Annotated in this window: 52 protein-coding genes (2 of these 52 only partly in view); 13 read left to right on the top strand and 39 right to left on the bottom strand. The window is 64.4% G+C overall.

What is annotated here, in order from left to right; genetic code table 11:
* Positions 1 to 370: the beginning of a class I SAM-dependent methyltransferase gene (locus tag BMG00_RS15100; RefSeq protein ID WP_078530045.1), read on the bottom strand. The gene continues 389 nt to the left of window position 1, outside the view; only the first 370 of its 759 coding nucleotides appear in the window; it begins with the start codon at positions 368 to 370; its stop codon lies off the left edge, out of view.
* 62 nt (positions 371 to 432) lie between these two features.
* Between BMG00_RS15100 and gloB the strand changes: the two genes are divergently transcribed.
* Positions 433 to 1203, top strand: coding sequence for a hydroxyacylglutathione hydrolase (gene gloB, locus BMG00_RS15095; RefSeq protein ID WP_078530046.1), 771 nt, complete (start codon positions 433 to 435; stop codon positions 1201 to 1203).
* Positions 1204 to 1206: 3 nt separating this feature from the next.
* On the opposite strand, the gene BMG00_RS15090 is transcribed toward gloB, so the two are convergent.
* The 3 genes from BMG00_RS15090 to BMG00_RS15080 all read right to left on the bottom strand — a co-directional run bounded on the left by BMG00_RS15090 (position 1207) and on the right by BMG00_RS15080 (position 5571).
* Positions 1207 to 1839, bottom strand: a complete 633-nt coding sequence (locus tag BMG00_RS15090; protein ID WP_078574920.1) for a LysE family translocator — start codon at positions 1837 to 1839, stop codon at positions 1207 to 1209.
* Between the two features lie 62 nt (positions 1840 to 1901).
* Positions 1902 to 3713 carry a tetratricopeptide repeat-containing sulfotransferase family protein gene (locus BMG00_RS15085; RefSeq protein ID WP_078574919.1) on the bottom strand — a complete coding sequence of 604 codons (1812 nt, stop codon included), beginning with the start codon at positions 3711 to 3713 and terminating at the stop codon, positions 1902 to 1904.
* 55 nt (positions 3714 to 3768) lie between these two features.
* Positions 3769 to 5571 carry a tetratricopeptide repeat-containing sulfotransferase family protein gene (locus tag BMG00_RS15080; RefSeq protein WP_158521745.1) on the bottom strand — a complete coding sequence of 601 codons (1803 nt, stop codon included), beginning with the start codon at positions 5569 to 5571 and terminating at the stop codon, positions 3769 to 3771.
* 183 nt (positions 5572 to 5754) lie between these two features.
* On the opposite strand from BMG00_RS15080, the gene BMG00_RS15075 reads away from it, so the two are divergent.
* Both BMG00_RS15075 and clpA read left to right on the top strand, forming a co-directional pair.
* Positions 5755 to 7101, top strand: a complete 1347-nt coding sequence (locus BMG00_RS15075; protein ID WP_078574917.1) for an HPP family protein — start codon at positions 5755 to 5757, stop codon at positions 7099 to 7101.
* A gap of 263 nt (positions 7102 to 7364) precedes the next feature.
* A complete protein-coding gene (clpA, locus tag BMG00_RS15070) occupies positions 7365 to 9683 on the top strand; it encodes an ATP-dependent Clp protease ATP-binding subunit ClpA (protein WP_078530051.1) in 2319 nt (772 codons plus the stop codon).
* Positions 9684 to 10047: 364 nt separating this feature from the next.
* On the opposite strand, the gene BMG00_RS15065 is transcribed toward clpA, so the two are convergent.
* Positions 10048 to 11928 carry a cation:proton antiporter gene (locus BMG00_RS15065; protein ID WP_078574916.1) on the bottom strand — a complete coding sequence of 627 codons (1881 nt, stop codon included), beginning with the start codon at positions 11926 to 11928 and terminating at the stop codon, positions 10048 to 10050.
* A 255-nt stretch (positions 11929 to 12183) separates the two neighbouring features.
* Between BMG00_RS15065 and BMG00_RS15060 the strand changes: the two genes are divergently transcribed.
* Positions 12184 to 13734 (top strand): DEAD/DEAH box helicase, encoded by a 1551-nt coding sequence (locus tag BMG00_RS15060; protein ID WP_078530053.1) that lies wholly within the window; start codon positions 12184 to 12186, stop codon positions 13732 to 13734.
* An 88-nt stretch (positions 13735 to 13822) separates the two neighbouring features.
* On the opposite strand, the gene BMG00_RS15055 is transcribed toward BMG00_RS15060, so the two are convergent.
* From BMG00_RS15055 to BMG00_RS14895, 32 genes are all read right to left on the bottom strand, one after another.
* Positions 13823 to 15445, bottom strand: a complete 1623-nt coding sequence (locus BMG00_RS15055; RefSeq protein ID WP_078530193.1) for a ribonuclease J — start codon at positions 15443 to 15445, stop codon at positions 13823 to 13825.
* A gap of 47 nt (positions 15446 to 15492) precedes the next feature.
* A complete protein-coding gene (locus BMG00_RS15050; protein WP_078530054.1) occupies positions 15493 to 16269 on the bottom strand; it encodes a type III pantothenate kinase in 777 nt (258 codons plus the stop codon).
* 18 nt (positions 16270 to 16287) lie between these two features.
* Entirely contained in the window at positions 16288 to 17040 is a 753-nt protein-coding gene (locus BMG00_RS15045) for a biotin--[acetyl-CoA-carboxylase] ligase (RefSeq protein WP_281251073.1), read from the bottom strand.
* Complete coding sequence (gene nuoN / locus BMG00_RS15040; RefSeq protein WP_078574915.1) at positions 17030 to 18469, bottom strand: NADH-quinone oxidoreductase subunit NuoN; 1440 nt, start codon at positions 18467 to 18469, stop codon at positions 17030 to 17032. Before nuoN ends, BMG00_RS15045 begins: the two co-directional genes overlap by 11 nt.
* Before the next feature lie 12 nt (positions 18470 to 18481).
* Positions 18482 to 20020: an NADH-quinone oxidoreductase subunit M gene (locus BMG00_RS15035; RefSeq protein ID WP_078574914.1), complete on the bottom strand. Its 1539-nt coding sequence runs from the start codon at positions 20018 to 20020 to the stop codon at positions 18482 to 18484.
* Positions 20020 to 22191: an NADH-quinone oxidoreductase subunit L gene (gene nuoL / locus BMG00_RS15030; RefSeq protein ID WP_078530057.1), complete on the bottom strand. Its 2172-nt coding sequence runs from the start codon at positions 22189 to 22191 to the stop codon at positions 20020 to 20022. Before nuoL ends, BMG00_RS15035 begins: the two co-directional genes overlap by 1 nt.
* Positions 22192 to 22197: 6 nt before the next feature.
* The gene (gene nuoK / locus BMG00_RS15025; protein ID WP_038078975.1) at positions 22198 to 22503 is read right to left on the bottom strand and encodes an NADH-quinone oxidoreductase subunit NuoK; all 306 of its coding nucleotides are present in this window, start codon (positions 22501 to 22503) and stop codon (positions 22198 to 22200) included.
* Between the two features lie 49 nt (positions 22504 to 22552).
* A complete protein-coding gene (locus BMG00_RS15020; RefSeq protein ID WP_078530058.1) occupies positions 22553 to 23161 on the bottom strand; it encodes an NADH-quinone oxidoreductase subunit J in 609 nt (202 codons plus the stop codon).
* A complete protein-coding gene (locus BMG00_RS15015; protein WP_078530059.1) occupies positions 23158 to 23568 on the bottom strand; it encodes a carboxymuconolactone decarboxylase family protein in 411 nt (136 codons plus the stop codon). Before BMG00_RS15015 ends, BMG00_RS15020 begins: the two co-directional genes overlap by 4 nt.
* Entirely contained in the window at positions 23565 to 24056 is a 492-nt protein-coding gene (gene nuoI, locus BMG00_RS15010) for an NADH-quinone oxidoreductase subunit NuoI (RefSeq protein WP_038078969.1), read from the bottom strand. Before nuoI ends, BMG00_RS15015 begins: the two co-directional genes overlap by 4 nt.
* Positions 24057 to 24059: 3 nt before the next feature.
* Entirely contained in the window at positions 24060 to 25097 is a 1038-nt protein-coding gene (gene nuoH / locus BMG00_RS15005; protein WP_078530060.1) for an NADH-quinone oxidoreductase subunit NuoH, read from the bottom strand.
* A gap of 15 nt (positions 25098 to 25112) precedes the next feature.
* Positions 25113 to 25529, bottom strand: coding sequence for a hypothetical protein (locus BMG00_RS15000; RefSeq protein WP_093470161.1), 417 nt, complete (start codon positions 25527 to 25529; stop codon positions 25113 to 25115).
* A 6-nt stretch (positions 25530 to 25535) separates the two neighbouring features.
* Complete coding sequence (gene nuoG, locus BMG00_RS14995) at positions 25536 to 27557, bottom strand: NADH-quinone oxidoreductase subunit NuoG (RefSeq protein WP_078574913.1); 2022 nt, start codon at positions 27555 to 27557, stop codon at positions 25536 to 25538.
* A 52-nt stretch (positions 27558 to 27609) separates the two neighbouring features.
* Positions 27610 to 27915, bottom strand: coding sequence for a hypothetical protein (locus tag BMG00_RS14990; RefSeq protein ID WP_158521744.1), 306 nt, complete (start codon positions 27913 to 27915; stop codon positions 27610 to 27612).
* Positions 27912 to 28412 carry a DUF3291 domain-containing protein gene (locus tag BMG00_RS14985; RefSeq protein ID WP_078574911.1) on the bottom strand — a complete coding sequence of 167 codons (501 nt, stop codon included), beginning with the start codon at positions 28410 to 28412 and terminating at the stop codon, positions 27912 to 27914. Before BMG00_RS14985 ends, BMG00_RS14990 begins: the two co-directional genes overlap by 4 nt.
* Positions 28409 to 29704 carry an NADH-quinone oxidoreductase subunit NuoF gene (gene nuoF, locus BMG00_RS14980; RefSeq protein ID WP_038078956.1) on the bottom strand — a complete coding sequence of 432 codons (1296 nt, stop codon included), beginning with the start codon at positions 29702 to 29704 and terminating at the stop codon, positions 28409 to 28411. Before nuoF ends, BMG00_RS14985 begins: the two co-directional genes overlap by 4 nt.
* A 10-nt stretch (positions 29705 to 29714) precedes the next feature.
* Positions 29715 to 29930, bottom strand: a complete 216-nt coding sequence (locus tag BMG00_RS14975) for a DUF5337 family protein (protein WP_038078954.1) — start codon at positions 29928 to 29930, stop codon at positions 29715 to 29717.
* Positions 29931 to 29940: 10 nt separating this feature from the next.
* Positions 29941 to 30762 (bottom strand): NADH-quinone oxidoreductase subunit E, encoded by an 822-nt coding sequence (locus BMG00_RS17665; protein ID WP_078574910.1) that lies wholly within the window; start codon positions 30760 to 30762, stop codon positions 29941 to 29943.
* 43 nt (positions 30763 to 30805) lie between these two features.
* A complete protein-coding gene (locus BMG00_RS14965) occupies positions 30806 to 31969 on the bottom strand; it encodes an NADH-quinone oxidoreductase subunit E (protein ID WP_078574909.1) in 1164 nt (387 codons plus the stop codon).
* Entirely contained in the window at positions 31969 to 33213 is a 1245-nt protein-coding gene (locus BMG00_RS14960) for an NADH-quinone oxidoreductase subunit D (protein WP_078530068.1), read from the bottom strand. Before BMG00_RS14960 ends, BMG00_RS14965 begins: the two co-directional genes overlap by 1 nt.
* Positions 33210 to 33818: an NADH-quinone oxidoreductase subunit C gene (locus BMG00_RS14955; protein ID WP_078530069.1), complete on the bottom strand. Its 609-nt coding sequence runs from the start codon at positions 33816 to 33818 to the stop codon at positions 33210 to 33212. Before BMG00_RS14955 ends, BMG00_RS14960 begins: the two co-directional genes overlap by 4 nt.
* A 12-nt stretch (positions 33819 to 33830) precedes the next feature.
* Positions 33831 to 34364 carry a NuoB/complex I 20 kDa subunit family protein gene (locus BMG00_RS14950; protein ID WP_210401956.1) on the bottom strand — a complete coding sequence of 178 codons (534 nt, stop codon included), beginning with the start codon at positions 34362 to 34364 and terminating at the stop codon, positions 33831 to 33833.
* Entirely contained in the window at positions 34355 to 34720 is a 366-nt protein-coding gene (locus BMG00_RS14945; RefSeq protein WP_078530070.1) for an NADH-quinone oxidoreductase subunit A, read from the bottom strand. Before BMG00_RS14945 ends, BMG00_RS14950 begins: the two co-directional genes overlap by 10 nt.
* Before the next feature lie 271 nt (positions 34721 to 34991).
* On the bottom strand, positions 34992 to 35774 hold the full coding sequence (locus BMG00_RS14940; protein ID WP_078574908.1) for a crotonase/enoyl-CoA hydratase family protein: 783 nt from the start codon (positions 35772 to 35774) through the stop codon (positions 34992 to 34994).
* 12 nt (positions 35775 to 35786) lie between these two features.
* Positions 35787 to 36647 carry a hydroxymethylglutaryl-CoA lyase gene (locus tag BMG00_RS14935; protein ID WP_078574907.1) on the bottom strand — a complete coding sequence of 287 codons (861 nt, stop codon included), beginning with the start codon at positions 36645 to 36647 and terminating at the stop codon, positions 35787 to 35789.
* Complete coding sequence (locus BMG00_RS14930) at positions 36640 to 37293, bottom strand: glutathione S-transferase family protein (RefSeq protein ID WP_169836823.1); 654 nt, start codon at positions 37291 to 37293, stop codon at positions 36640 to 36642. Before BMG00_RS14930 ends, BMG00_RS14935 begins: the two co-directional genes overlap by 8 nt.
* Entirely contained in the window at positions 37290 to 39206 is a 1917-nt protein-coding gene (locus BMG00_RS14925; protein WP_078574906.1) for an acetyl/propionyl/methylcrotonyl-CoA carboxylase subunit alpha, read from the bottom strand. Before BMG00_RS14925 ends, BMG00_RS14930 begins: the two co-directional genes overlap by 4 nt.
* Positions 39207 to 39338: 132 nt before the next feature.
* Entirely contained in the window at positions 39339 to 40943 is a 1605-nt protein-coding gene (locus tag BMG00_RS14920) for a carboxyl transferase domain-containing protein (RefSeq protein WP_078574905.1), read from the bottom strand.
* Entirely contained in the window at positions 40940 to 41407 is a 468-nt protein-coding gene (locus tag BMG00_RS14915) for a lysozyme inhibitor LprI family protein (protein WP_078574904.1), read from the bottom strand. The genes BMG00_RS14920 and BMG00_RS14915 overlap by 4 nt, the downstream gene beginning before the upstream one ends.
* Positions 41407 to 42567, bottom strand: coding sequence for an acyl-CoA dehydrogenase family protein (locus BMG00_RS14910; protein WP_078574903.1), 1161 nt, complete (start codon positions 42565 to 42567; stop codon positions 41407 to 41409). Before BMG00_RS14910 ends, BMG00_RS14915 begins: the two co-directional genes overlap by 1 nt.
* Before the next feature lie 211 nt (positions 42568 to 42778).
* Positions 42779 to 44824 (bottom strand): DEAD/DEAH box helicase, encoded by a 2046-nt coding sequence (locus tag BMG00_RS14900; RefSeq protein ID WP_078574901.1) that lies wholly within the window; start codon positions 44822 to 44824, stop codon positions 42779 to 42781.
* Between the two features lie 140 nt (positions 44825 to 44964).
* Entirely contained in the window at positions 44965 to 45693 is a 729-nt protein-coding gene (locus BMG00_RS14895; protein WP_078574900.1) for a YoaK family protein, read from the bottom strand.
* 649 nt (positions 45694 to 46342) lie between these two features.
* Here BMG00_RS14895 and BMG00_RS14890 point away from each other — a divergent pair.
* From BMG00_RS14890 to BMG00_RS14850, 9 genes are all read left to right on the top strand, one after another.
* On the top strand, positions 46343 to 47503 hold the full coding sequence (locus BMG00_RS14890; RefSeq protein ID WP_078530079.1) for a transporter substrate-binding domain-containing protein: 1161 nt from the start codon (positions 46343 to 46345) through the stop codon (positions 47501 to 47503).
* Positions 47500 to 48156: an ANTAR domain-containing response regulator gene (locus BMG00_RS14885; protein WP_078530080.1), complete on the top strand. Its 657-nt coding sequence runs from the start codon at positions 47500 to 47502 to the stop codon at positions 48154 to 48156. Before BMG00_RS14890 ends, BMG00_RS14885 begins: the two co-directional genes overlap by 4 nt.
* 40 nt (positions 48157 to 48196) lie before the next feature.
* On the top strand, positions 48197 to 49432 hold the full coding sequence (locus tag BMG00_RS14880; protein ID WP_078530081.1) for an urea ABC transporter substrate-binding protein: 1236 nt from the start codon (positions 48197 to 48199) through the stop codon (positions 49430 to 49432).
* Between the two features lie 89 nt (positions 49433 to 49521).
* Positions 49522 to 50394 carry an ABC transporter permease subunit gene (locus tag BMG00_RS14875; RefSeq protein ID WP_038079768.1) on the top strand — a complete coding sequence of 291 codons (873 nt, stop codon included), beginning with the start codon at positions 49522 to 49524 and terminating at the stop codon, positions 50392 to 50394.
* A 1-nt stretch (position 50395) separates the two neighbouring features.
* Positions 50396 to 51466, top strand: coding sequence for an ABC transporter permease subunit (locus tag BMG00_RS14870; RefSeq protein WP_078574899.1), 1071 nt, complete (start codon positions 50396 to 50398; stop codon positions 51464 to 51466).
* Positions 51466 to 52182, top strand: coding sequence for an ABC transporter ATP-binding protein (locus tag BMG00_RS14865; protein WP_078530084.1), 717 nt, complete (start codon positions 51466 to 51468; stop codon positions 52180 to 52182). The genes BMG00_RS14870 and BMG00_RS14865 overlap by 1 nt, the downstream gene beginning before the upstream one ends.
* Positions 52175 to 52888: an ABC transporter ATP-binding protein gene (locus BMG00_RS14860; RefSeq protein ID WP_078530085.1), complete on the top strand. Its 714-nt coding sequence runs from the start codon at positions 52175 to 52177 to the stop codon at positions 52886 to 52888. Before BMG00_RS14865 ends, BMG00_RS14860 begins: the two co-directional genes overlap by 8 nt.
* 45 nt (positions 52889 to 52933) lie before the next feature.
* The gene (locus BMG00_RS14855) at positions 52934 to 53932 is read left to right on the top strand and encodes an acetamidase/formamidase family protein (RefSeq protein ID WP_078574898.1); all 999 of its coding nucleotides are present in this window, start codon (positions 52934 to 52936) and stop codon (positions 53930 to 53932) included.
* 220 nt (positions 53933 to 54152) lie between these two features.
* Positions 54153 to 55691, top strand: coding sequence for an amidase (locus BMG00_RS14850; RefSeq protein WP_078574897.1), 1539 nt, complete (start codon positions 54153 to 54155; stop codon positions 55689 to 55691).
* A 307-nt stretch (positions 55692 to 55998) separates the two neighbouring features.
* Here BMG00_RS14850 and BMG00_RS14845 read toward each other — a convergent pair whose 3' ends face one another.
* Positions 55999 to 57177: a DegT/DnrJ/EryC1/StrS family aminotransferase gene (locus BMG00_RS14845; protein ID WP_078574896.1), complete on the bottom strand. Its 1179-nt coding sequence runs from the start codon at positions 57175 to 57177 to the stop codon at positions 55999 to 56001.
* Between the two features lie 3 nt (positions 57178 to 57180).
* A protein-coding gene (locus BMG00_RS14840; RefSeq protein ID WP_078530089.1) for a TCR/Tet family MFS transporter crosses the window boundary here: on the bottom strand, positions 57181 to 57671 show its 3' end. 730 nt of this gene lie beyond the right edge of the window; 491 of the gene's 1221 nt are visible here — the last part of the coding sequence; its start codon lies off the right edge, out of view — the gene reads right to left on this strand; the stop codon is at positions 57181 to 57183.

Below are 57671 nucleotides of genomic sequence, written 5' to 3'. Positions count from 1 at the left end.
AGCATTCCTCCATGAGCGCGTCGGAATTATCCGATGTCTCGAGCCCATGCATCACGATCAGCCGATCCACCCGCCCTGTCTCCAGCGGCCAGCGCGCCTCGTCGCACAGCACGGAAACATTGGGCATCCCCGCCGGCCAAGGCATTACCCCCTGCCCCGCCGGCATCAAGCCGATCACCCGGCGCGCGGGTTCCAGATAAGGACGCAGGAGCGGCACCGCGAACCCATAGCCCGCAACGGTCTGCCCCGCCATACTCGGCCCGGTCGCTGGCCACAGCGCCTCGACACGATCACGGATCGCCCGTTGCGCCGCCCGGCCAAGCTGCGTGCGGTAATAGAAATTCCGCAGGTCGAGAACGTCGAGATGCATTGCGCCTTCCGCTTCGTTGGGCTTAGCTATGTGACAAGATAATCAATGCGGTAGAAAAAACCATGGCCGTCGAATTGCTGATCGTTCCCTGTCTGGCGGACAATTACGCCTATGTCGTGCATGAGGCAGCGACCGATACCACCACCGTGATCGACGTGCCCGAGGCTCCGCCGGTGCTCAAGGCACTGACCGAGCGAGGCTGGAAAGCGAATCTCATCCTGATCACCCATCACCATGCCGACCACATCGACGGGGTGAAGGCACTTTCCGCGGCGACCGGGGCGAAGGTGATCGGGGCGGCGGCCGATGCGCATCGCCTTCCGCCGCTCGATCAGGAGGTTGCGCCGGGCGAGAAGCTCGCGATCGGGATGGAGCATGTCGAGGTGATGCCTGCCGACGGGCACACCGTGGGCCATGTCGCCTATTACTTTCCCGAGGCGGGCCTGCTGTTTTCCGGCGACAGCCTGATGAGCTGGGGCTGCGGACGTCTCTTCGAGGGTTCGGCGGCGCAGATGTTCGACACGTTGACCCGCTTCAGCGAACTGCCCGACGAGACGCTCGTCTGTTCGGGGCACGAATATACCGAGGCCAATGGCCGGTTCGCGCTCTCGCTCGAGCCCGACAACCCGAACCTGCTCGCCCGGATGGAGGAAGTGCGCGCCACGCGCGCCCAGATGCGCCCAACCCTGCCAGTCGAGCTTGGTCTGGAGAAAGCCACCAATCCCTTCCTGCGCGGCGCCGACTCAAGGCTGCGCGCGGCGCTTGGCCTGCCCGCAGACGCCACGCCGCTCGCCGTCTTCACCGAAGCGCGCGCCCGCAAGGACCGGTTCTGAGACCTAGCGCCGCGCCTCGCGCAGCACGCTCAGCGCAAGCGCAGCAAGTACCGTTCCCATCGCCCAGCGCTGCACCCGCATCCACAAAGGACGCTCGGCAAGGAACCCCGCGATGGTTCCCGCTGCAAGCACGATCCCCGCATTCACCGCCACGCTGATCGCGATCTGCACCCCTCCCAGCGCCAGCGACCGCACCAGAACCGAACCCGCCTCGGGGTCGATGAATTGCGGCAGCAGCGACAGATACATGACCGCGATCTTCGGATTGAGAAGGTTCGTCACGAAGCCCATCGCAAAAAGCTTGCGTGGCCCGTCGCGCGGCAGCTCGCGCGTCTCGAAGGCGGACCGCCCGCCGGGCCGCACCGCCTGCCAGGCGAGCCAGAGCAGATAGGCCGCCCCCGCAAACCGCAGCGCATCATAGGCGAAGGGCACCGCAAGGACGAAGGCGGTGATCCCGAAGGCCGCGCAAAACATGTAGAAGACGAAGCCCAGCGCCACCCCGCCCAACGAGATCATCCCGGCCCCGCGCCCCTGACAGATCGTGCGCGAGACCAGATAGATCATGTTCGGCCCCGGGCTGAGCACCATCGCAAGCGCCACCGCCGCGAAGGCGATCAGATGAGAGATCTCGGGCATGGCCGCACTCCGTGCTGGTCCGTCGTCGGGCTACAGTCCGCCGCGCGATACCGCGCAAGTCATCAGGCGTCTGTCCAGACATCAAGCCGCGAGAAGGCTTTCTCCACGAAGGGTCGATATTTCTGCCAGGCGTTCGAGCTGCCCTTGTAGATCGGCTTCTTGACCTGCTCGCGCGAGGCCGTCTTGGCGACGCGCTTGTTGTCTTGCGGACGCAGGCAGGCCTCGTCCCAGGGCAGGCCGAGATAATCGATCAGCGAGCGGATCACCGTGTCGGGATCCTCGGTCAGCGCCTCGTATTTCAGGTCGAAGATCTGGCCCGGATAGAGCGCGTTCCAATGCGCCATCATATCCTTGTAGAGATGCCAGTAATCCACGAGATCATCGAGATCGTGCGCATAGGCGTTCCCATCCGAAGCGAAGTTGTGGTGATAGATCGACCAGAGCACCGCACGCGGGTCGCGGTGCAGGTTGATGATCTTCGCATCCGGGAAGAGGACCTTGATCACGCCGATGAAGCGGAAGTTCAGCGGCATCTTGTCGGTGACATAGGGCTTGTCGCCTGCGAGCGATTTCAGGGTCTCGCGATAGGAGGCACGCAGCTCGGGACCGATCTCCTGCAGGCCATTCGGATCGGCCCAGTCGAAACGGCGCAGCCCCGTACCCAGATCGGTAAGCTCGCCGCCCGGCGCGACCATCGGGTGCGCGGTGACGATCTGCTCGACCAGCGTCGTGCCCGAACGCGGCATGCCGAGGATGAAGATCGGATCGGGGCCCTGCCCGGTTTCCGCAGGCAACGCGGGACGCGGCTCGGCGAACCCGGCCTTGATCTCGGCGAAGAGCTTTTCATCCTTCGAGATGTGATACCCGACCAGTTCCTTGCGGATGGCATTGCCGCGCGCGAAATGGGCGAAAGCGGCCTCCGGCTCGTCGAGATCGTTGCGGGCCCGACCAAGCGTGAACTCGAGATTGGCCCGGTCCTTGCCCACGATCGTCGGATCCTGAAGGGCGACATCCATCACGCCGAAGAAGGGGTCGTCCTTCACGAAGGTATGGTTGCCCGCCTTGACCTTGAGCGCAGGGCCGAAATGCGGCTCGATCGCCAGCACCGCTTCGATTTGTTCGCGCGAAGCCTCCTTGTCGCCCATGCGCGCCGTGACGATCGCGCCCTTGGTCCGGGCGTAGAGGTTGCCCGGGTCGATCTTGAGGACTTCCTCGACCTGCTGACCGGCCTTCGCAACGTCACCATAGGACAGAAGCGTCTCTGCGAGGTTCAGCCGCGCCTCGACATAATTCGGGGCCGCTTTCACCGCCGCCTCGTAATGATCGAGCGCCTCCTTGTTGAACTCGAGCCGGTTCTTGACGTTGCCGAGATTGTTCAGAGCAACCGGATTGGTCGGTTGCAGTTCCAGAATACGCTCATATGCGTCCTCTGCCTCGTCATACTTGCCCAGCAGCATCAGCTCGTTGCCGAGATTACCGAAATAGTCCGGGTTCAAGGGGTTGAGCTTGGTCAGCTCGCGATAGAGCGCGGCAGCCCCCTCGCGGTCATTGAGCGCCGACAACCCGTTGGCGTGGATCTCGAGCAGCGCGAGCGAGCGGGGAAACTGCATGCGCGCCTTCTTGACGAGTGCCACCATGTCGCGATCTCGCCCGGCGCGTTTGAGCGCGAAGAGCTGGCCGATCAGTTGGCGCGGCGGCTCGCGGCCGACCGCATTCGCGACAGTCGCGGCAAGTTCCGCCAGCCCAGCCTGAGCGCGCTTGTTCGCGGGGAAACGCGCCAAAAGCTCGCGATAGGTCGCCTCCGCCTCGCGAAATGCTCCGCTCTTGGCCTGCGTCTGAGCTGTACGCAGAAGCTTGTCAACCGAACCAGCCATGTCTTTCCCCTCAGTATTCCTTCACTGCCCCGGAAGGCTCGCCAAAGAGCTTTACCTATTCCGGCAGCCCGGCGAAAGCCTCGCCGATCAGATGCGCGTAGCGTTGCCAATCCTGCGAACTGCCCGTGTAGATGGCGCGGCGCACCTGCAGGTTCGAGGCGGTATTGACGGCCCGGGTATTGTCCTGCGGGCGCAGGCAGGCATCGTTCCAGGGCAGCCCCAGCGCCGAGATCAGCGCACGGATCGCGGGTTCCGGGTCCGCCGTCAGCGCCTCGTAATCCACATCGATCACCGCATCGCCAAAAAGCGCGCGCCAATGCGCCATCAACTCGCGGTACAAGCCATGATAGGCCACGAGGTCGCCAAGGTCATAGCCAAAGCCATAACCCGTCCCGGTGAAGCGCATCTTGTAGATCGACCAGAGCACCGCGCGCGGATCGCGCTGGACATGCACGATGCGCGCCTTCGGAAAGAGCGCCCGGATCGCACCGATCCAAAGGAAGTTCGACGGCATCTTGTCGGTCACGAAGCCCGCCTCGCCCCCGAAGCGACGCAGCATCTCGCGATAGCTTGCCTCGATCTTCGCACCCTCGCGCTCGAAACCGGCGACCGACGACCAGTCTAGCGCCTTGAGCGCGGAGTTGAGTTCCTCGCGCTCGCCGCCCGCCACCACATCGGGATGGCTGGAAATGATCTGCTCGATCAGAGTCGTGCCAGAGCGCGGCAGACCGAGGATGAAAATCGGTTCGGGACCCGTCGGCGCCTCCAGCGGTGCAATCGGCGCATGAGGTGCGGGAAAGGCCTTGCGGATCTGGTCAAAGAGCTTGCGCGACTGCGCGGTATCGTATCCGATCTCGGCCTTGCGCTCGGCATTGGCCTGCTTGAGCCGGGCGTAGGAACGCTCGATCTCGCCCAGATCCTCATAGGCCTTGGCCAAAGCGAACCCAAACTGCGAGCGATCCGAGACAGGCGTCGAGGGGTTGCGGTGAAGCGCCTCGAGCGTCGCGATCTGCGGGTCTCCGGGCTGGAATTTCTGCACCAGCGCCCGGTTGAGATGGATCGCTGCCGATTTCGGCGCGAGCGTCAGCGCCGCGTCGAAATGCGCCTTCGCACCTTCGGTATCTCCCTGCGCCTTGAGCAGATTGCCCAGCAGATCGAGCAGGTTCGGGTTGTCCGGCGCAAGCTTTACCGCCGCCTCGATGTGGCGGCGCGCCTCGGGCACCTCGCCGCGCAGGTAGAGAAGCTTGCCGAGGTTCACCTGCGCGGGGAGCAGGTCGCGCCGGGCGGCGACGGCTGCGGCGTAATGCTCCATCGCGCGCTCGGGCTCGCGCTGATTGGCCAGCGCATTGCCGAGGTTGTTGTGGGCCACCGCATCGCCCGGACGCAGCTCCAGCAGGCGCGAGAAGGTGTCGACGGCCCCTTCGGCATCGCCCCCCATCAGCTGCGCATTGCCAAGCTTGCCCAGCAATTCGACATCCATCGGGCGCATATCGGCAAGCTGCTTGTAAAGATCCGCCGCGCCACGATGATCGCCGATATTCAGCAGGCCGACCGCGCGCAGTTCAAGGATCGGCTCGGCGCGCGGGAACCGCGCGAGCGCCGGGACGGTCGCGGCCACGAGATCACGAAAACGGCGCGCCCGCGCCAGCCCGACAAGCTCCTCGATCATCGCCCGCGGTGGCTGACCCAGCGGCCCCTGTCCGCGCACCGCTTGCAACTCGGCCAGCCCCGCCTGTGCGCGCTTGTTCGAGGGAAAGCGGGCAAGCACCTCGCGATAGAGCGCCTCGGCCTCGGCAAAGGCACCGCTTTTCGCCTGTGCCTTGGCGATGCGCAGGGTCTTGTCCACCGAACCGCTCATACTCTCTCCCGATGTGAAACCGCGCCCGAACATAGCGGGGGGCGAGAGGATGACAAGCGCGCGTTTGCTCCGCATCGCCAAGCGCGCCCGCGATCGCGCCCTCCATGTTCCGCACCGTCGCGTCCGCTTGCATCCCGACCGCGCAAAGGCGATACCTGACGCGCCTTTTCAAATCACGATCCGATGCCGCTCAGCCAGCTTCCGAAAGACATCCGCCGCCAATTCCGCCGCTTCGGTCCCTCGATGGGCCGCCGCCCGGCGGTCGATATCCTGCGCGGAGCGATCGGGGCTGGCGTGGCAATCCTCTTCGTCACCTTCATCGTGACCACCCTGCCCCATTCACGCGAGGCGGGGATCTATCTCGTGTCCAGCTTCGCCTCGACCGCCGTGTTGCTCTTCGTCCTGCCCAATTCACCTCTCTCCCAGCCCTGGGCGGCGATGATGGGAATGATGATTTCGGCGGTGGTGCCGGTCGCGGTGCTGATGCTGATCCCTCCGCCCTATGCCGACGGGATTGCGGTCGCGGGCGCGATCGTCGCGATGATGGCCGCGCGTGCGCTGCATCCGCCGGCCGCCGGGATCGCCTTGCTCGCGGTGCTCGAACACGAGGCGGGCCGCCATGTCGGCTTCGGCTTCGCGATCTTCCCGATCGGGATGATGACGGCGATTCTGATCCTTTCCGCGATGCTCTGGAACCGTCTCTTCGGCATCGCCTATCCGACCCGCCCGCTCGCCCATCATCCCGCCCATGTGGGCCGCGCCCGCGGGCCTGCGCGCTCTCTGAGCCAGCGCGACCTACAAGAGCTGCTTGTCGAATTCAACCAGTCCGCCAACGTGGCCCCCGCCGATCTGGCCCGTCTGATGGCCGCAGCCGAGCACCGCGCGGCCGAAGCGCTTCTGGCCGATACCCGCGTGCGCGATCTGATGACGCAAAACCCCGTCACCGTATCGCCCGAGGCGCCGCTATCGGAGATCGTGCGCAAGATGACCGCGCTGAATGTGCACACCCTGCCGGTGGTGGACAGCGCGGGATACTACCTCGGGGTGGTCGACCAGCATGACGCGCTCGAGGAACTGTTCAAGGAATTCGACGTGCTGCGCCGCCCGCTGCGGTTCCGCGCGGCCCCACCCGAGGCGGAAGCGCGCGCAATTTTTCACACCGATATCGAAACGGTCGAGGGCGATACCCCGATCGGCACCCTTCTCGAACGGCTCGCCCACCGCGAGGCCCGTGTGATCCCGGTGACGGAAAGCAGGCGGCTGGTGGGCATCCTGACCCGGACCGATATTATCGCACTGCTTCTCGAACATTCCCCGGCCGCCCATCGCGAAGCGGATCTCGACGAAGACGAGGCGGACGAAATGGACGCGCCGGAAGCGCCTGCGACGGGCGTAGATGACACCGCGCCCGAAGATGCCGACGAGGCCGATATGGCGGCTGCGTTGCAGAAAACGACGACCCGGCGACCGCCCGTTCCTGAAGACACGCAGGAGGACGCTGCCCGGTCGCGCTCCGAGTCGCCCAAGTAACAGGCACAGCCCTTGAACGGGCCGAAACCCTCCCCATATGGGGAGCATCATCCGCAAAACCCCCAACATATTGCGCGCCCTTGGTGCGCTCATGCACCGCCGGTGCGACGAAGTGACCGTTTTTTCCGCACGAATCGGACCCGTGTCGCTTTTTGAGCGTGAAAAGACTTGAAGCGCAGCAAATTCCACCGAACTTTAAAAGTATGAGGTCAGGATGGCTCGGGTATCCCCTCGCGCCACCTCTCGCAGGAAAGGAGCAGCTCATGCCGTCGTTTTCCAATACGCTCGAACAGGCCATTCACGGTGCACTGGCGCTCGCCAACGCCCGAAAACACGAATTGGCGACGCTCGAGCATCTGCTCCTCGCACTGATCGACGAGCCCGATGCCGCGCGCGTGATGAAAGCCTGCGCCGTCGATCTCGATGAATTGCGTGCAACGCTGGTCGAATTCATCGATGACGAACTCTCCACCCTCGTGACCGAGATCGAAGGGTCCGAAGCCGTGCCGACCGCCGCTTTCCAGCGGGTGATCCAGCGCGCCGCGATTCATGTCCAAAGCTCGGGCCGCTCGGAAGTGACCGGGGCGAACGTGCTCGTCGCGATCTTCGCCGAGCGCGAGAGCAACGCCGCCTATTTCCTGCAAGAGCAGGACATGACGCGCTATGACGCGGTGAACTTCATCGCCCATGGTGTCGCGAAAGATCCCGAGTTCGGTGAAACGCGTCCCGTGTCCGGCGCCGAGGAAGAGCAGAAGGCCGAAGGGCCCGCTCAGGCCGACGCGAAGGACAGCGCGCTCGAAAAGTACTGCGTCAACCTCAACGTCAAATCCGAGAAGGGCGATATCGACCCGCTGATCGGGCGCGAGCACGAGGTGGAGCGTTGCATTCAGGTGCTGTGCCGCCGCCGCAAGAACAACCCGCTCCTGGTGGGCGATCCCGGCGTGGGCAAGACCGCGATCGCGGAAGGTCTCGCACTCAAGATCGTGCGGGGCGAAACGCCTGAGATCCTGTCGAAAACCACGATCTACTCGCTCGACATGGGCGCGCTGCTCGCAGGCACCCGCTATCGCGGCGATTTCGAAGAGCGCCTGAAGGCGGTCGTGAAGGAGCTTGAAGAGCATCCCGACGCGATCCTCTTCATCGACGAGATCCACACCGTGATCGGCGCCGGCGCGACTTCGGGTGGCGCAATGGATGCCTCGAACCTGCTCAAGCCCGCGCTTCAGGGCGGCAAGCTGCGCACGATGGGCTCCACCACCTACAAGGAGTTCCGCCAGCATTTCGAGAAGGACCGCGCGCTGTCGCGCCGGTTCCAGAAGATCGACGTGAACGAGCCTTCGGTGCCGGATTCGATCAAGATCCTCATGGGTCTCAAGCCCTATTTCGAAAAGCACCACGACATCCGCTACACCAATGACGCGATCAAGGCGGCAGTGGAGCTGTCGGCGCGCTATGTGCATGACCGCAAGCTGCCCGACAAGGCGATCGACGTGATCGACGAGGCGGGCGCGGCCCAGCACCTCTTGCCCGAGAGCAAGAAGCGCAAGACGATCGGCGCCAAGGAGATCGAAGCGGTCGTCGCCAAGATCGCCCGCATCCCTCCGAAGAATGTCTCGAAGGACGATGCCGAGGTGCTGAAGGATCTCGAAAAGTCGCTCAAGCGTGTCGTTTTCGGTCAGGACAATGCGATCGAAGCGCTGTCCTCGGCGATCAAGCTGGCCCGCGCAGGCCTGCGCGAGCCCGAGAAGCCGATCGGCAACTACCTCTTCGCGGGCCCGACCGGCGTCGGCAAGACCGAAGTTGCCAAGCAGCTCGCCGATACGCTCGGGGTCGAGCTGGTCCGGTTCGACATGTCCGAATACATGGAGAAACACGCGGTCTCGCGCCTGATCGGTGCACCTCCGGGCTATGTCGGCTTCGATCAGGGCGGCATGCTCACCGATGCGATCGACCAGCACCCGCATTGCGTGCTGCTGCTCGACGAGATCGAGAAGGCGCACCCGGATGTATACAACATCCTGCTGCAGGTGATGGATCACGGGAAACTCACCGACCATAACGGGCGGACCGTCGATTTCCGCAACGTGATCCTGATCATGACCTCGAACGCGGGCGCTGCCGAACAGGCGAAATCCGCGATCGGCTTCGGGCGCGACCGGCGCGAGGGCGAGGATACCGCCGCTATCGAGCGGACCTTCACGCCCGAATTCCGCAACCGTCTGGATGCCGTGGTCAGCTTCGCACCGCTGCCGCGCGAGGTCATCTTGCAGGTGGTCGACAAGTTCGTGCTGCAACTCGAAGCGCAGCTCATCGACCGCAACGTGCATATCGAGCTCACCCCGGCCGCCGCGAACTGGCTCGCCGAGAAGGGCTACGACGACAAGATGGGCGCGCGTCCGCTGGGCCGCGTCATTCAGGAGCACATCAAGAAGCCGCTGGCCGAGGAATTGCTCTTCGGCAAGCTCACGAAGGGCGGCGTGGCCAAGGTCTCGGTCAAGGACGACAAGATCGTCATCAAGGTCGAGGAACCGGGCCGCAAGCGGATCTCGGGCTCCAAGCCGCCGCTGCTCACCGCGGAATAAGCGGCGCGGTCAAAGGCTGACGCAAAAACCAACCCCCGGCACTGCGAGACAGTGCCGGGGGTTTCTTTTTCAAGAGCTTTGGGTTTGGCCAATAGCGAACTCTTTGGCCCCAATGACCTGCACTCGGTGCTGAAACTCGCGCGCCCCTCCGATCACGTTTGCCGTTTGTGGCGCAGCGCACGCCCGGGCGGAGCGGGCCACCTCCCGCGCGCCTCCGGTCTGACAAGGTGAGACAACGCCCCGTCCGCCGTCAATGCGCGCTCACCCATGCCTCTCAACGAAACCGGCGCTTTGGCGTAGCGAGCCAGACGTGCCCCCGCCAAACATCGCCGGGGGCCCCTTCCCTGCTAAGGATGAAGTCCCGTCACGGAATAGGCGCCGCAGGCCCCGGCTGACCCGAGGGTTTCTCTCCCGCCCTGGATTTCTGCGCGACCTCTTCCTCCTGTGCCTCAGGCGGCAGAAGAGAAATGATCCGCGCGCCCGCCTCGACCTTCATCGCCTCCGGATCGGTGACGAAGCGCAGGTCTCCGTTGCGAGCGATCACCATCACCGGCTGCGCATTGGGGCGCTTCTCGCGCCATTGCGGCAGACCGTATTCCTCGGTGATCTTCGTCACGCGGAAGATCCAACCCTCGGCAAGAAGCTTCTCCCACCCTTCAAGCGTCCGCCCAGCCCCGAAACGCCGTCCACCAAGCTGGGTGGGCAGTGCATGGCGCTCGCGGTCGTCCTTGAGCCGCGGCATCTGCCAGACCTTGTCCCGACCGAGTTCCGGCGCGAGATCGGTCGCGACAAGCGTGTTGTAGGCATCGTTATCGGTCGCCGCGAGCAGCGTCGAATAGGACATCAGTTCGACGGTATCCTCGGCCGCTTCACCGAGAATATCACCGTAGAAGGTCTTGATCCCGTTGGCGCGCGGCCGGATCAGGTGAGCGTGGTTCGGATCGGTGATCAACACCGGCACCTCCGCTTTCGTCAGCGTTTCGGCCAGCGCCGTCGTAAAGCGCGAGCCCCCCACGATCAGCAACCCCGGCTTGTCGGTATTGGCCAGCCCCAACCGCCGCGCCATCGGCGCCAGCGTGAAGCCGTGCACAATCACGGTCAGCAGAACGAGCACGAAAGCCAGCGGCCCGATCCGGACCCCGTCAAGCACCCCCACCTCGGCAAGGCGCTGCCCGAAAAGCCCCGCCACCGCCACGAGCACCACCCCGCGCGGGCCGGTAAAGGCAATGAACAGCCGCTCGTTGCGCGGCAACCCCGAGCCGATCAGCGAGATCAGCACCGTCAGCGGCCGTGCGACGAGAACCACGAGCACCACGAACAAAAGCGCATGCCAGTCCAGCGCCGCAAGCTGGTCGATCTCGATATTGGCCGCGAGCAGAATGAAGACGCCCGAGACGAGCAGCACGGTCGCATGTTCCTTGAAACGGCGGAGTTCCTCGTAAGAGGGCAGATCCGCGTTTCCGATCACCAGACCCATCACCGTCACCGCCAGAAGGCCGCTCTCGTGCAGGACGCTGTCGGTGACGGCGAAAGTGATCAACAACGTCGCGAACAGCACCGGCACCTTCATGAATTCGGGCACGAGACCACGGCCGAAAGCCCGCGCGATCCCCCAGCCCACCGCCCCGCCGATCACCGCCGCGAAGGCGATGCCAAGCGCGAGATGGCCGATCGCCTCTCCCATGGGCAGGTTCGAGCGCAGGGTGATCACCACCTCGAAGGCCAGAACGGCTGCCAGCGCGCCGATCGGGTCGTTGACGATCGCTTCCCATTGCAGAAGCCGCGCCGGCCTGCGTGCCAGTTTCGCCGTGCGCAGCAAGGGGGCGATGACCGTTGGACCGGTGACCACCATGATGCCGCCGAACACGGCCGCGCTCTCCCAGCTGAGCTGCGCGCCCCAGACAAGGGCCAGCGTGGACAACAGCCAGCCCAGCGGCGCGCCGATGAACACAAGCCGCTTCACACCCGATTTCGCATCACCCAGCCGGTGGAGATCGAGTGAGAACCCTCCCTCGAAGAGAATGACCGCCACGGCGAGCGCGATCAATGGACTGAGAAGTTCTCCGAAATCACGGCTCGGGTTCAAAAGTCCGGTTGCGGGACCCGCGATCAGACCTGCGGCAAGCATGATGACGATCGCGGGCAGGCGCAGCCGCCAGGCGAGCCATTGCGCCCCCACGCCGAATACCCCCACCAGCCCGAAGGCCAGGACGGGGCCGAGCCCCGCGCTTTCCGCAACTGCCATGATCGTCCCTCAGAAACCTACTCGGGCCAAACCCGCTCCAGAAGGTCAGGTTCCGTGTCCCTATGCAAGCCCTCGCCCCCTGCGTCAATTCCGGCGTAAAGATTGACCTTTACGTCGCAATCGGCTAGGGCGTGCGCGAAGCCTCGCAATCCGGCGAGGCGCAGTCAGGGCGCCCGGTTTCCTCAAGCGCCCAAGTGCGGTTCCCCTCCGACGTGGGCCGCGACAGGACGCGATACAGGAATTCCAAGGACCCCAATGACCAAATTTTCCGATCTGAAGCTGGACCCGAAGGTCCTTTCCGCCGTTGCCGATGCGGGCTACGAGACGCCCACGCCGATCCAGGCGGGCGCGATCCCGCCCGCGCTCGAAGGCAAGGACGTGCTGGGCATCGCCCAGACCGGCACCGGCAAGACCGCAAGCTTCACGCTGCCGATGCTGACCCTGCTGCGCCGTGGCCGCGCCCGGGCGCGGATGCCGCGCTCGCTGGTGCTTTGCCCGACGCGCGAACTGGCCGCGCAGGTGGCGGAGAACTTCGATCTCTACGCGAAGAACACGAAACTGACCCGCGCGCTGCTGATCGGCGGCGTCTCCTTCGGCGAGCAGGACAAGCTCATCGACAAGGGCGTCGACGTGCTGATCGCCACGCCCGGCCGCCTGCTCGACCATTTCGAGCGCGGCAAGCTGATCCTCACGGATGTGAAGGTGATGGTGGTGGACGAGGCCGACCGGATGCTCGACATGGGCTTCATCCCCGATATCGAGCGTATCTTCCAGCTTACGCCCTTCACCCGCCAGACGCTGTTCTTCTCGGCGACCATGGCGCCCGAGATCGAGCGGATCACCAACACGTTCCTGCACGCGCCCGTGCGCGTCGAGGTTGCGCGTCAGGCGACGACCTCCGAGACGATCACCCAGAAACTGGTGGAGATCACCCCGGCGCGGCGCGACCAGACGGCGAAGGCCAAGCGCGAACTGCTGCGCGCGCTGATCAGCGCCGAGGGCGAGACCTGCACCAACGCGATCGTCTTCTGCAACCGTAAGGTCGATGTCGATATCGTTGCGAAGTCCTTGCAGAAATACGGCTTCGACGCGGCCCCGATCCATGGCGATCTCGACCAGAGCCAGCGCATGCGCACGCTGGATTCGTTCCGCGACGGCTCGCTCAAGGTGCTCGTGGCCTCGGATGTGGCCGCGCGCGGCCTCGATATTCCGGCAGTGAGCCATGTGTTCAACTACGACCTGCCGATGCATGCCGAAGACTATGTCCACCGTATCGGCCGCACCGGTCGCGCGGGCCGCAAGGGCACGGCGATCTCGATCGCGGTGCCGCAGGACGAGAAATTCCTCAGCCAGATCGAAAGCCTCGTGAAGATGGAAATCCCCCGCGCCGAGACGCCGGAAGGGTTCGAGCTTTCCGAAGGCGCGAAGCAACCCGCGCGCAAGCGCGAAGACGACAAGGGCGGCCGCTCGCGCGGCGGTCGTGGCCGGGAACGCGGCGAGCGTGGCGAACGCGGTAGCCGTGACCGCAAGCGCGAAGCCAGCCAACCCGAAGCGATCAAAGAGGCTCAGACCGACGCCCCGCAACAGGCCGAGGCGAAACCCGCCGAGCCGGAGCAGCGCATCGAGACCCGGACCGAGCCGAAATTCGAGGACGATAACAAGTCCCGCCGTTCGCGCGGTGGCCGAAACCGGCGCGAGCGCGACAATGATGTCGTCGGCATGGGCGATCACGTCCCCGACTTCCTCACCGTCTCCTTCCGTCCCTCGAAATCGGAAGAAACGGCCGAGGACAGCGCCGAAGGCTGATCCTTTCGAGTTGGTAAAAAAATCCCCGCCGGAGGCATCCTCGGGCGGGGATTTTTCATGTCGTCGGAATATGGGCGCGGGAGCGCGCTCACTCCATCAGGCGGCTAGTGACAACGATCACCTCGGGTTTCTTGCCGATCTCTTCCATCGAGACCTGCCGCGCGATGCGGCGCAGAGCCTCGTCGATCTTGTCGTCGTTGGACAGGATCTTGACCGGCGCGCGGTCGAGGAACTCGGTCATCTCATCCTCGATCTGCTCGGCCAGCGGCGCGCCCGAGCGCCCCGTTTTCGGCAGGCCCATCAGCTCGACCCAGGGCTCACCAAGGGCCTGGTCTTCCTCGTCGAGGATGACCGTGACCAGCACCAGACCGTTGAGCGCCATGCGGATGCGGTCACGCACCACACCATCCAGAGCCCCGATCTGCACCGAGCCATCGAGATAAGTCCGGCCCGCCTCGATATGTTCCGCGACCTTCGGGAAATCGCCGGTCAGGTCGATCATGGTCCCGTTGGTCGCGACGACCGACGCGATCCCCTTGTCGGCGCCGATTTTTGCGTGCTCGCGCAGGTGGCGGTGCTCACCATGCATCGGGATCAGCATCTTCGGGCGCAGCAGGTCATGCACGGCCTCGAGATCAGGCCGGTTCGCATGGCCCGAGACGTGATAAAGCCCGCCCCGGTCATCGACCACGTCGACGCCCATCTCGGAAAACGAATTCATGATGCGGATCACGCCGCGCTCATTGCCCGGAATGGTCTTGGAGGAGAACAGGAACGTATCGCCCTCCTTCATCTGCAACCCGAGATACTTTCCGCGCGCAAGCTGGGCCGAGGCGGCACGACGCTCGCCCTGCGAGCCGGTCACGATCAGCATCAGGTTCTGACGCGGCACCTCGACGGCTTCCTCGGCCGGGATCGTACCGGGCATGCCCATCAGAACGCCGGTTTCCTCGGCGGTCGAAACCATGCGTTTCATCGCGCGGCCCAGCAGGCAGACCGAGCGACCCGCAGCCTTGCCCGCCTCGGCAAGCGTCTTCAGCCGTGCCACGTTCGAGGCGAAGGTCGTGGCAACCACCATGCCCTGTTGCGAGGCGATCAACTCGGCCAGCGGCTCGGCCAGCGTGGCCTCCGACCGGCCGGGCTGGGGCGAGAACACGTTGGTGGAATCGCTCACCAGAACTTTCACGCCCTCGCCTTCCTTGGCGATCTCGTGCCAGAGCTCGGGGTCGAAGGGCTCGCCCACGATCGGGTTGCCGTCGAGCTTGAAATCGCCCGTATGCACGACGCGGCCCGCGGGCGTGTCGATCACCAGCGCGGAGCTTTCCGGGATCGAGTGCGAGACCGGCACGAATTGCACCGTGAAGGGGCCACAGGAAATGGTTTGCGGGCGCGGCTCGACAATCGAGATCGTCTCGGGCGGGATCCCGGCCTCTTCGAGTTTCAGCTGCCCGATCCGTCCGGTGAAGGCACGCGCATAGACCGGCTTGCGCAGTTTGCCCCAGACGTGGGGGAGCGCGCCGATATGGTCTTCATGGGCGTGGGTGATAAAGATCGCCTCGATCCGGTCGGCATTGTCCTCGAGCCATTCGAGATCGGCGAAGATCAGGTCGACGCCGGGCGTGCCGTCCATATCCGGGAAGGTCACCCCCAGATCCACCACGATCAGCCGCTCCTTCCCCTCGGGACCATAGCCATAGACATAGGCGTTCATGCCGATCTCGCCGGCACCGCCCAGGGGGAGGTAAATCAGTCTGTCACTCACGCGGGGAAGTCCTTGTTGTAGTCGTGGAGGAGGCGCAGGCCATGCATGGTAAGGTCGTATTCGATGCTGTCAAAGAGGTCAAAGCCCTGACTGAACAGCTCGGCCAACCCGCCCGTCGCGATGACCTTCATCGGCCGGTCGCGCTCGAGCCGGATCTGGCGCACCACGCCTTCGACGAGACCGATATAGCCCCAGAAAACCCCCGACTGAATACAGGCGACGGTGTTCGTGCCGATCGACTTCTCGGGCATCGTCACATCGACATGGGGCAGCGCCGCGGCCGAAGCATGGAGCGCCTCGAGCGAGAGGTTCACCCCCGGGGCGATCACGCCCCCGATATAGGCGCCGTCGCGGGCCACCACATCAAAGGTGGTCGCGGTGCCGAAATCGACGACGATGATGTCGCCGCCGTGACGGTCGAACCCCGCCACCGTGTTGACGAGCCGGTCGGGCCCGACCCCGGTGCCGGGATCGACGCGCGGATCGACCGGCAGGCGGCATTCGGGCTTGCCCACCACGAGCGGACGACAGTTGAAATAGCGGTTCGCCAGCACACGCAGGTTGAACACCACGCGCGGCACGGTCGAGGAGACGATCACCGAGTTGATCCCGGCCTCGATCCCCTGCAGACGCATCAGACCGGTCAACCAGACGTAATATTCATCGGCGGTACGCTTGTGATTGGTCTCCATCCGCCAGGTCGAGATGAAATCCTCGCCGTCCCAGATCGAGAAGACGGTATTGGTGTTGCCGCAGTCGATGCAGAGAAGCATTGGGCTCCCCCTTTCACGTCAGAAGAAGATATCCGCAGCCGAGATGGCGCGGCGGCCCTCTGGGCCGGTGAGGATCAGGGCGCCGGTCTCGTCGATGGTCTCGAACGTCCCGCGATAGGTCTGTGTGCCGGTGCGCGCGGTGATCTCTTCGCCCAGACGGGCCGCGCGTGCAAGCCAGGCGTTGCGGATCGCGTCGAAGCCGTAATCGCGGAATTGGCGATCGTAATGGGCGAAGGCCTGCGCGAGCATGGGCAGGAACTCTTCGGGGGTGACGTTCAGGCCGGTCTCGCCCGCAAGGCTCACCGGGGGCATCGCCTCGGGCTCCAGTTCGTTGCGCGGCGGGGCTTGGGCGAGGTTCACCCCGATCCCGATCGCGATCTGCGCGCCGCCATTGAGGCTTTCGAGCAGGATACCGGCAATCTTGCCGCCGTTGAGCAGCACATCATTGGGCCATTTGATCGAGAGCCGCGCATGGGGCCCCGCCACATGGGCCAGCGCCGCTTCGAGCGCGAGCGCCGCGACAAAGGAATAGAGCGCGGCCTGCGCCAGGCCCCCGTCGGGCCGCATCACCAGCGTCGCCGAGAAATTGCCCTCCGGCGCGCGCCAGTCGCGGCCACGACGCCCGCGCGCGGCCGTCTGCCGGTGCGCAAAGATCCAGGCAGAACCCGAAAGGCCCGGCGCTAGCCGGGCCGCTTCGTTCATCGTGCTGTCGACCGAGGGCAGGACGTGTCGCGCCACGCCCTCGGGCCAGTTCTCCCGATCAGTTGACAAGGGCGGCGGCCGCGGCCTGCGCCGCGCCTTCGATGCCGAAGAGGTTGAAGATCCCCAGAACCATCGCCAGAGCCGACACCATCAGGAACACCCACTGGATCGCCGGCATCCGGTTGTCGAGCGGATCGACCTCCTTGCCGAAATACATGTAGTAGACGATGCGCAGGTAGTAGAAGGCCGCCACGACCGAAGCGATCACGCCCAGCAGCACCAGCCAGATATAGCCGGCATGCAGCGCCGCTTGCAGCACCGAGAACTTGGCGAAGAAGCCCAGCATCGGCGGCACGCCCGCGAGCGAGAACAGCAGCACCAGCATCGCCATCGCCTTCGTGGGATCTTGACGCGCATAGAGGTTGAGCGACTTGATGTCGGTCACCGGCTGGCCGTCGCGCTCCATCGAGAGGATGAAGGCGAAGACGCCCACGTTCATCGTCACGTAGATCGCCATATAGGTCAGCATCGCCTGCACGCCCTCGGCGGTGCCCGCAGACATGCCGAGCAGCACGAAGCCCATATGGGTGATCGAGGAATAGGCCATCAGACGCTTGATGTTCTTCTGGCCGATCGCAGCGAGCGAGCCCCAGACCATCGAGAACCCGGCCAGCAGCGCGAGGATCTGGCTCCACTCATCGGGCACCTGACCGAAAGCGTCGAAGACAACCCGTGCGATCAGAGCCATCGCGGCCACTTTCGGGGCGGTCGCGAAGAAAGCGGTGACCGGGGTGGGCGAGCCCTCATAGACGTCCGGCGTCCACATGTGGAAGGGCACGGCCGACACCTTGAAGGCCAGACCCGCGAGCAGGAAGACCATGCCGAAGAGCAGCCCGATCGGCAGATGCCCGGCCTGAACGACCTGCACGATGCCCGAGAACTGCGTGGTGCCCGCGAAACCATAGGTCAGCGAGGCGCCGTAAAGCAGGATGCCCGAGGAGAGCGCGCCGAGGACGAAGTATTTCAGGCCCGCTTCGGAGGACCGCTCGCTGTCGCGGCGCAGGGCGGCCACGATGTAGAGCGCGAGCGATTGCAGCTCGAGGCCCATGTAGAGCGACATCAGGTTGCCCGCCGAGACCATCATCATCATGCCGATGACGGCAAGCGTGATGAGGATCGGGAACTCGAAGCGCAGCAGACCGCGGCGCTCCATGTAATCGGCGCTCATCGCCATCACCAGCGCGGCCGAGATCAGCACCATGACCTTGGCGAAGCGCGAGAAGGCGTCGTCGATGAAGAGCCCGCCGAAGGCTTCATGCGCGCCCGCTTCGGCGAGGCCGATCCAGGCGGCGATGACCAGCATCGCGGCCACGGTGGTCCACAGGATCGTGCGCGCCAGCGCGTCCTTGCCGAACCAGACACCCGCCAGAAGCGCCGCCATCGCGTAGATGGCGAGCAGAAACTCCGGAAGGACGATCGAGAAATCCGCAGAAGTCATCCCTCTAGCTCCTCAGTGTTCGACCAGGTCGGACAACAGTTTGTCCGGCAAGGCATCGTGGTAGTTCTGGACAAGTTGGGTCACCGAGGGCCCGATGATATTCGTCACCAGATCCGGGTAGACCCCGAGGATCAGCGTCATCGCGACGAGCGGTGCGAAGATCCATTTCTCGCGCGTGGTCAGGTCGGTGATCGAGCGCAGGCTCTCTTTGATGAGGTCGCCGAACACGACCCGGCGGTAAAGCCAGAGCGCATAGGCCGCCGAGAGGATCACACCCGTGGTGGCAAAGACCGCGACCCAAGTATTCACTTGGAAGACGCCGGCGAGGATCAGGAATTCGCCGACGAAATTCGCGGTGCCGGGAAGGCCCACATTGGCCATGGTGAAGAACATGAAGATCGTGGCGTAGGCCGGCATACGTTTCACCAACCCGCCATAGGCCGCGATCTCGCGGGTGTGCATCCGGTCATAGACCACACCCACCACGAGGAACAGCGCACCCGAGGTGAAGCCATGCGCGATCACCATGAAGATACCGCCCTCGATACCCTGCTGGGTGCCCGAGAAGATCCCGAGCAGCACGACGGCCATGTGCGCGACCGAGCTATAGGCGATGACGCGCTTGATATCGGTCTGCACCAGCGCCACCAGCGAGGTCCAGACGATCGCGATCACCGCAAGCCACATCGCCCAGGGCCCCACCACCATGTTGCCCACCGGGAACATCGGCAGCGAGAAGCGCAGGAAGCCATAGTCGGCCAGTTTCAGCAGGATCGCGGCCAGGACGACCGAACCTGCGGTCGGTGCCTGAACGTGCGCGGCAGGCAGCCAGGTGTGCACCGGCCAGAGCGGCATCTTGATCGCGAAGGAGATGAAGAAACCGAGCCAGAGCAGCGTTTGCACCCCGCCGGGGACCGTTATCCCGAGTATGTGCACCGGTGTGTATGGGAACTCGTAGATGAGCAACCCGGGCATGTCGGTCGTGCCGGTGTGGAAGTAGATGTAGATGATCGACACCAGCATGAAGACCGAGCCGAAGAAGGTGTAGAGGAAGAACTTGAACGCGGCGTAGACGCGCTGCTTGCCCCCCCAGATCCCGATGATCAGGAACATCGGGATGAGACCCGCTTCGAAGAACAGGTAGAACAGCACCAGATCGAGCGTGACGAAAGTGCCCACCATCAGCGTTTCGAGGACGAGGAAGGCGATCATGTAGTCCTTCACGCGGTCCGTCACGTTCCAGCTGCCGATGATCACGAGCGGCATCATGAAGGTCGTCAGCATCACGAAGAGGATCGAGAGACCGTCGACACCCACGCGATACTGGAAGCCCATGATCCAGTCGTATTTTTCCATGAACTGGAAGCCCGTGTTCGACGGGTCGAACCCGGCGAGCAGGAACAGCGAGATCAGGAAGGTGACCGAAGTCGCGGTCAGCGCCACCCATTTCGCATTGCGATCAGCGGCCTCCGTACCCCCGCGCAGAACCAGCGCAAGGATGAGCGCCGCGAAAGCTGGCGTGAAGATGACGATGGAAAGCAGGTGTTGCATCAGTTGGCCCCCCCGTTCAGGACGACCCAGAACATGAGCACCACGAGACCGATCACCATCGCGAAAGCGTAGTGGAACAGATAGCCCGATTGCATCCTGTTAAGGAACCTTGTGAATGTCGGAACGATACCCACGGCCATGCCGTCGATGACACGGTCGATCGAGCCCTCGTCCCCTTTCTTCCAGAATTGGTAGCCCAGCCAGAGCGCCGGGCGCACGAAGATGCGCTCGTAGAGCTCGTCGAAATACCACTTGTTGAGCAGGAACCGATACAGCGCAGGCTGCGCCTCGGCGGCGCGCTTGGGCAGGCTCGTGTCCTTGATGTAGAAGAGCCAAGCCACGATCAGCCCCGAGAGCATCGCGACGAAGGGCGACAGCTTCACCCAGGCCGGCGCGTGGTGCGCGCGGTCGAGCACGTCGTTCTCGCTATGCAGGTAGATCGCGCCTTGCGGAGCCACGCCCGGATTGGCGAGCACGGCCGCCGCGGCGCCCATGTCGGGCGAGTCCTTGGCGTCCTCGACCACGGCATGTTCAGCCTCGGTCTCGGTCATGGCCGCGCCGTGACCCGCCGCTGCCTGCTCGCCAGCCGCCTCTTCACCCGCACCGTGACCGGCGCCTTCGGCGACCATGTGCTCTTCATGAGCGGGCATGCCGAAGAATTTCAGCAGCTTCGTGTGATCCCCGAAGAAGGCGTTGTACCACACCATCCCCGCGAAGACCGCGCCGACCGACAGCACCATCAGTGGCACCGTCATCACGAGCGGGCTCTCATGGGCATGCTCATGCGCATGATGATCGCCCCGCTCCTTGCCGAAGAAGGTCATGAAGATCAGACGCCACGAGTAGAACGAGGTGAAGACCGCCGCGATCACGAGCAGCCAGAAGGCATAGCCCGCACCGTTGCCACCCCAGACGCTCTCGATGATCGCGTCCTTCGACAGGAAGCCTGCGAAACCGATATGGGTGAAGGGGATGCCGACGCCGGTGATGGCGAGCGTGCCCAGGATCATCGCCCAGAAGGTCACCGGCACCTTTTTGCGCAGGCCACCGTAGTTACGCATGTCCTGTTCGTGATGCATCGCGGTGATGACCGAACCCGCCGAAAGGAACAGCAGCGCCTTGAAGAAGGCGTGGGTCAGCAGGTGGAACATCGAGGCCGAGTAGACGCCCACGCCCGCGGCGGCGAACATGTAGCCCAGCTGCGAACAGGTCGAATAGGCGATCACGCGCTTGATGTCGTTTTGCACCAGACCCACGGTCGCGGCGAAGAAGGCGGTCGTCGCGCCGATGATCAGGATGAAGTCCTTCGCGTGCGGTGCGTATTCGTAGACCGGCGACATGCGGCAGACGAGGAAGACGCCCGCGGTCACCATGGTCGCGGCGTGGATGAGTGCCGACACCGGGGTCGGACCTTCCATCGCGTCGGGAAGCCAGGTGTGCAGGAAGAGCTGCGCCGATTTCCCCATCGCGCCCACAAAGAGCAGGAAGCCGATCAACTCGACCGCGTTCCACTGGGTCCAGAGGAAGTGCAGCTCGGTCTCGGCCAGCGCGGGGGCGGCGGCGAAGACATCGTCCATCTTCAGCGAGCCGGTCATGTAGAACAGGCCGAACATGCCGAGCAGGAAGCCGAAATCGCCCACGCGGTTGACGATGAAGGCTTTCATCGCCGCGGCATTGGCGGAAGGTTTCTTGTAGTAGAAGCCGATCAGAAGGTAGGACGCGACGCCCACGCCTTCCCAGCCGAAGAACATCTGCAACAGGTTGTCCGAGGTCACCAGCATCAGCATGGTGAAGGTGAAGAACGACAGGTAGGCGAAGAAGCGCGCCTTGTAGTTCTCTTTCTCGGTCCAGTTCTCGTCATGGGCCATGTAGCCCCAGGAATAGAGGTGCACGAGCGCCGAGACCGTCGTCACCACGATCAGCATGATCGCGGTCAGGCGGTCCATGCGGATCGACCAGCTCACGTCCAGATCGCCCGAGGTGATCCAGTTGAGCACGTGGATATGCTGGGTCGTCTCACCGATCGTGAGGAAGACGATCCAGCTGAGTGCGCAGGCGAGGAACAGAAGGCCCGTGGTCAGAACCATGGCACCCTTCTCGCCGATCACACGCCAGCCGAAGCCGCCGAGGATCGCACCGACGAGCGGCGCAAAGAGAATGATCGTTTCCATCGTCCCTTATCCCTTCATCACGTTGACGTCTTCGACGTCGATCGAGCCGCGGTTGCGGAAGAAGACCACCAGGATCGCGAGCCCGATCGCGGCCTCGGCGGCGGCGACGGTCAGGACGAACATGGTGAAGATCTGCCCCACGAGGTCTCCCAGATAGGCCGAGAAGGCCACCAGGTTGATATTGACCGCGAGCAGCATGAGCTCGATCGACATCAGGATGACGATCACGTTCTTGCGGTTCACGAAGATCCCGAAAATGCCGATCACGAACAATGCGGCGGCGACGCCAAGGTAATGTTCCAGTCCGATCATGTTCTCACCCTCGTTTTCCGGTCCGCGTCTTGCGCTTCTCTTTGTCCGCTCACAGCCCCTGCCCCGGTTTGACGTCCACCATTTCCATCGTCTTGGCCGGGTCGCGATGCATCTGCGCGATCACGTTCTGGCGCTTGACGTTCACCCGGTGGCGCAGCGTGAGCAGGATCGCCCCGATCATCGCCACCAGCAGGATCAGCCCCGCGGTCTGGAACAGGTAGAGATACTTGTCATAGATCAGCATGCCGATCGCATGCGCGTTGGTCTGGTCCTCGGGCATCGGCGCCATCCGCAGGCTCTCGGCCATGTCGGAGGTGCGCCAGGCGCCAAAGGCGATCCCGAGCTGGATCAGCATCACGACCCCGATCAGCAGCCCCAGCGGCATATAGCGCGCCAGCTCGCCCTTGAGCGCGGCGAAGTCGATGTCGAGCATCATCACCACGAAGAGGAAGAGCACCGCGACCGCGCCCACATAGACGATGATCAGCAGCATCGCGACGAATTCCGCGCCCAGCAGCACGAACAGCCCCGCCGCCGAGAGGAAAGTCAGGATTAGCCAGAGCACCGAATGGACGGGGTTCTTGGAAATCACCACCATGAAGCCCGCAACCACCGCCGTGATGGCGAAGAGGTAGAAGGCGAAAGCAAACACCGTCATGCGTTCTCTCCCGATTTCTCGTCGAAGACCGATTGCGCGATCTCAAGCGCTCTGGTCATGGCGGGCACGCCGCCGAACATGCTCATCTGAAAGATCGTCTCGGCGATCTCGCGTTGCGTGGCCCCAGCCTCGAGCGCGTGACGGATCGTCAGGCGCAGCTGTGCATCGGCCTGCGCGCCCAGAACCGTCAGCGCCGCGATCGTCACCAGAAGCCGGGTGCGGCTGTCGAGCCCTTCACGGTTGAAGGTCTTTCCGAACCACATCTCCATCATGTCCTTCGACATGGTGGGGAAAAGCTTCTCCATCGCGGCGGGGTTGAAACTTTCCAGCGCCGGGTTGAACAGGCGGGCCATCTCGGCCCCCTGCTCCATCATCGAGCTGAACAGTTTCGAAAAATCGTCGGTCATCTGTAGGGCGCATCCAGTTCGAGGTTGCGGGCGATCTCGGCCTCCCAGCGGGCGCCGTTATCGAGAAGCTTCTGCTTGTCGTAGAACAGCTCTTCGCGGGTCTCGGTCGAGAATTCGAAATTCGGACCTTCGACGATGGCATCCACCGGGCAGGCTTCCTGACAGAAGCCGCAGTAGATGCACTTGGTCATGTCGATGTCGTAGCGCGTGGTGCGGCGCGAACCGTCGGCGCGGGGTTCCGCGTCGATGGTGATCGCCTGCGCGGGGCAGATCGCCTCGCACAGTTTGCACGCGATGCAGCGCTCTTCGCCATTGGGGTAGCGGCGCAGCGCGTGCTCACCCCGGAAGCGCGGGCTCAGCGGCCCCTTTTCATGCGGGTAATTCAGCGTGGGCTTGGGTGCGAAGAAGTAACGCATGCCCAGACCGAAGCCCTTGATGAAGTCCACCAGCAGGAAATACTTGGCGGCGCGGTTATAGTCGAAAGCCATTTATCAGCTCCCCATCGCCCAGCGGGCCCAGAACTGCCCGAAGATTTCGAATTTCGCGAGGAAGGCGATGATCACCACCCAGGCGAGCGACAGCGGCAGGAATACCTTCCACCCGATGCGCATCAGCTGGTCGTAGCGGTAACGCGGCACGATCGCCTTCACCATCGCGAACATGAAGAACCAGAAAACCATCTTGGCGAACATCCAGAGCGCCCCGTCAGGGATACCCGGAATGGGCGAGAGCCAGCCGCCGAAGAAAAGGATCGAGATCAGCGCGCACATCAGCCAGATCGCGATATATTCGCCGGCCATGAACAGCAGGTACGGCGTCGAGCTGTATTCCACCATGAAGCCCGCGACGAGTTCGGATTCCGCTTCGGGAAGGTCGAAGGGCGGCCGGTTGGTCTCGGCCAGCGCCGAGATGAAGAACAGCGCCACCATCGGCAGGTGCGGCAGCCAGTACCAGCCCAGCAGGCCATAGCCGGTGTCCTGCGCGTGCACGATGGCCGAGAGGTTCATCGAGCCGGTCGAGATGATCACGCCGATGATGATCAGGCCGATCGAGACCTCGTAGGAGATCATCTGCGCGGCCGAGCGCAGCGAGCCGAGGAACGGGTATTTCGAGTTCGACGCCCAGCCCCCCATGATCACGCCGTAGACCTCGAGAGAGGACGCCGCGAAGACGAAGAGGATCGCCACGTTGATATCGGCCAGCACCCAACCGTCGGCGAAGGGGATCACCGCGAAGGTCAGAAGCGCCAGCACGAAGCTCAGGATCGGGGCGAGGAAATAGACGAACTTGTCGGCGCCCGCAGGCACGACGATTTCCTTCACCACATATTTGAGCGCATCCGCGAAGGTCTGCATCAGACCCCACGGACCCACCACGTTCGGCCCGCGCCGCATCTGCACCGCAGCCCAGATCTTGCGGTCGCCATAGACCAGCCAGATCATCGAGATCATCACGAATGCGATGACCGCCAGGCCCTGCAGCAGAATGAGCAGGAAAGTGCCCCAAGGTGTCGCCAAAAACTCAGCCATGTTTCCCCACTGTCCTCAAACCGTCGGAATTCCCCGATCCGCGCAGTCGCCGACCGTCACTTCAGCGTCGATCGTCTTCAGCCCTTGCGGCAGGGCGGGCGAAATGGTGTAGACCGCATCCGCCCGCCAGATGCCACCCTCTTCCTTGACGTTCGTGCGCACGTGGCGCGCGAAGCCGTAACCGCGGATCAGCGCATATTGCGCTGCCGCGCATTGTGCGTAATCGCTCACCGCGTCTTCCCCCGCGCCCTCGCCCGAAAGCGCGACGCGAAACTCCACCAGATCGCCATCGAGAAGGCGCGTCTCGACGCCCCGATAGTCGATCTTGCCGGGCTCGGCCCGGCTGTCCTTCCCCTCGCTCGGCGCGCAGGCCGCCAGCCCGGCCAGAAGGCCGGGGGCAAGCGGTGCGATCCGGGTGAGGCTCAGGTTCATCAGTCTTTACTCCGCCGCGACCGGGGTCTCGGCCCGCGCCTTGGCCAGCGCCGAGCATTCCGCCAGCACCACCGAGGCCCGTGCGATCGGGTTGGTCAGGTAGAACTCGCGGATCGGCAGCCGGAAGGTCGCAGCGCCCATGTCGCGCGGCGCGATCGGCTGAACCTCGTTTTCCGGCACGGTGTCGACCTGCGCGAGATGCGGCACCGCGGCCACCATCGCGCGGCGCAGACCGGCGAGCGTGTCCCAGGGTTGCTTGGCACCCAGTTCGGCCGAAAGCGCACGCAGGATCGCCCAGTTCTCCTTCGCCTCGCCCGGCGGGAAGCCCGCACGGAAGGCCAGCTGCGGACGCCCTTCGGTATTCACGAAGAGCCCGTGTTCTTCCGTGTAGGCCGCCCCCGGCAGGATCACGTCGGCGCGCATCGCGCCACGATCGCCATGGCTGCCCTGATAGATCACGAACGGACCGCCTTCCGAACGCGGTGCGATCTCCACCTCGTCGGCGCCCATGTTGTAGATCACCTCGGCGCCGTCGATCGCGGCCAGCAGACCGCCCTCGGTCACAGCGCCCACATCCATCGCGCCCACGCGGGCTGCGGCGTTGTGCAAAACCATGAGCTTGCCGCCCATCGCCTCGGCCAGTTTCATCGCATGGGCGAGAACGGCCTCGCCATCGGCCTCGTTCAAGGCACCCTGCCCCACGATCACCAGCGCGCCCTCGGTCGCACCGGCCTCGGCCACGGCTTTCGCCAGCGCCGCGCGGTCCGTGCCCAGATGCGCGTAATCATAGGTCAGATCGCAGGCCGCGCCGATCAGCGAGACGTTGCCGCCCTTGGCCCAGACCTTGCGGAGGCGGGCGTTGAGTACCGGAGCCTCGATGGCCGGGTTGGTGCCGATCAGCACGACCTCTTTGGCCGTCTCGATATCCGAGATCTTCGCATTGCCGACATAGCCGTAGCGGTTGCCAATCGGCAGGCGCGCGCCATCGGTGCGGCATTCGACCTTGCCACCCAGACCTTCGATCAGCTGCTTGAGGCTGAACGCGGCTTCGGTCGAGACCAGATCGCCCACGAGCGCGGCGACCTTCTTGCCCTTCATCGCTTCGGCGGCGGCACTCAGCGCCTCGCCCCAGCTTGCGGGCTTCAGCTTGCCGTCGACGCGGATATAGGGCTTGTCGAGACGCTGGCGGCGCAGCCCGTCCCAGACGAAGCGGGTCTTGTCCGAGATCCACTCCTCGTTCACGTCGTCATGGTTGCGCGGCAGGATGCGCATCACTTCGCGGCCCTTGGTATCGACACGGATGTTCGAGCCGAGCGCGTCCATCACGTCGATCGTTTCGGTCTTGGTCAGCTCCCACGGGCGGGCGGTGAACGCGTAGGGCTTCGAGACCAGCGCCCCCACCGGGCACAGGTCGATGATGTTGCCCTGCATGTTGGAGTCGAGCGTCATGTTCAGGTAGCTCGAGATCTCGCTATCCTCACCCCGGCCAAGCTGGCCCATCTGGGTGATGCCCGCGACTTCCGTCGTGAAGCGCACGCAGCGGGTGCACGAGATGCAGCGCGTCATATGGGTCTCGACCAGCGGGCCGAGGTTGAGCTCGGTCGCGGCGCGCTTGGGCTCGCGGTAACGGCTGAAGTCCACCCCGTAAGCCATTGCCTGGTCTTGCAAATCGCATTCGCCGCCCTGATCGCAGATCGGGCAGTCGAGCGGGTGGTTGATGAGCAGGAACTCCATCACCCCCTCGCGGGCCTTCTTGACCATCGGCGAGTTGGTCTTCACGACCGGCGGCTGGCCTTCGGGGCCCGGGCGCAGGTCGCGCACCTGCATCGCGCAGGAGGCGGCGGGCTTGGGCGGGCCGCCCACGACTTCCACCAGACACATCCGGCAGTTGCCCGCGATCGACAGGCGTTCGTGATAGCAGAAGCGCGGAACCTCGATCCCGGCCTGCTCGCACGCCTGGATCAGCGTGAGGTTCGGGTCGGCCTCGACCTCGATGCCGTCGATGATGATCTTCTTCAGGTCAGCCATGGCTATCCGTCACTTCTCTTCGGGCGCGGACCGATCCCCGCGCAGGTTTATCTCAGGCCGCGCGTGCACAGCCATTCGGGAAGACCCAAGCGCCATCCCGATAGGTATCGTCGATCGACGAGGCCACCGCCCCGCCGCAGATTGCATTCGCGGCGCGCTTCGCCTCGGCGCCGTCGTAATTCGCGAACGGCGTGGCCTGCCGCATCACGACGAGCGCGCCCTCCGCGTCATAGCCCGCCGTGTAGCCCTCGACCGCCGCCAGACGGTTCGGACCTTTCGAGGCCTCGTTATCGCCAGGCATCGCCATGCAGCCCGCCAGCGAGAGCGCGCAGCCCGATATGATCACCGCGCGCATCATGCCGCCTCCGCCGCGCAGGCGCGCGTCTTCCACAGCGTGGCTTGCGGCAGGTCCTTCCAGCCGAAAGCACGGTCGGATGAGCCATTCGCGCGCAGGTCCTCGAGCCGCTCCAGCGCCTCGTCGAGGGTGGGTCGATGGCCCGCGGGCACCCACCACATGACGAAATGCTGTTCGCCCAAGACCTCGAACCATTCCGCGCGGCGCTCGTAGAAGGCGCGGTGCACGGTGTTCCAGACGAATTTCTCGAGGCTTTCCACGTCTTCCCAGACCGTCAGGTTCGACACGAAACACGGATCGCCGCCGATCTTGGTCTCGGTATTGCCGGTGCCGGGCTCACCCGAGCCCTCCATCATCCAGACGAACCCGTCCGACCGCTTGCCAATCGCGTTCACCGCGTCGAGGGCCTTCATGAAAGCCTCCACACGCGGGTCGCCCGGTTCGGCAACCAGTCGGCCGATATTCAGCTCGGCCAGGTGATATCCGGCAGGTTGCTTCATTCGGCAGCCATCGCGCCCATGCGGCCCGTCTTGCGGGCCTTGATGCGGTCTTCGATCTCTTCGCGGTAATGGCGGATCAGGCCTTGGATCGGCCAGGCGGCCGCGTCACCCAATGCGCAGATCGTGTGGCCTTCGACCTGTTTGGTCACGTCGAAGAGCATGTCGATCTCTTCGATCTCGGCCTCGCCGCGCACGAGACGGTCCATCACGCGCATCATCCAGCCGGTGCCTTCGCGGCACGGCGTGCACTGGCCGCAGCTTTCATGCTTGAAGAACTTGGCCAGACGCCAGATCGCCTTGATGATGTCGGTCTGCTGATCCATCACGATCATGCAGGCGGTGCCGAAGGAGGACTTCAGCTCGCGCATGCCGTCATAATCCATGATCGCGTCTTCGCACAGATGCGCGGGCAGGACCGGGCAGGATGCGCCGCCGGGGATCACCGCCTTGAGGTTCTTCCAGCCACCGCGCACGCCGCCGCCATGTTTCTCGATCAGCTCCTTCATCGAGATCGACATGCTCTCTTCGATGACGCAGGGCGTGTTCACATGGCCCGACATCGCGAAAAGCTTCACGCCGGTATTGTTCGGACGCCCGAAGGAGGCATACCAATCCGCGCCGCGACGCAGGATGGTCGGGACGACGGCGATGGATTCCACGTTGTTCACCGTGGTCGGGCAGCCGTAGAGGCCCGCGCCCGCCGGGAACGGAGGCTTCATCCGGGGCATGCCCTTCTTGCCTTCAAGGCTTTCCAGAAGCGCCGTTTCCTCGCCGCAGATATAGGCGCCCGCGCCGTGCGAAAGGTAGACGTCGTAGTCAAAGCCCGACCCGCAAGCGTTCTTGCCGATCAGACCCGCGTCGTAGCACTCGTCGATGGCGCGCTGGAGCGCCTCTTTCTCGCGCACATATTCGCCGCGGATGTAGATGTAAGCCGCCGCAGCCCCCATCGCGAAGCCAGCGATCAGCGCGCCTTCGATCAGCGTATGCGGATCGTGGCGCATGATCTCGCGGTCCTTGCAGGTCGCGGGCTCGGATTCATCGGCGTTGATTGCGAGGAAAGCCGGACGCCCGTCGCTTTCCTTGGGCATGAAGGACCATTTCAGGCCGGTCGGGAAGCCCGCACCGCCACGACCGCGCAGGCCCGAGGCCTTCACCTGGTCGATGATCCAGTCCTTGCCCTTCGCCAGGATCTCGCCCGTGCCGTCCCAATGGCCGCGCATCTGCGCGCCCTTCAGCGAACGGTCATGCATGCCGTAGATATTGGTGAAGATCCGGTCCTGATCCTTCAGCATATCGCTTCCCTCACTTGCCGGAGCCCCGGCGCCAGATGCGCCAGACAAGTGCCAGCGCGTAGATATAGGCGGCCAGTGCCGCGAGATCGCCGATCAGCGCCACCTGCGCGGACCAGCCCTGTTGCTTTCCGACCCATTGCAGGGCGAGCCAGAGGACCGTGGTCAAGGCAATGATCAGCGCCGGTTTGCGCCCGTCCAGCCTGTCCGTGTTCCGGTCCTTGCTCATTCACCCCCGCTCAGTAGTCGTTCGTCTTCGCCCGTTCGAGGAAGGCGTCCATGCCCTCTTCGACGATGATTTTCGCCTGCGCGACCCATTTGTCGCGCGTGCAGCGGCCCTTGAAACGCGGCACGTTCTGGTCGGCATAGGCCACCTCTTCGGGACCCCATTTCGCGATCTGGTCGTAATGCCAGATACCCCAGCCGTTCAGCGTCTCTTCCAGTTTCGGCCCGACGCCTTCGATCTTCTTCAGGTCATCCGCACCCGCCTTGCGCGGCGCTTTCAGCCCGCGCGGCTTCTTACCCGCGCCTTCGGCTGCGGCGGGCTGACCCGCTTGGGTCTCGGCATCGACCTGCGCCGACATCGCGGCCAGCGGCGAGGCTTCCGGAGTGGCCTCCGGTTCCGCGCTTTTCGTCTCTTCGGCGCTTTTGGTCTCTTCGGGCTCGGGCGCTTCAGGCGTCGGCTCTTCGGCCTTGGGAGGCTCGACCTCGGTCGCCGTCACTTCGGGAGCAGGTGCGGGCGCAGGCGTCGGGATAGCGGCAGCCGCCTGAGCATGCGCCGCAGCCCCTTCGGGCGATTGCGCGCTGAACGCCTCGACCGGGGTCGTGTCTTCGAGCGAGGGCGTGTCGCCCGTGCCATCGGCCGCGCCCGGCGCACCACGGCCCGAGCAGAAGGCCCAGATCAGGAACCCGCCGAACAGAAGGACGGTCAGCAGCCCCATGAAAACGGCGACGAAGATCGTCTCATGCGCCACCACCATGAGGAACACCGCAACCACGAGCCCCGTGATCCCGGCCCAGATACCTGCTTTTCCGCGGCAGCCTTGCGACTGATCGTCCATCCTAGCTCTCCTTCACCCCCATGCGAAGGGGGGCACCCTTCGCTTACTCGTAAATACCGTCTTTCTTGGCGCGGGCCGAGAACTCGGTCTCCGCCCCGGTCGCGAGGTTTTGCGCCTGCGCGACCCATTCGTCGCGGCTGGCACGGCCCTTGAACCCTTCGAGATTGGCATCGACCCAGGCCAGCTCGGCCTCGCTCCAGGCGGCGATCTGGTCGAAATGGTAGACGCCCATCGAATGCAGGAGCTGTTCGAGCTTCGGCCCGACACCCTTGATCATCTTGAGGTCGTCAGCCTGACCGTCGCGCGGCGCCTCGAGCATCGCGGGCTTCTCGCCGGCCTCGACAGGCTCGCTCGCGCCGGTCTTGGCGGCGGGCGCCGGTTCCGGTGCCTTCGCGGGAGCGGCCGGGGCTGCGGCGTTCGCGGCCTTGCGGGCCTCGTCCTGCTGGACGGCCGAACGCGGACGCTCCTGCCCCATCGTGCCGATCGGGCCGCGCTGGCCCGAGCTTTGCCACGGGGCGGCCAGAGGCACTTCGGTGCCGTCGATGCGCTTGATCGTGTCGCCGATGCCGACCGCGAGGCCGACAGACCCGTTATAGTCTTCCTTCTCGCCCGCGGTTTCTGCGCAGGAGGTCAGGCCGGAGGCGGGCTCCGACGAGAAGCGACCGGTTTGCGAGCCGGGTTTCGGCACGTCGCCCTTGGCCATGTCGTCGATGATCTTCGCGAGGCTCTCCTCGGTCAGGTCCTCGTAATAGTCCTTGCCGACCTGCATCATCGGCGCGTTCGCGCAGGCGCCGAGGCATTCGACCTCTTCCCACGAGAACTTGCCATCGGCCGAAAGCTGGAACGGCTCGGGTGCGATCTTTTCCTTGCAGACCTTCATCAGGTCTTCCGCGCCGCAGATCATGCACGAGGTCGTGCCGCAGATCTGCAGATGCGCGACCGAGCCCACCGGGCTCAGCTGGAACATGAAGTAGAAGGTCGCCACTTCGAGCGCCCGCATATAGGGCATGTCGAGCATTTCGGCGACATATTCGATCGCCGGGCGGCTCAGCCAGCCTTCCTGCTCCTGTGCGCGGAACAGCAGCGGGATGATCGCCGAGGCCTGACGGCCGACCGGGAACTTGGTCATCTGGGCTTTCGCCCATTCCAGGTTCGCGGGCGTGAATTCGAAGCTCGCGGGTTGTTCCGGATGCAGACGACGAAGCATTAGCGGTCAACCTCCCCGAACACGATATCCATCGTGCCGATGATTGCGGACACGTCGGCGAGCATGTGGCCCTTGGCGACATGGTCCATGGATTGCAGGTGCAGATAACCCGGGGCACGGATCTTCGCGCGGTAGGGCTTGTTGGTGCCGTCGGCGACCAGATAGACGCCGAATTCGCCCTTGGGCGCCTCGACGGCGGCATAGACCTCGCCTGCCGGGACGTGGAAACCTTCGGTATAGAGCTTGAAGTGGTGGATCAGGCTCTCCATCGAGGTCTTCATGTCCGAGCGCTTCGGCGGGGTCAGCTTGCCTCGCGCGAGCACATCGCCCTGATTCTCGGGCATGCGCAGTTTCTCGATGCATTGCAGGACGATCTTGGTCGACTCGCGCATCTCGGCCATGCGGCAGAGGTAGCGATCATAGCAATCGCCGTTCTTACCGATCGGGATCTGGAAGTCGAACTCGTCATAGCACTCGTAGGGCTGCGCGCGCCGCAGGTCCCAGGCGAGGCCCGAGCCACGCACCATCACACCCGAATAGCCCCATTGCTGGATCTCTTCTTCCGAGATGATGCAGATATCGACGTTGCGCTGCTTGAAGATCCGGTTCTCGGTCAGCAGCCCCTCGATATCGTCGAGCAGTTTCGGGAAGCGGCCGCAGAACTCCTCGATATCGTCGAGCAGTTTCGGCGGCAGGTCCTGATGCACGCCGCCGGGACGGAAATAGGCCGAGTGCAGGCGCGCACCGCAGGCGCGCTCGTAGAACACCATCAGCTCTTCGCGGGCCTCGAAGCCCCAGAGCGGCGGGGTCAGCGCCCCCACGTCCATCGCCTGCGTCGTGACGTTCAGCAGGTGGTTCAGGATGCGCCCGATTTCCGAATAGAGCACGCGGATCAGTTGCCCGCGACGCGGCACGACCGTGCCGGTCAGACGCTCGATCGCGAGACACCACGCATGTTCCTGGTTCATCGGCGCCACGTAATCGAGGCGGTCGAAATAAGGCAGGTTCTGCAGGTAGGTGCGGCTCTCCATCAGCTTTTCGGTGCCACGGTGCAGCAAGCCGATATGCGGGTCGGCGCGTTCCACTACCTCGCCGTCAAGTTCCAGAACCATGCGCAGCACGCCGTGGGCGGCCGGGTGCTGGGGACCGAAGTTGATGTTGAAGTTGCGGATACGCTGCTCGTCGGTCAGCTGATCGCGCGAGCCGTCATCATAGACATTGTTGCGGATATCGCCGTCCATCATTTCGCCTCTCCCTTCTCGTCACCCGGAAGGATGTATTTCGCGCCCTCCCAGGGGGAGAGGAAATCGAACTGCCGGTATTCCTGCGTGAGCTTCACCGGCTCGTAGACGACGCGCTTGAGCACTTCGTCGTAGCGCACTTCGACATAACCGGTAGTCGGGAAATCCTTGCGCAGCGGGTGCCCGCGGAAGCCGTAATCGGTCAGCAGGCGGCGCAGGTCAGGATGCCCCGAGAACAGGATGCCGAACATGTCAAAGATCTCGCGCTCGAACCAGTTCGCGCTGGGGTGAATGTCGGTGATCGAGGGGACCATGTCCTCCTCGCGGATCGCCGCCTTCACGCGGATACGCTGGTTGCGATACATCGACAGGAAGTGCCAGACGACATCGAAGCGCTGCGGGCGCTCGGGCCAGTCGACGGCGGTGATGTCGACGAGGTTCGAGAACAGGCAGCTTGAATCGTCGCGCAGGAATTCCACGAAGCTCGCCGCCGATTGCGCGGTGATCGTCACCGTCAGCTCGCCAAAGGCGATCTCGGTCGAGACCACGTCATCGGGGCGTTTCAGCTCGATATGCGCAGCCAGTTCCTGAAGGGCAGTATCGTCCATCTCTCGCTCTCCTCAGCGCACCAGCGTGCCGGTACGGCGGATTTTGCGTTGCAGCTGAAGGATGCCGTAGAGCAGCGCCTCCGCCGTGGGCGGGCAGCCCGGAACGTAGATATCGACCGGCACGACGCGGTCACAGCCGCGCACCACCGAATAGGAATAGTGGTAATAGCCGCCGCCATTCGCGCACGACCCCATCGAGATCACGTAACGCGGCTCGGGCATCTGGTCGTAGACCTTGCGCAGCGCGGGGGCCATCTTGTTGGTCAGCGTGCCCGCGACGATCATCACGTCGGACTGGCGGGGCGAGGCGCGCGGCGCGGTGCCGAAACGCTCGAGGTCATAGCGCGGCATCGAGCATTGCATCATCTCGACGGCGCAGCAGGCGAGGCCGAAGGTCATCCAGTGCAACGAGCCGTTACGGGCCCAGTTGATGATGTCCTCGGTCGTGGTGAGCAGGAAGCCCTTGTCCTGCAACTCCTTGTTCAGTGCCTGAGTCGCGACTTCGCGGTCCGCTCCGGCGGTATTTGCCCCGGTCATCACGCCCATTCCAGCGCCCCCTTCTTCCACTCATATGCAAATCCTACGGTCAAAACCGCGAGGAAGACCATCATCGACCAGAAACCCACCATCGACATCTGCCCGAAGGCGACCGCCCAGGGGAAGAGGAAGGCCACTTCGAGGTCGAAGATGATGAACAGGATCGAGACGAGGTAGAAACGAACATCGAATTTCATCCGTGCATCGTCGAAGGCGTTGAACCCGCATTCATAGGCCGAGACTTTCTCGGGATCGGGGTTGCGCACCGCAAGCACCGCAGCTGCCGCCAGGAGCACAAGCCCCAATACGACCGCCATGGCGAGGAAGATGAGGATGGGAAGGTATTCGCGCAGCATGTCATGCATGGGCTTTTGGCTCCCTAACATCGCGACGAGATGTCGCGCAGGTTCCGGCTAGGCGAGCAATAGCCCCGCGCCCCCTGCGGGTCAACCGAGCGAGGGTCGGAAAATCGCTTTCCGCAGGGGAGGAAAGCGATTTTGTATACCGATGCATGCGAAAATGGGCCGCAGGCCCGATCGCGCTTTCTCCTGTGGCGCTTGGGCCGGGGCGAAATGCTGCCGTCGCGAAATTATCACAACGTTAACGCGGTTTTGATTTTTCGGAAATTGCGCCGAATCAGCGTTTCCACGCAGGAGCGCGTTTTTCGAAGAAGGCGCTGATTCCCTCAGCCGACTCGGCAGAGTCCCAACGGGTGGCCAAAGCCTCGATCGTCATGTCGATCGTGCTCTCGTCGATTTTCGGTCCCAGAGCGCGGACCAGCGCCTTCGCCTCGCCTACCGCGCCGGGCGCGCAGGCAAGGTAGGGTTCGGCTTCGGCCATCAGGGCCCGCTCCAGCATCTCGGGCAAGACGACCTTGGCCAACAACCCCAGATCACGTGCCTCGGCGGCCTCGAAGAGCCGCGAGGACATGAAGACGCGACGCGCCCGCGCCTCGCCCATCCGCGCGACCACATAAGGAGAGATCGTCGCCGGGGTCAGGCCGAGCCTGGTCTCGGTCAGGCCGAATTTCGCGCCCTCGACGCCGATCGCCACGTCGCAGACCGACATCATGCCGATCCCGCCACCAAACGCATTTCCCTGCACCGCGCCGATCACGGGCTTCGGGCAGGTGTTGAGCGCCTGAAGCATGGTGGCGAGCTTGCGCGCCGCTGCCGCGCGTTCCTTCGCGCCAGCCGCGATTTGCGCCTGCATCCATTTCAGATCGCCGCCCGCGCAGAAGCTGGGCCCTTCGGCCTGAAGGATCACGACGCGCACCGCCTCATCTGCGCCGAGCTGCGCGATGGCCGTGGTCAGCTCCTCCATCATCTGTTCGGACAACGCGTTATGTTTATCCGCCCGCGCGAGCGTGAGCCGCGAAATGCCGCGCTCGTCCGTGCTGATTCTGATCGTCTCAAACATCGCGTTGCTCCTTCATTTCTGGGGCCCTTTCATCTTCCGTGCCAGCGCCGCTGCTTCTTCCAGCACCGCCCCATCCAGCCCCGTCTCATATCCCAGCGCGACGAGCCGCGCATTCACGGCCTCGGTCGCGACATTGCCTGCAGCCCCCGGCGCATAGGGACAGCCGCCCAGACCGCCCACCGCCGCATCGAAGACCCGCAGGCCCAGTTCAATCGATGCCTCGATATTGTCGAGCGCGCGACCGCTCGTGTCATGGTAATGTCCGGCAAGCTGCTCCGCCGGTGCTTCCTCCAGCACCGCACGCAACATCGCCGTCACGCTTTCCGGCGTGCCCTGCCCGATCGTGTCGCCAAGGCTGATCTCATAGCACCCCATATCCCGCAGGCTCGCCACCACCTTCGCGACGTTCTCGGGCGGCGTCGCCCCGTCAAACGGGCAGTCGGTCACGACCGAGACATAGCCCCGCACTTTCACATTATCAGCCTTCGCGGCCTCCATGATCGGCGTGAACCGCTCCAGGCTTTCCGCAATCGAACAATTGAGGTTTGCGCGCGAAAACCCTTCCGAGGCCGAGGCGAAGATCGCCACCTCATCGGCGCCCGCCGCAATCGCTGCCTCGTAGCCCTTCATGTTGGGCGTCAGCGCCGCATAGGAAATCCCCGGCTTGCGCGCGATCCCCGCGAACACGGCGGCCGAATCCGCCATCTGCGGCACCCATTTCGGGCTGACGAAAGAGCCCACCTCGATCCGGCGGAACCCGGCGCGGCTCAGGCAATCGACCAGCGCGATCTTGTCGGCCAGCGCGATCTCGCGCTTTTCGTTCTGCAGCCCGTCGCGCGGGGCCATCTCGAAGATCTCGACCAACTCAGGCATCGGAAACCTCGTAGAACTCCTGCGCATACATGCTCGCGCCACCCGCCGCGACCGCCCGCGCATAGGCAGGGCGCGCCTCGACCCGGGCGCGATAGGCCGCGATAGCCGGGAAGCCCTCGGCCCGCACGAAACGGAACATTGCATCGAGGTTGAAACCCAGCATGCAATCGGCCGCCGAGAACGCTCCGAGCAGCCAGTCACGCGCCTCCAGATGCGCCTCGAGCGCCTTCATCGTGACCTCGAGCCGCTTCGTGTCGAGCTTGGTCATCGCAACCGAACGGGCCTCGACAGGGCGTAGGAAGATGTGATGAAAGTTGAGGTTTTGTAGGATGTTGGCCTGCGTCTCAGCGAAATGCACCCATTCAAGATAGTCAGCCCGCGAGGCCTCCCCCAAGGGCGGCGCCAGCCCCGCCTCGGGATGGCGCTCGGCAAGATATTCGACGATCGCGCCGCTCTCGAAGATCGAGCGCCCGTCGATCTCCAGCGCCGGAATGCGGCCCGCCGGGGACATCGAGCGGAACTCGGGGCTGCGCAGCGAGCCATCGGTCAGCGACCAGGTTTTCAGCTCATACTCCAGCCCCAGCTCCTCGAGCAGCCACAACACTCGCATCGAGCGCGAACCGGGAACGTGGTGCAGCCGGATCATTCCTCTTCCTCCAGCCGGATCAGCGCCGCGCCCGCCTCGACCTGCGCGCCTGCGGTGACGAGCACCTCGGCCACCACACCATCGCGCGCGGCGAGCATCGTGTGCTCCATCTTCATCGCCTCCATAATCGCGAGCCGGTCGCCCGCGGACACCTGCTGCCCCGCCTCGACGAAGACCGCTTTCACCAGCCCCGGCATCGGGGCGAGCGTCAGGTCCGAGGCCTCGGCATCGCTGCCGCGCGCCAGAGGATCGGGGATCTCGAAACGATGCGCGCCATGCAGGAAGATCGTCACCGCATCCGCTTCGCGCGCCATCCGCGCGCCGGTCTTCGCGCCATCGACGCGCCAGCCATCCTCGGCGAGCACGCAGTCATGCGACGCCTCGCCCAGCTCGACCGTGACATGGCCCGGGCCCTGCACGCGGATCGCGGCCTCTTCCTCGAACGGGACAGCCCGGCGCGGTGCGCCCCAAAGGTTGAAGCCGCTCGCCTCCGCCTCCCAAAGCCCGGCCGCCGCGATCACCCCCAGCGCCTTGGCGGCGGCAGGCGTGGCGACGGGCGCCGAAAGCGTGTCGATCTCGCGCCCGATCAGCCCGGTATCGACCTTTCCGGCCGCGAAGCCCTCATGCCGCGCGAGCCGTGCAAGGAAGGCGAGGTTCGTCACCGTCCCCGCCACCTCGGTCTCTTCTAGCGCGCGGGCGAGCTGCCCCAGCGCGGTGGCGCGGGTCGGACCATGGGTGATGACCTTCGCGATCATCGGATCATACCACGGGCTGATCGTGTCACCGGTGCGCACACCGGTATCGGCGCGGCAACCCTCGGCGAAGCGCAGATGCGAGAGCGTCCCGGTCGCGGGCAGGAACCCCGCGGGCACGTCCTCGGCGTAAAGGCGGGCCTCGAACGCATGGCCGGTAATCGTCAGATCCTCTTGGGCACAGGGCAGCGGCTCGCCCGAGGCCACCCGCAGCTGCCATTCGACCAGGTCGACCCCGGTGATCGCCTCGGTCACGGGATGCTCTACCTGGAGGCGGGTGTTCATCTCCATGAACCAGAACCGGTCGGGCCGCAGCCCGTCCGAGCCGTCCACAATGAATTCGATCGTGCCCGCGCCCTTATAACCGATGGCCTCGGCCGCGCGCGTCGCGGCCTGCCCCATCGCGTCGCGCATCTCGGGCGTCATGCCCGGCGCGGGGGCCTCCTCGATCACCTTCTGGTGGCGGCGCTGGAGCGAGCAGTCGCGCTCGAACAGATGCACGGCCTTTTCGCCATCGCCGAAGACCTGCACCTCGATATGGCGCGGCGAGCCGATGTATTTCTCGATCAGAACGGCGGGGTTGCCGAAAGCGGTCTGCGCCTCTCCCTGCGCCGAGGCCAACGCATCGGCGAACTCGGACGGTTTCTCGACGAGCCGCATCCCCTTGCCGCCGCCGCCCGCGACGGCCTTGATCAGGACCGGGTAGCCGATCGTGTCTGCCGCGCCGGAAAGATGCTCGGGGTCCTGGTTCTCGCCGTGGTAGCCCGGCACGACGGGCACGCCTGCCTTTTCCATCAACTCCTTGGCCGCATCCTTGAGCCCCATCGCGCGGATCGCCTTGGCCGAAGGGCCGATGAAGGTGAGCCCCGCCGCCTCGACGGCCTCGACAAAATCGGGGTTCTCGGAGAGGAACCCGTAGCCCGGATGGATCGCCTGCGCACCGGTCTGCTTCGCCGCCGCGATGATAACATCACCGCGCAGGTAGCTGTCTTTCGGCGCCGGGCCGCCGATCGCCACGGCTTCATCGGCCATCGCGACATGGCGCGCCTGCGCGTCGGCCTCGGAAAAGACGGCCACGCTCGCGACGCCAAGCTTTCGCGCGGTCTCCATCACGCGGCAGGCGATTTCCCCGCGATTGGCAATCAGGATCTTGGAAAACATGTCGGTCTCCCTCTTGAGAGCGTCGGAGGGGGCGCTGCCCCCGCTCGCGCTGCGAGCCCCCCGAGGTATTTTCGGGCAAGATGAAATGCGGTTTTCATCTTGCTCGAAATATCTCCGCCGGAGGCGAAAAACTTACATCCGGAACACGCCGAAGCGGGTCGGTTCGATCGGCGCGTTGAGCGCGGCGGAAAGCGAGAGCGCCAGCACCTCACGCGATTTGCGCGGGTCGATGATGCCGTCATCCCAGAGCCGCGCCGAGGCGTAGAGCGGGTGCGACTGGCGCTCGAACATCTCGATGGTGGGGCGTTTGAATTCGGCCTCTTCCTCGGCGGACCATTGGCCGCCCTTGCGCTCGATCCCGTCGCGTTTGACGGTGGCGAGCACGCCCGCGGCCTGTTCGCCGCCCATCACAGAGATGCGCGAATTGGGCCACGTCCAGAGGAAGCGCGGCGAATAGGCGCGACCGGCCATGCCGTAATTGCCCGCCCCGAAGGAGCCGCCGACCAGCATCGTGATCTTCGGGACCGAGGTCGTGGCGACGGCGGTGACCATCTTGGCGCCGTGGCGCGCGATGCCCTCGTTTTCGTACTTACGGCCGACCATGAAGCCGGTGATGTTTTGCAGGAAAACAAGCGGCACCGAACGTTGCGAGCACAGTTCGATGAAATGCGCGGCCTTCTGCGCGGCTTCCGAGAAGAGCACGCCGTTATTGGCGACGATCCCCACCGGGCAGCCTTTCACATGGGCGAAACCGGTCACGATGGTCTCGCCGAAGCGCGGTTTGAATTCGTCGAAACGCGAGCCGTCGACGATGCGGGCGATGACCTCGCGGATGTCGTAGGGGGTGCGAAGGTCTGCCGGGACGACGCCGAGGATTTCTTCGGGGTCGTAGGCGGGCTCTTCGGGCGACTGCCAGTTCACTGTGGAGGGCTTGGCACGGTTGAGCGAGCCGACCGCGCGACGCGCAAGCGCCAGCGCATGGGCGTCATCCTCGGCGAGGTAATCGGCCACGCCCGAGAGCCGCGTATGCACGTCGCCGCCGCCTAAGTCTTCGGCGCTGACCACCTCGCCCGTCGCGGCTTTCACCAGCGGGGGACCGGCGAGGAAGATCGTGCCCTGTTCCTTCACGATGATCGTCACATCCGACATCGCGGGCACATAGGCGCCGCCAGCCGTGCACGAGCCCATCACCACGGCGATCTGGGCGATGCCCTTGGCCGACATCCGCGCCTGATTGAAGAAGATGCGCCCGAAATGGTCGCGATCGGGGAAGACCTCGTCCTGATTGGGCAGGTTCGCGCCGCCCGAGTCGACGAGATAGATGCAGGGCAGATGGTTTTCCTCGGCGATCTCCTGAGCGCGCAGGTGCTTCTTTACCGTCAGCGGGTAATAGGTGCCGCCCTTCACGGTGGCGTCGTTGGCGACCACCATGACCTCTTGCCCCATCACGCGGCCGATCCCGGCGATCACGCCCGCGCAGGGGGCGGCATTGCCATACATGTCATGTGCCGCCGTCGCGCCCACTTCGAGGAAGGGGGAACCGGGATCCAGGAGCCCCGCCACCCGCTCGCGAGGGGCCATCTTGCCACGCGACAGGTGCCGTTCGAGCGAAGCCGGGCCGCCACCTGCCGCCGCGGCCTCGGCCGCCGCGCGCACCGTGGCGAGCGCCTCGAGATGCGCGGTGCGGTTTTTCGCAAACCCCTCCGAGGAGGTGAGAACCTGAGAGGACAGTTTCATTCCATGCTCCCCATATCGCGCAGCTCCAAAGCACGCTGCGCGGTCTTGTGAAGATAACAGTCGGACGCCATCACGGTGCGGATCGAACCCTCGGCCCAGATCGAATAGATCAGCCCGCAATCGGCATCGCGGAAGGCGATCCAGGTGCGCTGCGCATCAAGCAGTTGGTCCGCCAACTCGGTGCCGCCCTGTTCGAGCAGCCGCGCTCGCACACCCTTGTATTGCGCGTTCAGCAGATCGTCCCAAGCCTGCGCCTCGCCCTGAAGGCAGGCCGAGATGCCCAGCGTCGTCTCCCCGCCCGGCTGTGCCTGGCAGGCTGCGGCGGCCTCACCGATGCAATCCGGTGTGGTGCCCCTTGCATCGTCAAAACAGGCGCGGACCGTGGCCGGATCGACCTGCGGCTCCTGCGCGAAGGCCGGGGCGGCCATCAGCGCCAATGCGAGAGGGATCGCCAGAGGGCGCATCACGCGCCCCCCATGATCTCGCGGCCGATCAACATCCGACGAATTTCCGAGGTGCCCGCGCCGATCTCCATCAGCTTGGCGTCACGGAACAGGCGCGAGACGTTGGAATCGTTGAGGAACCCGGCCCCGCCCAGCGCCTGAACCGCCTGATGCGCCTGCACCATCGCCTGCTCGGACGCATAGAGCACCGTCGCCGCCGCGTCCTGACGCGTCACCGCGCCGCGATCGCAGGCCTTGGCAACCTCGTAGGTATAGGCGCGCGCGGTGTTCATCGCGACATACATATCGGCGATCTTGGCCTGCATGAGCTGGAAATTCCCGATCGGCTGGCCGAATTGCTGGCGCTCCTTGGAATAGGGCACGACCTCGTCCAGACAGGCCATCATGATACCGGTGCCGATGCCCGAGAGCACGACGCGCTCATAATCGAGACCCGACATCAGAACGCGCACGCCCTTGCCTTCCGCACCCAGCACGTTTTCGAAGGGCACTTCGCAATCCTCGAAGAAGAGCTGCGCCGTGTTCGAGCCGCGCATGCCGAGCTTGTCGAAATGCTTGGAGGTGGAGAAGCCCTTGAAGTCTTTTTCCACGATGAAGGCGGTGATGCCTTTGCTCCCGGCCTCCGGGTCGGTCTTCGCATAGACCACGAGCGTATCGGCATCCGGCCCGTTGGTGATCCAGTATTTATGACCGTTGAGCACATAGTAGCCGTTGCGCTTCTCGGCCTTGAGCTTCATGCCCACCACGTCCGAACCTGCGCCCGATTCCGACATGGCCAGCGCGCCGACGCTCGTCCCGGCGATCAACCCGGGGAGGTATTTCTTCTTCTGCTCTTCCGACCCGTTCAGCTTGATCTGGTTCACACAGAGGTTCGAATGCGCGCCGTAGCTGAGCGCGATCGAGGCCGAAGCCCGCGCGATCTCTTCGGTTGCGACCACATGGGCGAGATAGCCCATCCCTGCCCCGCCATATTCCTCGGAGACAGTGATCCCGAGCAGACCAAGCTCCCCCATCTCGGTCCAGAGCTCATTGGGGAATTCATTGTCCAGATCGGTCTTCGCCGCGATCGGCGCCACCCGTTCCGCCGCCCAGCGGCGCACCATGTCACGAAGTGCGGCGATATCCTCGCCCAGATCGAACTCCATCGAGCCTGCGAACATCGGATCTCCTCCCCCGGTTTATTGAACGCTCGTTCATTTACTCAGGCAAAGTGAGTCGCGTCAAGTGCCCAGAGATCGAAAGCGGCTCTGGGCGCGGGTGACGATGAGGCGCGTCGAGTGGGCGGGCGAGAGGGCTTCCTTGCGCGCCAGCTTGGCAAAAAAGAAAAACGCCCCCGGCAAGGAGGGCGTTTTCGTCAGCTGTTTAGAGAGGTCAGCGCTTCGGTCGGCGCGGCGCGTCATTGCCGCTGGCGCGCGGCTTGCGCGAGGGTTTTGCACCGCCCTTGAAGGGTTTTCCGTCCCCGGCAGCGCCGGGCTTGCCCTTCTTGAACGGTTTTCCACCTTTTCCGCCCGCCGGCTTGCGCGGCGCGTATTTCGCCCCCTTGCCCGAGGGCGCGGGCTTGCGCGCGGGTTCGCCATCGAACTCGGGCAGGTCGAGCGCCTCGGTCTCGGGGGCCCATTTTGCCTTGCGCTTGCCCTCTGCCTTCGGAGCCGCCTTGGCGAATTTCGACGGCTTGCCCCCCTCTTCCCTCGGCTCCCAGGATTTCGGACGCTCCGGCGCGGGCTTGGGTTTGCGCTCGGGCTTGGGGGCGTCGTCGAACTTGCGCGCGGGACGGTCCGGGCGCGGCTTCTTGCCCTCGAAGCGCGGCTTGCCGCCTTCGGGGCGCGGGGAGCGGCCACGTTGGAAATTCGGCGGACCGTCAAGCGGACGCACCGAGATCTCCTCGGTCAGCGCTCCCTCGGCGTCGAGTGCGCCCAGGAACTGCTCGGCGCTCGACTCCGCGATTTCCACGAAGGTCTCGCTCTGCTGAATGCGGATCGCGCCGATCGCGTTGCGCTCGAGATCGGCCGCGCGACGCAAAACCGGCAACAGCCAGCGCGGCTCGGCCCGGTCATCGCGCCCTACCGAAAGCGCGAACCAGCGGCTCGGCCCGAAATCACGCTCTTCGCGGGCGGGTTTCGTCTCCGGCGGCAGAAGATCCTCGGGGGCGGCATGGCGCGACTGGTGCAGGCGCAGGAAAGCCGCCGCGACCACCTCGGGGCTGCGCTGCGCGAGCAGGCGCTCGGCGAAAGCGGTCTCTTCCTCGGTCAGCGGCGCCTCCCAGGACGGATCGGACATCAGCCGTTCCTCGTCGCGGCGCAGGATCTCGTCAGCCGAGGGCGCGAACCCCCATTCCGCATCGATCTTCGCCCATTTCAGCAAGCGCTCGGCGCGCTTGACCATCTTCGGCGGCACGATGAGCGCCGAGATCCCCTTGCGCCCGGCCCGGCCCGTGCGGCCCGAACGGTGCAGGAGCGTCTCGGTATTGGTCGGCAGATCGGCATGGATCACGAGGCTGAGCTTGGGCAGGTCGATCCCGCGCGCGGCCACATCGGTCGCCACGCAAACCCGCGCCCGCCCGTCGCGCATCGCTTGCAGCGCATGGCTGCGTTCGGCCTGGCTCAGTTCACCCGAAAGGCTCACCGTCGCGAGGCCGCGATTGCCAAGCCGCGTCGTGAGATGCGTCACCGCTGCACGGGTATTGGCGAAGACGATTGCGCTTTCGTCAGCGTGATAGCGCAGCAGGTTGAAGATCGCGTGCTCGCTGTCGGAGGCCGCAACGCGCAGCGCCTGATAGGAGATGTCGGCATGCTGCTCGGCCGCGCCGATCGTGTTGATCCGCTGTGCGTCCCGCTGGAACTGCTCGGCCAGCCGCGCGATCATCGGCGAGACGGTGGCCGAGAACAGCAGCGTCCGGCGCTCTTGCGGGGCCGCACCGAGAATGAATTCCAGATCCTCGCGGAAGCCGAGATCGAGCATCTCGTCGGCCTCGTCGAGCACCACCGCGCGCACATCGCCCAGATCGAGCGAGCCGCGCTCGATATGGTCGCGCAAACGACCGGGCGTGCCGACCACGACATGGGCGCCGCGATCAAGCGCGCGCCGTTCCTGCCGGATATCCATGCCGCCCACGCAGGAGGCCACGACCGCGCCGGTCTTGGCGTAAAGCCAGCTCAGTTCGCGCATGACCTGGAAGGCCAGTTCGCGCGTCGGCGCCACGACCAGCGCCAGCGGGACCGCGGGCGGGCCGAATTTCTCCGCCTCGCCCAGCAGCGTCGGCGCGATCGCAAGCCCGAACCCCACCGTCTTGCCCGACCCCGTCTGCGCCGAGACCAGCAGGTCCGACCCTGCAAGCTCGGGGGCGATCACCGCCTCCTGCACCGGGGTGAGTGTGTCGTAACCGCGCTCGGCGAGCGCTTCGGAAAGGGGAGAGATCATATGAGGAGAAGTCCAGTCGAGTGCGGCGAGCCGTGCCGCGCAGGGTCGCAGGGCGCGACGGAAAGCGCGTCCATAGCGGGTCTTTTTGCGAATGTATACTTTATTCTTTGCAAGCGGCCCATAATCGGCGGTGCATTGCGTTACCCGCGCCCATTCTCGCCGGAGCGATAGGCCTTGCGCAATTCGGGCAGCGCGATCAGCATCAGCAGCGCCGCGATGATCACGAAGACCATCGGCCCGATCTGCTCGTAGCCCCAAACCCCCGAAATCCCGCCGCCGAAGAACGCAAACAACGTCGCGAGATGCAGAACCAGCCTTGCGAGCAGCACGTCGCGCCGCGCCGGATCGAGCGCCGCCCGCCCGCGCGAGAGTTCCGCCAGCTCCAGGCCGAGATCGGTCGCGATCCCCGAGACATGGCTGGTGCGCACCTTCGCGTCGGAGATTTTCGTGGTCGCGGCGTTCTGCAGCCCCATCAGCATGCTCAGACCCACCATCATCAACTGCCCGCCCGCCTGCGCCGACCAGGTCACGTCCAGCAGCGCAAGCCCCACCAGAAGACCCGCCTCCAACAGGATGGAGAAAGCATAGATCCCGCGCAGATTGCGCCGTTCGCCGGCGGCGATCAGCAGCCCGGAGACAAAGGCTCCGAACACGAAGGCCGCCAGCAACATCAAAAGCCAGAATGCGCCCGCGAACCGTCCAAGCGCGAGCATATCCGAGGCCGTCGAGACATTGCCCGTCATATTGGCCGAGAAATAGCCCAAGGCGCGGAACCCGGCGGCATTGACGGCACCGGCAACCAGCGACAACCAGATCGCCAGCCGGAGATCGACCGCGATCGTGCGCGCCTGTCCAACCTGTATCAGCACCGGGCCTGCCTCCTCATCTCGCCTGATCTAGCGAAGGCACCGCCGGAAAATCAAGCATCTAGGGCAGTACAGCATATTCGCGTAATCTCTCGCGAGCGTTTTGCGGGTCGTGGCCTGCGCCCATCGAGAGGCGTCGCGACCGCGCATAGTGGGGCGCAGTACGGCGATGGCACGACGCGCACGCCCGAGGGGCCCTTGCGATCCTTCTGATGACATGGCGCCGCTCGATCGGAGCTGGCGCATCCGAACATGCGTCGAGGCCTCCCCTTTCAGCGACTCACGAACAAAGATGCCCGCGCCCCGGCAGATGCCTCTCGCGCGTGACAGTCCCACTCTCTCTGGATCAGCCCCAGCACCTGCAAAGAGATCCGGGCGGCACCCGAATCCGCCCTTTGCGTCCGAGTTGCGCTCAATTTTCAAGCAACGGGTTTCGCAGCGGGCTTCAATAGCAAGCAAATTCCAACTGAAGAATTGAAGGAGAGAAGCGATGATGCGCGCCTATTGACAGCTTTGTGATCCTTACCTAGCGTTCACTTAAGCGCAGAGCAAATGTGCTCGCTACGGCGCGTTGAAATCTCAAGATATGTCGGCATTACCGCCCCAAAAGCAGATTCTGCTTCTGGGGTTTCTTGCCGTTGGAAGAAGCCAGATGACACGTATCGAACTACCGATCGGCCTGCTTTTCTCGACCACCGGTTCTTATGGCCGGGTGGCGCATACGCAGCTCAACGGTGCGCAGCTTGCCTGTGACGAGATCAACGCGGACCCGACGGCTGCGGTCACCTTCCGCCCCGTCCACATCGACCCCGCGAGCGAGCTGCACAAATACGCACCCGCCGTTCAGAGCATGTTCGATCAGGGCATTCGCCATGTCTGCGGATGCTACACCTCGTCGAGCCGCAAGGACGTGATCCCGCTCTTCGAGAAGCATGACGCGCTCCTGTGGTATCCGACGCATTACGAAGGTTTCGAGAGCTCAACCAACGTCATCTATACCGGCGCGGCACCGAACCATCACATGTCGCCTTTGATCGACTTTCTGTGCGCCCGTTTCGGCCGCCGCGCCTATTGCATCGGCTCGAATTACATCTGGGGCTGGGAAAGCAACCGGGTGATGCGCGAGGAGCTGCAAAGGCGTCGCGGCGAAGTGCTGGCCGAGCGTTACCTGCCCGTTGGCGAGACCGAAATGGGCGCCATCATCGAGGAAATCCTCGAGACCGAGCCCGACTTCGTGTTCAACGCGCTGATTGGCGAGTCTTCCTACGCGTTCTTCCGGGCCTTCCGGGAGACCTGCGAAGCGCGCGGGATCAAGCAGACCACACGCTTCCCGATCGCGAGCTGCAACCTGTCGGAGCCCGAACTCCGCGCGATCGGCCCCGTCGGGTCCGACGGGCAGATAAGCTCCAGCGTCTATTTCTCGTCCCTCGCAGGCGAGCGCAACAAGCGCTTCGTCGAGGCCTATGGCAAGGCCTTCCCCGAGGGGCCTGTCGCCTCGGCCGAAGCGGAGGCCGCCTACATCGCCATTCATATGCTTGCCAAATCCGTCTCGGATGCTGGCACGGCGGAGGTGGGGCCGGTTCTCAAGGCGGCTGCGGGACAGGTTTTCGATGCGCCGCAGGGACGGGTCACGATCGACCCCGACACTTATCACGCCTCGCTCACCCCTCGCATCGGGTTGTCGCGCAACGATTTCGAGTTCGACATCCTGATCGAGGCCCCCGAGCCGATCGCGGCGGATCCTTACCTCGTGACATCCACGACGGCCTTCGAGCCCGCACAGCGACGCAAGTATGTGAGGGTGGTTTCATGAAGGCACCCCGTATCGCGCAAAACTTCAGAGGTCGCAGGGCGGTGATCTTCACGACGGAAGGCCAGTCACTGGGCATTCTAGAGGCGACGCTGCGCCGGCTTGGACTGGAGCCGGACGCCCGGCCCGTCCCACTGCGTCAGGACTTCGAATTGCCGGACAATCTGGCACCGGACACCGACTTGGTGATCATCGACGGCGATCTGAATTTGCCGCTCGCATGGCCCGGCAGCTACAACGTGTCGAGCCTGCACGCGCCCTGCCCGACGGTCGGACTGGTCGGCACGGAAGCGCCGAGCCGGCTCAAGGCGATGCTCCAACTCGGGGCCGCGTCCTTCCTGCAAAAACCGATCCATAGCGGGGCCGTCTACTCCGCCCTTTATCTGGGCGTGAATGCGTTCGAGCATGTCGACGGGCTGAGAGTGAGCCTCGACGATATGGGCGAACGCCGCCGCAAGAGGATTTACGTGATCAAGGCCGTCGCAGCGCTGATGCGCCAGCGCGGACTTAACGAAGATGCCGCATACGACCTTCTGCGAAAGGACAGCATGCGCGCGCGCGTCAGCGTCGAGGACCATTGCGAGTCCCTGATGCTGGCAAACCCGGACAGCGATCTCGATCGCGGTGAAACGAAGAAGAGGTGTCAGGCGCACTAGCCGAAAAGGGCACCCGGAAAACCTCAACAAGGAGTTGAAAATGACCAGGAAACTGATCAGCACCGCTTCGGTGCTCGCTACCCTATTGTCTTTTGCCGGGCCGATGGCGGCTCAGGCAGCGGACCCGATCAAGATCGGCGTGCTTGAAGACCAGTCGGGAGACTTTGCGCTCGCGACCATCGGCAAGGTCCACGGCATCCAGCTGGCCACCAAGGAGATCAACGACGCGGGCGGCATCGCCGGTCGTCCGATCGAGCTGGTGATCTACGACACGCAGTCGGACAATACCCGCTATCAGGAATTCATGCGCCGCGTGCTGCAGCGCGACAAGGTGGACGTGGTCTTCGCGGGCTTCTCCTCGGCCTCGCGCGAAGCCTACCGCCCGATCGTGAATCAGTTCGACGGGCTGGCCTTCTACAACAACCAGTATGAAGGCGGCGTCTGCGACGCGAACATGATCGTCACCGGCGCGGTGCCCGAGCAGCAGTTCTCGACGCTGATCCCCTACATGATGGAAAAGTACGGCAAGAACGTCTACACCATCGCCGCGGACTACAACTTCGGCCAGATCTCGGCCGAATGGGTGCGCAACATCGTCAAGGAAAACGGTGGCACCATGGTGGGCGAGGAGTTCATCCCGCTCGGCGTGTCGCAATTCTCGCAGACGATCCAGAACATCCAGGGCGCCAAGCCTGATTTCGTCGTGACCCTCCTCGTGGGCACCGCGCAGTCGTCCTATTACGAGCAGGCCGGGTCGGCGAACCTCGATCTGCCGATGGCTTCCTCGGTCAATGTCGGTCAGGGCTACGAGCACAAGCGCTTCACGCCCCCGAGCCTGAAGGACATGTATGCGACGGTGAACTATGTCGAGGAGATCGACACGCCGGAAAGCAAGGCCTTCGTAGAGAAGTTCCACGCGATGTTCCCCGACGAGCCCTATATCAACCAGGAAGCCGAGAACTCCTACGCTGCAGTCTATCTCTACAAGGAGATGGTCGAGAAAGCGGGTGGGTCGACCGCTCTGGCCGATGTGCGCGCCACGCTCGCCGATGGCAACCTGTGCTACGACGCGCCCGAAGGTAAGATGTGCATCGACCCGAAGAGCCAGCACACCTCGCACACGATCTATCTCGCTCATGTCAACGCCGATCACTCGATCGAATTCCCGAAAACCTGGGATGACATCAAGCCCTACTGGCTGGGCGATGTCGGCTGCGACCTGACCAAGAGCGACCCGAGCGACCAATATACCCCGTCGCACCTGCCGTCGAACTGATCCGACGCCTGCGGATGCGGGGCCTCGGGGCTCCGCATCTCTCCTTCCCCGGATTTTCCCGAACGCTGGCCACCAAGAAAGGACGGTCGATGGAGTTCCTCTACTCTCTTTTCAGCTTCTTCTATCAGTTTGGAGACGCCTTCGCCTTCCTCGTGCTCAGCGCCTGCGGCCTCGCGGTGATCTTCGGCATGATGGGTGTGATCAACCTCGCGCATGGCGAATTCATCCTCTGCGGCGCCTATGTCTCGACGAGCGCGACCCATATGGGCGTGCCCCTGCCGATCGCTATCGCATTGGGTTCCCTTGCCGCTGGCATCGCCGGAATGATCGTCGAGGTCGTGGTGATCCGTCCGCTCTACAAACGCCCGCTCGATACGATCGTGGCGACCTGGGGCATTTCGATGATCGTCACCCAGGGCACGCTGATCGTGCTGGGCACGACGATGGCCGGCAGCGGCACGCCTTTCGGCAGCTTCTCGGTCGGCGATTATTCCTATTCGATTTACCGCATCGTGCTGATGGTGATGGCGCTCGTGACCCTCGCCGCGCTGTGGCTGATGTTCACCAAGACCCGCTTCGGCATCCTCGCCCGCGCCACGATCCAGGTGCCGCATGTGGCCGAGGCCCTCGGGGTCAACACGAACCTGATCTACAGCCTGACCTTCGGTCTGGGTGCGGCGCTTGCTGGCCTCGCCGGTGGGCTTTACGCGCCGACGATGACGCTCGTGCCGACGATGGGCGCGGCCTTCATGGTAGAGGCGTTCGTGACCGTCGTCGTGGGTGGCGCGGATATCTTCCTCGGAACGGCGCCCGCCGCGGTCGTGCTTGGCTTCATCAAGGCCTCGCTGACCTCCTGGCAGGGCCAGCTTGCCGGTCAGATCGGCATGCTCATCGCCGTCATCATCGTGATCCGCATCCTGCCGCGCGGCATCAGCGGCAAGATCCTGAAAGAAAGGGCCTGACGTGAGCAGCGCATCCCGTTTCACTTCCTTCCTGAAGCTCATCGAGGGGCCGCAAACCCTCGGCAAGGGACCGAAATTCTGGTCTGGCTTCGGCGTCGTCCTGCTGGCCGCCTGCGCCTATCCGTTCTTCGCCGACAGCTACGACGTGGGCAACAATGTCTACTTCTTCAACTGGCTCTTCATGGCGATGGGGCTGAGCCTGATCTGGGGCTATGGCGGGGCGCTGAGCTTCGGCCAGACCGCCTTCTTCGGGGTCGCGGGCTATGCCTACGGGGTCCTGACGATCAACCTCGGAGACGCCTATGGGCTGACGCTGATCTCGCTCGTTCTCGCCGTGGGCATCAGCGCGCTCTTCGCGACGATCCTTGGCTATTTCCTGTTCTTCGGCCGGATCAGCGGCGTATTCCTTGGCATCGTGACGCTCTCGGTGACGCTGGTGCTCGAACGCTTCATGGCGCAGACGGCGGGGCCGGAATGGGCGATCGGCAAGGCGCGGCTCAACGGGTTCAACGGCATGGGGGCGATGCCCTCGCTGACGATCCCGTGGCCGGGCGGCAATATCGTCCTCTACCCGGACGTGACCCTCTATTACGTCACGCTGGTGCTGCTGCTGGTCTGCTATCTCGGGCTGCGCATCCTCGTGAATTCGCGCTTCGGCAATGTCATCGTGGCGATCCGCGAGAACCCGATGCGCGCCGAGATGCTGGGCTATGACGTGCGCAAGTATCAGCTCGCAACCTTCGTGATCGGCTCCGCGCTCGCGGGTCTCTCGGGGGTGCTCTACACCTCCTGGGGCAACTACATCACGCCCGCATCGATGGGGATGACGGCGGCCTCGCTGCCGATCGTCTGGGTCGCGGTCGGCGGCCGTTCGGACCTCACCACAACGCTGGTCGGCACACTCGCCGTCCTCATCGTGTTCCAGTCGCTCACGATCTACGGCAGCCAATACGCGCTGATCGTGATGGGGACGCTCTTGGTGATCACCGTTCTGATCGCCCCGCGTGGCATCGTGATCGCGCTGCTCTCGCCCTTCATGCGCCGGAAATCCAAACTGGAAGGAGAGCGGTGATGGCCATTCTCGAAACACGCCAGCTCAACAAGCATTTCGGCGGGCTTCACGTCACGGGCAATGTCGATTTCGCGCTCCAGCCCGGAGAAATGCACTGCCTGATCGGTCCCAACGGCGCCGGCAAGAGCACCTTCTTCAAGCTGATCCTGGGCGAGCACCTGCCCGATAGCGGCGAGATTCTCTATGACGGCGAGGAGATCACCCGCGCGAAGCCCTTCGAGCGCATCCGCAAGGGGATCAGCGTGAAGTTCCAGGTGCCCGGCATCTTCAAGGAACTGAGTGTCCAGCAGAACCTGACGATCGCGCTTCAGCACCATGTCGCGCCCGAGATCCTGCAAGAGGAGATCGACCGGCTGCTGGAGTTCCTTAAACTCTCGCAGGACCGCAAGCAGCTCGCGGGAAATCTCAGCCACGGTCAGAAACAGTGGCTCGAGATCGGCATGGCGGTGGCACTGAAGCCGCGCCTCTTGCTGCTGGACGAACCGACCGCCGGGATGACCCCTGACGAGACATTCGCCACCGGCGAGATGCTTCAGGAGCTCAACCGCGAGGGCATGACCTTGCTGGCCGTCGAACACGACATGGCCTTCGTGCGCCAGATCGCCCACCAGGTTACCGTGCTCCATTTCGGCAAGATTTTCGCGCAGGGCACCATCGACGAGATCACTGCCGATGAACGTGTCGCCGCCATCTATCTGGGAGAAGTTGATGCGTAAGGAAGTCCTTCTCGACGTGATCGCGCTCAATGCGGGCTATGGCGGCAAGCCGGTTCTGCAAGGCGTCGATTTTCAGGTCCGCGAGGGCGAGATCGTCGCCGTGATCGGGCGCAACGGGGTCGGCAAATCGACCCTGATGAAGACGCTGATCGGGCTGTTGCCGACCGACAGGGGTTCGATCAACCTGCGCGGTGCCTCTATCGACCTCGTCTCCGCACATAACCGGGCGCGCAAGGGCATCGGCTACGTGCCGCAGGGGCGCGATGTCTTCCCGCGTATGACCGTGCTCGAAAACCTGCTCGTCGGCGAAAGCATCGCGGGCAAGTCCACCCCCGGCAAGGTCGACGAGATCTACCGCTATTTCCCGATCCTCAAAGAACGCGCCGATCAGCGCGCGGGCACGATGTCGGGCGGTCAGCAACAGCAGCTCGCCATCGGGCGGGTGCTGATGGGCGACCCTTCGATGATCCTGCTCGACGAACCCTCCGAGGGGATCCAGCCGAACATCGTGCAGGACATCGCGCGCATCATGGTCGAGCTGAACCGCGAGACCGGCGTGACCGTCGTCTTCGTCGAGCAGAATGTCGATATGATCCGGGCAATGGCGCAGCGCTGCTACGTCATGGACAAGGGCCGCATCGTGGCCGAGCTCGACCGCGAGATGTTGCAGGATCGCGACACGATTCGACGATACCTGTCGGTCTGATCCGCCGAAACACTTTCCAGAAATTCAAAATGAAAGGAGCAACTTATGAGCTGGTTTGAAGAGTCCATCATGGCGCGCAAGGGCGTGGCGAAAGGTCAGGCCCTCGAGACGCGCACGATCACCGAGGAAGAACAGGGAAGCTATCCCTACATCTACACCGCCGGGATCGAGCCGGTCCTGACCGTCGATCCGGGCACCGTGGTCAGCGCCGAGACCCATGACGCTTTCGAGGGCGCGATCAAGTCGGAATCCGACAAGCCGACCGAGATCCTGAACTTCCCCTTCCTGAACCCGCAGAACGGCCCGATCTACGTCAACGGCGCCGAACCGGGCGACACGATCGCGGTCTATATCGAAAGCATCGTGCCGCGTGGTCCGCAGCCGCGGGGCACCACCGTGATCATGCCCGAATTCGGCGGGTTGGTTCCCACCTTCGAGACCGCGCTTCTGACCGCGCCGCTGCCCGAAGTGGTGCGCAAGCTCGACATCACCGTCGAGGAAGGCACGAAATGGAACGACAAGATCAGCCTACCCTACGAGCCCTTCATCGGCACGATCGGCACGGCTCCGATCGCCGAGGCGATCTCGTCGCTGGTGCCGGACTATTACGGCGGCAACATGGATCTGCCTGATGTCGCGCCCGGCGCGGTCGTCTACTTGCCGGTGCAAGCCGAGGGCGGCTACCTGTTCCTCGGGGATTGCCATGCCGCGCAGGGCGATGGTGAGCTTTGCGGCGTCGCGGTCGAGCATCCGACTGTCACCACCGTGCGCATCGACCTGATCAAGAACTGGACGATCCGCACGCCGCGCCTCGAGAACGAAGAGTTCTACATGACGGTCGGCTCGGCGCGTCCGATGGAAGATGCTGCGCGCGGTGCCTATCGCGAGCTGATCCGCTGGATGGCCGCCGATTTCGGCTTCGACGAGATCGACGCCTACATGCTGCTGACCCAGTGCGGCCGCGTGCGCCTCGGCAACATGGTCGACCCGAAATACACCGTCGGGGCCTCGGTCCTGAAGTCGATCGTCGGCATCGCCGAATGAGCTCGGGCCGCGTGCCGATCCCTTGTCGCGCGGCTCGCTCCCTTGTCGTCACTGCCTTTGAAGGCAGCTTCGCGGGCAGAGACGACCTTTTTCTTCCCGGCTTCGGTCCCTCATGTGGGCGCGGCTGCGCGCAACGGACCGAGCCTTGTCACCTAGGAGCCAGCCCGCACGGCTCGGGCGTTGGCGGCATCTTGCCCGCCAAACGGAAAAGGAGTCTCTCATGTCCACCCAAACGAACCCCGATCTGCCGGATCTCGGAACGCTCACCGTCACCACCGTCCGGGAGGGGCTGGCCTCGGGGCAGTTCACCGCAGAGGAGCTAACGCGGGCCTGCATCGACCAGGTCAAGGCGCTGAACGGAAAATACAACGCGATCATCTTCGAGAACGAAGCTGCGCTCGACACCGCCCGCGAGATCGACCGCCGGCGCGCAGCGGGCGAGGCACTCGGCCCGCTGGCCGGGGTGCCGATCGTCGTGAAGGATCCGATGGACATGGCCGGCATCCCCACCACGGCGGGTTGGCGGCTGCTCTATTCGGGAGCGGGCGGGGTTGATCTGATGCCCGAGCGCGACAGCCCCGTGGTGGCGCGGATGCGCGCGGCCGATGCGGTCATCCTCGGCAAGACCAACGTGCCGATCCTGAGCTGGACGGGCACGCATGCCAATGACAGCTGGGCCGGCCCCACCATCAACCCCGCGATCGAGGACCGCGCGCCGGGCGGGTCGAGCGCGGGCACGGCGGCGGCGGTCGCCACCCATATGTGCGTCATGGGGCTTGCCGAGGAAACCGGCGGGTCGATCCAGAACCCGGCCTCGGCGCAGGGGCTCGTGGGCATCAAGCCGACGATCGGGCTGGTGCCGAATGCCGGGGTCGTGCCGCTCTCGAGCAATCGCGATGTGGTCGGGCCGATTGCGCGCAACGTGACCGATGCGGCGCTTGGCCTCGATGTGCTGGCGGGCTTCACCACCGAAGATCCCAAGACGCTCGCCTGCGTCGACAAGATCCCCGACGGCGGCTACGCCTCGGGCCTGTCGAAGGACGCGCTGAAGGGCAAGCGGCTCGGCCTCTACGGGCCGGGATGGCGTAAGAACGAACTGTCCCCTGAGGCCAGCGATCTCTACGCCCGCACCATCGACGAGCTGGCCGATCTGGGCGCAGAGCTTATCCTCGACCCGTTCGCGGGCACGGATTTCGCGAGTTACCGCCAGATCACACCCGGCACGCCCTTCTTCGACGGTCGGGGACTGGAATCGATCCCCTATGACATGACGAAATATCTCGAACGGCTCGGCCCCGATGCCGCGATCAAGACCTGGGAGGAATTCGTCGAGGCCACGAAATACGAAAACGTGCTCGCGAAGGGGGCGATCCTTGGCTTCCTCAACGAGCTTCCCGATTTCGTCGAGGCCGTGAAATCTCCGGCGACGCCGCCCGCGCTGCCCGAGTTCACCGCGTTGAAGCGCGCCTACCTGCTCCTGATCGAGGACGTCTTTGCGCGTCACCAGCTCGACGCGCTCGTCTATCCGCAGATGCTGTGCGAACTACCGGGCCTTCACTCGGGCGACGCGATCCTCGAGACGACCGTCGGGGAGCTGAACATCGCGGGCATCCCGGGGATCACCGTTCCGGCGGGCTACTACGCCTCGGGCGCGCCGTTCGAGCTTATCTTCCTTGGCAAGCAATGGAGCGAACACCTCCTGATCCAATGCGCCTACGCCTATGAGCAAGGCACCTTGCACCGCAAACCCGCGATTTGAGCGGTGCGACGCAGCGCGGGTCCGAAATGGTGCAACCGCGTCCAGGGGCTCGCACAAATCCGCACTGGAAGCGTTGGAACAGGATAGGAGGCGTTGCACCCGATCACTGCCTGCGGCGCGAGCCGAACCGACAACCGACCGTTTTTTCCCAGGACCGCCTGTCAGACCGGGGGCGCTGCCCCCGTCTCCTTCGGAGACTCCCCGAGATATTTTCGTCAAGAAGAAGAGAAACCCCGCGCCGCTTCTTCTTGATCCAAATATCTCGGGGTGAATTTCCGAAGGAAAGAGGGGCAGCGCCCCTCCCCCCTCAGGCCAGAACTTCGGCGCGGATAATGCGCGCGATCTGGCCCGCATCCTCTTCGGTGAAAGTCAGCGGCAGGCGCAGATCGAGCAGGCTCGCCAGGATCGCATCGGTCTTGGGCAGGCTCTGCGCCTCGGCATAGCGCCAGCTGTCATGGCGCGAAGTGAAGCCTGCGGGCTCGGGCGCGCCGAACCATTTGAGCTCGACCCCACGCGCGGCGCAGCGCGCGACCAGATCGCGCATCGATGTCGCGTCTCGCCCCGGCAGACGAAACTGGAAGGACGATCCGACATAGGCCTCGGCCTGCGGGCGCGCGATGAGTGCAAGGCCGGGCGTGTCGGCAAGCCCCGCCTCCATCACGCGATAGAGGCTGTTCCAGCGCGCGACCCGGTCCGGCAGCGTCGGCAATTGCGGGCGCAGGATCGCGGCGCGCAGGTTGTCCATCCGGCCCGACACATTGGGGGTGTCGTATTTGAGGGCCTCGAATACGTCCGGGCCGGGAGCCGCGAGATGGCGCGGATACATCATGTAGCTTCCCGACAGCAGGATCATCTTAGCGGCCAACTCTGCATCATCGGTGACGATCAGCCCGCCCTCGCCGGAATTCATGTGCTTGTAGGTCTGGGTCGAATAGCATCCCACCACGCCATGGCGGCCAGAGGGAACACCGGCCCAATGAGCCCCCATCGTATGGGCGCAATCCTCGACCACCGTCAGATCATGGGCGCGCGCGATCTCCATCAGGCGATCCATATCGCAGATATGGCCGCGCATATGCGAGAGCAACAGCACCCGCGCCAACGGGGCCTTGGCCGCCAGATCCTCGAGATCGATGGCGAGGTTCTCGGTCGTCTCGACAAAAACGGGTTGAGCGCCGAGAGCGGCGATAGCGCCCGGCACGGGGGCGAGCGTGAAAGCGTTGGTCAGCACGCTCTCGCCCGGCCCGACGCCAAGCGCACGCAGGGCGCAGCCCAGCGCATAGCCGCCCGAGGCGACCGCGAGGCAATAGCGCGCGCCGGTGAAGGCGGCGAATTCCTGCTCGAGCAGCGCCGCCTCGCCCGCCTCGCCGGGGCCAGCGTTGTAGCGGTGCAGACGGCCCGAGCGCATGACCTCCACGGCCTTCGCGATCGCGTCTTCGGGGATCGGCTCCTGCTGGGTGAAATTGCCGGTGAAGATCTCGTCCATCGCTCACAGTTTCCTTGCGCGCCAGAACAGCGCCCACGCGCCCAGAAGAATGATGGCCGCAACATAGAAGGCCATGTCGGGCGTGCGCACCGGGGCGTTCTCGGCGAGGAATATCCCGAAGATCTGGGTGAAGAACAAGGTGCCCAGCAGCATAGCAAGGTTCATCACCGCCGAGATCCCGCCTTGCAGCGCGCCTTGTGCATCCTCGGGCACGGCATTCGACATCAGCGAGGAGATCATGGGCTGAACCAGCCCCTCGATCCCTGTCACCACGAGCACGATCAGCACCATCGCGAGACTGTTCGACAGGCCCAGTGCCACGGCCAGAACCGCGCCGAGCACAAGGCCGATCCCCGCCACGCGCGCTTCGCCCAAAATCCGTGCAAGCGGGCCCGCGAGCCCGCCCTGAAACAGCGCCGCGACGACGCCGTAGCCCGCCAGCGTCAGTCCGACCAGCCCCTCGGACCAGCCGAACTTCGCCATGCCCCAGAAGG

Origin of the sequence: Thioclava marina, from assembly GCF_002020135.1 — a bacterium.
Lineage (GTDB): Bacteria > Pseudomonadota > Alphaproteobacteria > Rhodobacterales > Rhodobacteraceae > Thioclava > Thioclava marina.
This window is presented reverse-complemented; position numbering and strand designations above follow the sequence as displayed.

Coding starts and splice junctions, on each gene's coding strand:
- nuoN (WP_078574915.1), bottom strand. CDS start 18,469: ATGACTTCTGCGGATTTCTCGATCGTCCTTCCGGAGTTTCTGCTCGCC.
- BMG00_RS15090 (WP_078574920.1), bottom strand. CDS start 1,839: ATGCCCGAGATCTCTCATCTGATCGCCTTCGCGGCGGTGGCGCTTGCG.
- BMG00_RS14940 (WP_078574908.1), bottom strand. CDS start 35,774: ATGTTTGAGACGATCAGAATCAGCACGGACGAGCGCGGCATTTCGCGG.
- BMG00_RS14880 (WP_078530081.1), top strand. CDS start 48,197: ATGACCAGGAAACTGATCAGCACCGCTTCGGTGCTCGCTACCCTATTG.
- nuoI (WP_038078969.1), bottom strand. CDS start 24,056: ATGGCTTTCGACTATAACCGCGCCGCCAAGTATTTCCTGCTGGTGGAC.
- nuoG (WP_078574913.1), bottom strand. CDS start 27,557: ATGGCTGACCTGAAGAAGATCATCATCGACGGCATCGAGGTCGAGGCC.
- BMG00_RS14885 (WP_078530080.1), top strand. CDS start 47,500: ATGAAGGCACCCCGTATCGCGCAAAACTTCAGAGGTCGCAGGGCGGTG.
- BMG00_RS14855 (WP_078574898.1), top strand. CDS start 52,934: ATGAGCTGGTTTGAAGAGTCCATCATGGCGCGCAAGGGCGTGGCGAAA.
- BMG00_RS15000 (WP_093470161.1), bottom strand. CDS start 25,529: ATGAACCTGAGCCTCACCCGGATCGCACCGCTTGCCCCCGGCCTTCTG.
- BMG00_RS17665 (WP_078574910.1), bottom strand. CDS start 30,762: ATGGACGATCAGTCGCAAGGCTGCCGCGGAAAAGCAGGTATCTGGGCC.
- BMG00_RS15080 (WP_158521745.1), bottom strand. CDS start 5,571: ATGAGCGGTTCGGTGGACAAGACCCTGCGCATCGCCAAGGCACAGGCG.
- BMG00_RS14915 (WP_078574904.1), bottom strand. CDS start 41,407: ATGCGCCCTCTGGCGATCCCTCTCGCATTGGCGCTGATGGCCGCCCCG.
- BMG00_RS14910 (WP_078574903.1), bottom strand. CDS start 42,567: ATGTTCGCAGGCTCGATGGAGTTCGATCTGGGCGAGGATATCGCCGCA.
- BMG00_RS14875 (WP_038079768.1), top strand. CDS start 49,522: ATGGAGTTCCTCTACTCTCTTTTCAGCTTCTTCTATCAGTTTGGAGAC.
- clpA (WP_078530051.1), top strand. CDS start 7,365: ATGCCGTCGTTTTCCAATACGCTCGAACAGGCCATTCACGGTGCACTG.
- BMG00_RS15050 (WP_078530054.1), bottom strand. CDS start 16,269: ATGCTTCTCTGCATCGACTGCGGCAACACCAATACCGTCTTCTCGATC.
- nuoH (WP_078530060.1), bottom strand. CDS start 25,097: ATGGCTGAGTTTTTGGCGACACCTTGGGGCACTTTCCTGCTCATTCTG.
- BMG00_RS14965 (WP_078574909.1), bottom strand. CDS start 31,969: ATGCTTCGTCGTCTGCATCCGGAACAACCCGCGAGCTTCGAATTCACG.
- BMG00_RS14960 (WP_078530068.1), bottom strand. CDS start 33,213: ATGATGGACGGCGATATCCGCAACAATGTCTATGATGACGGCTCGCGC.
- BMG00_RS14930 (WP_169836823.1), bottom strand. CDS start 37,293: ATGATCCGGCTGCACCACGTTCCCGGTTCGCGCTCGATGCGAGTGTTG.
- BMG00_RS14845 (WP_078574896.1), bottom strand. CDS start 57,177: ATGGACGAGATCTTCACCGGCAATTTCACCCAGCAGGAGCCGATCCCC.
- BMG00_RS15020 (WP_078530058.1), bottom strand. CDS start 23,161: ATGACGGTGTTTGCTTTCGCCTTCTACCTCTTCGCCATCACGGCGGTG.
- BMG00_RS14935 (WP_078574907.1), bottom strand. CDS start 36,647: ATGCCTGAGTTGGTCGAGATCTTCGAGATGGCCCCGCGCGACGGGCTG.
- BMG00_RS14925 (WP_078574906.1), bottom strand. CDS start 39,206: ATGTTTTCCAAGATCCTGATTGCCAATCGCGGGGAAATCGCCTGCCGC.
- BMG00_RS15060 (WP_078530053.1), top strand. CDS start 12,184: ATGACCAAATTTTCCGATCTGAAGCTGGACCCGAAGGTCCTTTCCGCC.
- BMG00_RS15055 (WP_078530193.1), bottom strand. CDS start 15,445: ATGAACGCCTATGTCTATGGCTATGGTCCCGAGGGGAAGGAGCGGCTG.
- BMG00_RS14890 (WP_078530079.1), top strand. CDS start 46,343: ATGACACGTATCGAACTACCGATCGGCCTGCTTTTCTCGACCACCGGT.
- BMG00_RS14990 (WP_158521744.1), bottom strand. CDS start 27,915: ATGATGCGCGCGGTGATCATATCGGGCTGCGCGCTCTCGCTGGCGGGC.
- BMG00_RS14975 (WP_038078954.1), bottom strand. CDS start 29,930: ATGAGCAAGGACCGGAACACGGACAGGCTGGACGGGCGCAAACCGGCG.
- BMG00_RS14955 (WP_078530069.1), bottom strand. CDS start 33,818: ATGGACGATACTGCCCTTCAGGAACTGGCTGCGCATATCGAGCTGAAA.
- BMG00_RS14865 (WP_078530084.1), top strand. CDS start 51,466: ATGGCCATTCTCGAAACACGCCAGCTCAACAAGCATTTCGGCGGGCTT.
- BMG00_RS14920 (WP_078574905.1), bottom strand. CDS start 40,943: ATGAAACTGTCCTCTCAGGTTCTCACCTCCTCGGAGGGGTTTGCGAAA.
- BMG00_RS14850 (WP_078574897.1), top strand. CDS start 54,153: ATGTCCACCCAAACGAACCCCGATCTGCCGGATCTCGGAACGCTCACC.
- BMG00_RS15085 (WP_078574919.1), bottom strand. CDS start 3,713: ATGGCTGGTTCGGTTGACAAGCTTCTGCGTACAGCTCAGACGCAGGCC.
- BMG00_RS15065 (WP_078574916.1), bottom strand. CDS start 11,928: ATGGCAGTTGCGGAAAGCGCGGGGCTCGGCCCCGTCCTGGCCTTCGGG.
- nuoK (WP_038078975.1), bottom strand. CDS start 22,503: ATGATCGGACTGGAACATTACCTTGGCGTCGCCGCCGCATTGTTCGTG.
- BMG00_RS14900 (WP_078574901.1), bottom strand. CDS start 44,824: ATGATCTCTCCCCTTTCCGAAGCGCTCGCCGAGCGCGGTTACGACACA.
- gloB (WP_078530046.1), top strand. CDS start 433: ATGGCCGTCGAATTGCTGATCGTTCCCTGTCTGGCGGACAATTACGCC.
- BMG00_RS14985 (WP_078574911.1), bottom strand. CDS start 28,412: ATGAAGCAACCTGCCGGATATCACCTGGCCGAGCTGAATATCGGCCGA.
- nuoF (WP_038078956.1), bottom strand. CDS start 29,704: ATGCTGAAGGATCAGGACCGGATCTTCACCAATATCTACGGCATGCAT.
- BMG00_RS14950 (WP_210401956.1), bottom strand. CDS start 34,364: ATGGGCGTGATGACCGGGGCAAATACCGCCGGAGCGGACCGCGAAGTC.
- BMG00_RS14860 (WP_078530085.1), top strand. CDS start 52,175: ATGCGTAAGGAAGTCCTTCTCGACGTGATCGCGCTCAATGCGGGCTAT.
- BMG00_RS15015 (WP_078530059.1), bottom strand. CDS start 23,568: ATGACCGACGATTTTTCGAAACTGTTCAGCTCGATGATGGAGCAGGGG.
- nuoL (WP_078530057.1), bottom strand. CDS start 22,191: ATGGAAACGATCATTCTCTTTGCGCCGCTCGTCGGTGCGATCCTCGGC.
- BMG00_RS15075 (WP_078574917.1), top strand. CDS start 5,755: ATGCCGCTCAGCCAGCTTCCGAAAGACATCCGCCGCCAATTCCGCCGC.
- BMG00_RS14945 (WP_078530070.1), bottom strand. CDS start 34,720: ATGCATGACATGCTGCGCGAATACCTTCCCATCCTCATCTTCCTCGCC.
- BMG00_RS15035 (WP_078574914.1), bottom strand. CDS start 20,020: ATGCAACACCTGCTTTCCATCGTCATCTTCACGCCAGCTTTCGCGGCG.